We start from the raw sequence: 57,671 nt of genomic DNA, 5'->3' as shown, positions 1-57,671 counted from the left end.
CCTATCGCTAGAATGTCGATAGTTTCTCCTCAAGAAGTAAATGATCGTATAGAATCATGGGAAGAAGAGGCAATAATAGATAAGTGCCTCACATCAGTATAGAGGCAAGCTTAAGGAAAATAAGAGGAGGAATGAACGTGAAAAATACCGTACCACGTTTACAAAAGGGAGATCTAGTTGGTGTAGTTGCCCTATCAAGTGTAGTAAATCATGAAAAGCTAGGGGACGCATTATCTTTTTTAGACGAGTTGGGTCTTCACTATATTGTAGGGGATACGATCCATGCAACGCATGATTATTTAGCTGGTAGTGATGAAGTTAGGCTAGCTGATTTTCATGAAATGGTAAAAAATCCTGAAGTGAAAGCTATTTTTTGTGTAAAGGGTGGCTATGGCTCTGCTCGCATAGCTGAAAAAATTGATTATACGTTATTAGAGGAAAATCCAAAAATTTTCTGGGGCTTTTCAGATATTACCTATTTGCATTGTGCGATCAATGAGTACGCCAATTTAGTAACATTCCATGGACCTATGTTAATGGCGGCCAATAAAATGGATGAACTATCGAAAAAAATGTTTGTACAATTATTTTCCCCCATTGAAATACAATACACGGAGTCAATTTCTCCTTTAACAACCATTGCTGGAGGGGTGGCACGCGGTGAATTAATAGGAGGAAATCTGTATCGTCTTGTCAGCACATTAGGCACTAAATTTGAGATACAAACAGAAGGTAAGATTTTATTGATAGAGGAGTTAGCAGAATCCATTCCTAATATTGATTCGATGTTACAGCAATTAAAGCAAGCTAGGAAAATTGAGCAACTAGCAGGTGTTGTCATTGGTTCCTTTACACAAACAGAAGCGAATGAAACAGCCTTACATAATTTAATGAAAGAGTATTTTGGAGACTTAGGTATTCCTGTTGTGGCAGGTTTTAAAATAGGACATGAATCAACCAATGTAGGCATTCCCTTGGGGGTAGACGCCTATTTAGATGCAGAGGAAAAAGTGTTGAAGATATTACCAGGTGTGTATTGACTATAGGGAGATGTTAAATGATATGGATATTGAGAAAAAGCTCTATGAGGCAGCCGTCCAATTAGTGGAGAAAAGATATCCGTCAGGATGGGGTGGAGCGGCGGCTTTGTATTCGGAGGACGGGCATATTTTAACTAGTGTTGCACCAGAGGTCATCAATGCAGCTACTGAATTATGTATGGAAACGGGTGCTATTCTGGAGGCACATAAATTGAATACAAAGGTGACACATTCGATTTGTGTTGCTAGAGAAAATGAAAAATCTAAATTCGTAGTACTGACACCCTGTGGGGTCTGCCAAGAAAGACTCTTTTATTGGGGAGAGAATGTGAAAGCAGCAGTTACGAATACAGACGATACACTACTATTTAAAACTTTAAAAGAGATACAACCCTATCATTGGTATAAGGCCTATGAACAATAATGCAAAAAAGACGTTACATAAAAATGTAATGTCTTTTTACGTTTGCCTTAATAAGGCTCAGCATTATGGCCTTTATCTATCGCATTTTGAGGGGCTTGATCTCCATCAATATTGCCAAGTGGCTTTGAAGTTGAGGATTCCTTTCTAGCCTTATGCAACCCTTCTTTTAGCAAACGACCATATTCTTCATCTGCTTCTTCCGCAAGTGCAATCATGGCATTTTGTATCTCCATATGACAGACCGATAAATCACGAATTAAATTGGCAAGCAGTTCATCGCGCTCCCATTGCTCAAAGTTACGATAAGTTTCGCCAGCTTGCTTGGTATTACTTTGACGGTCAATGGATTCTCGAACAAGGTTGCCTTCTACATATGGAGTATATTCCTTACCATCCTGTGTTGCTTCCTTTAAGCCATTTAACATGGAGGGCTCATAATTAATATGTGGATTTTGACCAGGTGCTAAATCTCGTTTATACATCATTTGCCCACCGCTTTGATTGGTTGCTACACGTTTTTTTGGCGCATTAATTGGCAATTGAAGATAGTTAGCTCCTACACGATGACGCTGTGTATCCGAATAAGAGAATGTACGACCTTGCAACATTTTATCATCAGAGAAATCTAAGCCATCGACTAGTACGCCCGTACCGAAAGTAGCTTGTTCTACCTCTGCAAAATAGTCCTCAGGATTTTTGTTTAACACCATTTTACCGACTGGATACCATGGGAATTGATCGTTTGGCCAAAGCTTTGTGTCATCCAATGGATCAAAATCAAGCTCAGGATGTGGACCATCCTCCATAATTTGAACATGTAACTCCCATTCAGGAAATTCTTCACGTTCAATCGCATCATATAAATCCTGTGTGGCATGATTAAAATTTTTCTGCTGAATTTCTTCTGCTTCTTTTTGTGTTAAGTTTTTAATGCCCTGAAGTGGTTCCCAGTGATATTTGACGAGGACCCCTTTGCCTTCCTGATTAACCCACTTATACGTATTGACGCCAGAGCCCTGCATCATACGATAGTTAGCTGGAATACCCCAAGGTGAATATACAAATGTAACCATATGGAAGGATTCTGGTGAGCTAGCACAAAAATCAAAGAAACGTTCAACGTTCTGAATATTAGTAATAGGATCAGGCTTAAATGCATGAATCATGTCAGGGAATTTCATGGCATCACGGATAAAGAAGATTTTTAAATTATTACCAACTAAATCCCAGTTGCCATCCTCTGTATAAAATTTTACAGCAAAGCCTCGTGGATCTCGTAATGTTTCAGGAGAGTGTCCACCATGTATAACCGTTGAAAAACGGACAAATACAGGTGTTTTTTTTCCTTTATCCTGAAAGACCTTTGCCCGAGTATATTTAGAAATAGGTTCATTGCCTACAACACCATATGTTTCAAAATAACCATGTGCACCAGCACCGCGAGCATGAACAACTCGTTCCGGTACTCGCTCCCTGTCAAAATGACTTATCTTCTCTAGAAAATCATAATTTTCAAGTGTTGCAGGACCGCGATTACTGACTGTTCGTAAATTTTGATTGTTAGTAATGGGATGCCCCTGTCGATTTGTCAATGTTGTATCTTGATCATGTGTTGAATCATTTTTCTGCGTCATCGTATGACCCCTTTCCAATAGATACGTCCATTTTGTCCTTGAAAGGGGTAATTTAGACATAGGGAATTTTTACATATTCGCTAATAAAAAAAGCTCTCCATACATAAATGTAGGAGAGCCTTGGATGGTGTTTTCAAATGGAATCAAGTTTTTTGAGTATGGCCTTTACCTATAGTTGGTCATTAGTCATGGGTCATACAGTAACAGGTAACTTGTTATTGGTTTTAATCTAATTAGCCGTAAAGCTAAATTTGAAAACAGCACATCCAACTCGGTTTGGAGTCTCACCGCCCCGAGACTAGAAATAGCGGGAATCATCAAAGTTAATTTGTATACTGTAATTTTTTGAATTAATAAGATTGGATAATTTATGTGCCTCTTTTTCAAGCTTCATTGCGCGCTCCCGATAGTCGTCAGGCTCATATAATGCAATCTCGTATAGAATTGCTCCATCACCATAGCCAAAACGAACACTTTCTTTTTCCCGCATACTAAATTCTTTACATAACTCAGCCTCAGCACGAAGCTGTGTAGCTAATTCGATAGCTTCTACTAGTGCGAGTTTCTGATCTTTAAATTCTACTGTGTTTTGGATGTTTGCTTCATATACTAGACGATCTAGTGTACGGGTATCTAGACGAACTTGTGCCAATTCGGTTTCGATAAGGGGGAGTGCACGGTTACTTGTTTTAGGAGTCTGTCCCTTTTCTACTGTCACAAAAGCACTACGATGTAATTCACTAATAAGCTCTTGTGTTTTTTTTCCTAAAATACTTTTTAGTTTAACAGCTTCTGCAAGATTGATCACGCAAACACGTCCTTTTTATAAACTTGTAGATGGTGCATTGTTTGATAGGAGGGCAATTTGATAGTCACCTCCATGAATTTGGTTAAACATTTTGCCTGCTGACGCCAAAAGGTCATTCGCTGCTTCATGTGTTAATGAGGGTCTGAGATAAAAAATCTGTAGCGCCTCAGTCGTATCCTCTGTAACGGCTGTACGTTTAGAATCGACAAATGGAGAACCAAATGCTCCCTTCTCATCACGACTGTAGAGGATCTTGTTGAATGTATTAAAACGCCCATTTAAACCCTCATAACCAATGTCTTCATGGCCAAGAGCTATTTCTACATATCCTTTCATAAAGGCTATATCATATAGACCAACTGGAATTTCATATTGAAGAGAGAAGAAGTTATTTAAATCTACAGCAGAATGAAATGGTGTTACATAGTTTTGTTTACTAATTCGCCGCATAAGACTTTCTGCTGAGTGTCGATAACGATTTGGATCTGAACCTAGCTTTTTCCAAAATACTCGCCATTCAGCAATACCCTCACGCTGGTTCACAGGAAAATCCTGCATGTCTAGAAAAAGGTTTTCTTGATACAATTGCATCCGACCTTTAATCATTTGAGGGGATTCTGCTACAACAATTTTGGTATAATGAATAATGCCGATTTTTAGCTCGGGATGTTGTGTTAATAGAGATTCATTAATGGAAATTTCCAAAGAACATCACCTACTTTATCTATTTCTATTATTGTATCATGTAAGGAGTTGGAAATAAAATGAACATACATGACCTACAGCGAGACTTTGTGGCATATGCAAGAGCCATTGGCGTTGATAAAATAGGTTTTACAACAGCAGCTCCCTTTACAGAATTAAAAAACCGACTGCGTCGCCAGCAGGAGCTTGGTTATCAGTCTGGCTTTGAAGAAAGTGATATTGAAAAACGTACCGAACCCCTTCAATTATTAAACGAAGCAGAGAGTATTGTCTCGATAGCCGTTGCCTATCCCTCCCGTATGCAAAATGCACCCATTGGTAAAAAGGGAGCTAGAAGAGGAATATTTTGCCGTGCTTCATGGGGTGTCGATTATCATACAGCAATTCGTGAACGTTTGAAGTTATTATCTGCTTGGCTTGAGGAGCGTGTCGAAGGTGTACGTATCGAGTCGATGGTTGATACAGGTGCACTTGTAGACCGTGCTGTAGCAGAACGCGCAGGCATAGGCTGGAGTGGTAAAAACTGTTCGATTATAACACCTGAATTCGGGTCATATGTGTATTTAGGAGAGCTCATAACCAATGTTCCATTCTCGCCAGATAAGCCAATGGAGGATGAGTGCGGGGAATGTCGCTTATGCTTGGATGTTTGTCCAACGGGTGCATTAATCCAAGGAGGGCAATTGGATGCACAACGTTGTATTGCCTTCCTCACTCAAACGAAGGGAACACTTCCTGATGAGTTTCGTAATCACATTGGTAATCGCCTCTATGGTTGTGATACATGCCAGACTGTGTGTCCCAAAAATAAAGGGAAGATTAATTGGATTCATGATGAATTTATACCGGATCCAGAGCTTGCCAAACCATTATTAACACCACTATTAACGATTTCCAATAGAGAATTTAAGGCCAAGTTTGGCCACGTTTCTGGTTCATGGCGAGGTAAAAAGCCTATTCAACGAAATGCCATCCTTGCACTGGCCCATTTTAAAGAGGAAGCGGCTATACCAGATCTCATCAACCTTTTGAAGAACGATGATCGTCCAGTCATACGAGGCACATCAGCATGGGCTTTAGGGAAGATAGGCGGAGAACAGGCTAAGTCTGCCCTATATGACGCGGAAGCTAATGAGCAGGACGAAGAAGTATTGAACGAAATTCACAAAGGTTTGCAGTTTTTTCATGAATGAAGAGAAAAAACACTCCATTAAATGAGTTCCACTTAAAGAAATTTTTATAATAAGGAAGTGTATCGTTATGCCATTGCATATCGTTTTATATCAACCAGAAATTCCAGCGAATACAGGAAATATTGCTCGCACTTGCGCTGGTACAAATACATCATTACATTTAATTCGTCCACTAGGCTTTTCAACCGATGATAAAATGTTAAAGCGGGCAGGCTTAGATTATTGGCATAGTGTGAATATTGTTTATCATAATTCACTGGATGATTTTATAGAGTACTCTAGAGATGGAGATGTATATTTAATCGAAACATATAGTGATGAGCCGTTCACCACACATGATTTTAGTAATAAAGAGCGTGACATTTACTTTATGTTTGGAAAAGAAACAACAGGCTTGCCAAAAGACTTTGCGTATGAACGTCGTAATATGTGCTTGCGTATTCCACAAAGTGATCATGTCCGTTCACTCAACTTATCTAATACGGCTGCGATTGTTATATATGAGGCATTACGACAACAGGGATATCCAGGTTTACATTAATAAAAGCAGTTCTCATTTGTGAGAACTGCTTTTTACTAAAATTTTAATAATACAACATTTCCAGCTGGATCTTCAGTTTGGAATCCACCGTCTATATCGATAACACGTGCACCAATTGTGCGAAGGTTTGCTTTCATCATGGATGCTTGTTCTTCATTATCTAAACGCAGTGAGAACGTTTTTAAGCCTACTTGGTTTTCTCCAAGCTTTGGAGCATTTTCTGAGTGCCAAGTGTTTAAGCCAATGTGATGGTGATAGCGGCCAGTAGAAATAAATAATGCCTGTGAACCATAGCGTGCCACAATATCATAGCCTAAGCCCTTTGTGTAAAATTGTTCAGCCTCTGCCAAGTTCGAAACAGATAAGTGAATATGTCCCATCACTGTACCTGATGGGAGGCCATCCCAATTTCCATCACCTTCTTCTAAAATCGATCGAATATTTAGTGGCTCTGTTACCATATTCACTTGGTCCTGATGCCAATCCCATACATTTTCAGGGCGATCTGCGTATACCTCAATACCATTATGATCAGGATCATTTAAATAGAGTGCTTCACTGACAGCATGATCAGAAGCCCCAAGATATACTCCTTTTTCGTGAAAATGCGTTATAATATTTGCCAAATCACGACGAGTTGGTAATAGTAATGCAAAGTGATAAAGTCCAGTCGTCATGCTAAGCTTTTCTTCCACTGTGTCTGGTTGGACTATTGTTAATAGTGCAGTATGTCCATCTGCTGTTAAAGTAGCTTTATGTGATTCTTGGTGTAAAACGTTGAAGCCAATAACCTCTTGATAAAATGTTAAAGAACGTTGAAGATCGCTTACTTTTATTTCAACATTTGTTACATATGTGTTAGGTTTTTCATGAAAATGCATATAGAATACCTCCGGTAAGTTATTTTTATTCATTTAGTTACTTTATGTAAGTTAGTTTATTTTAATAATAACTGAAAGTCAAGTAAGTTATTTTTTTATTGTCGACAAAAAAGAAAATCACTAAGCATATCTAATGCTTAGTGATTTTCTCGAGGTATTATTTATCCGCTTTGTAATCGCCTTCGTACCCAGCAGTAAAAATAGCTGTTAAGAAAGCAACTGTTACACCAATGATTAATAATAGTTTCATGGAAGTAACCCTCCTCATGTAATAAAGACATCTCTATTTAGTATAGCCTATCTACTATAAAAATGAAACGACATACCTGAATAAAATATGTCAGAAATGGTTCAAACGTATAATTATCGGGAAAACTATTAAGGAGGTGATTAGTATGAAAAAAAAGGTGCCAAACATTGAAAATGGTACGATGGCGAGAGATATGAAGGAATTAAAAGATTTGGGCAAACAAATGGAACATTTACGTGATGGTCTAGAGCTTGCGGATGATGAGCGTATTGCAGATCCTATTCAATTGGAAAGTATCGAGGAAAAGGATGAATAGTGGTAAATAACAGTAGCTTCCTTATTTTTCTTAAATCCAATTTTTTGTATAATGGTACTAGGAAAAAGAAAGGGGTTGTGATTCGTGTATTTACAATCATCGAAAACATTATCAAATGGAGTAGAAATGCCTCGTTTCGGCTTAGGTGTTTATAAAATGACAGATCATGAAGAAACATTACAATCCATCGATACAGCGCTGAAGTTTGGTTATAGAGCTATCGATACAGCATCTTTGTATGGGAATGAAGCAGAGGTAGGAGAAGCTATCCGTTATTCAGGTATACCACGTGAGCATATTTTTGTTACCACAAAAGTATGGAATAATGACCAAGGATATGATGAAACCTTACGGGCTTTTGAAGTATCGCTAAAGAAACTTAAGATGGATTACGTAGATTTATATTTGACACATTGGGCTGTTCCAGAAACATTTGAGGAAACTTACCGCGCTATTGAGCGCCTATACGATGAAAAACTAATTCGAGCAACTGGTGTGTCGAACCATCATGAGCATCATTTAGAAAAAATACTAGCAAAGGCCAATATTGCTCCAATGGTTAATCAGGTGGAAATGCATCCGTATTTACAGCAACAAGCATTAAGTGCATATTGCCATGAACATCAGATTGCTGTCACTGCATGGTCACCGTTAGGGCGAGGTGGCGTACTTGATGATTCTACTATCTTAGAAATTAGCAAGGAAATCGGCAAGACCACTGCTCAGGTAGTGTTACGCTGGCATTTACAAAATGACACATTAATTATTCCTAAATCAGTGACACCAAGTCGAATTGAAGAAAATGCACAGATTTTTGACTTTGAATTAACACAGACTCAAATGGAAAAGATAGCGTCATTAAATCGTAATCAACGATTTGGGCAAGATCCAGATCATTTCAAATTTGATTTTTAGTTCTATATATAAATCCCGCTCTCGTTATTGAGAAGCGGGATTTTTTGATAATTGTTCGTCCTTGACGGTAATGCGTTTATTTAAAAATGGATGGTCAAATTCTAATTGGATAGCATGGAGTTCATAATCACCACTAGCAGTTTCTCTTGCGCCGTACATAGTATCACCAATAATGGGATGACCGATGTAGGCTAGATGTACACGGATTTGATGTGTTCGACCAGTTTCAAGAATCAAATGGACCACACAAGAATTCTTGTAGCGTGAAACGACTTCATAATGGGTCACTGCATGCTGTCCAGTTTGCGACACGACACGTCTAGAAGCGTGATGGCGATCCTTACCAATAGATTCAGAAATGGTACCCGATGAGGAGCGTATATTTCCTTGTACTTCCGCTGCATATGTCCGAATAATAGATTTTTCTTCAATCATTCGATCGAAAATTGATTTCGCTAAAGGATGCTTGGCTACAAGTAATAAACCTTGTGTCCCTTTATCTAATCGATGGACATGCTCTGCATAAATACCACCTTGTTCTTGAATATGTGCCATAACATGGTTCATACATGTATGGGTATCTCGGTCATCATTAGGGTGAGTTGCCATACCCTTTGGCTTCGATACGATTAAGCAATGATCATCCTCATAGACTATATCAATCGCACAAACAGGTGTTGGTTTATAGCTAGACGCTGGGATTGGGAATGTAAATTTGACAATAGTGCCGACTTGTAAAGGAGTATTCCATTGAACAAGTTCATTATTCTCTAAAGTAATAGCTTTTGCCATACGTAATTCATGTACGAGCTTTTTACCTAGTCGCCAGTGATTACGTAAAAGTTCCTCAATCGTTAAGTTATCTTCATTAAATGCATAAAGAAACATTGATCTTCCTCCGTAGAAAAGACCGTATTCTAATGGTAGAACACGGTCTTTTGATTATTTTACAGCTTTTGTAGCTTTGATTAAATAGAAGCTTGCCCCTGCAATTAAAATAAATGCAGTTAATGCTAAAAATGGGATAGTAATAAAGCCTAACCAATTAATATATTGTCCTGTACATGATACGGCGCCACAAGAAGGGGCACTATCCGCTAAAAAGCTAAGCTTTTGAATGCCATAATGATAGAGTGAGATACAGCCTCCGATAACAGAAAAAACCGCTGTTGTAACAGCAATACGAGCATTTTTTTGTATAAAGGCTACAGTGGCCATAATGACAATCGGGTACATAAAAATACGCTGTATCCAACATAATTTACACGGTTCATAATGACGAATTTCAGAAAAGTATAATGAACCAAGTGTAGCTACAGCAGATACTATCCATATAAATAATAAGCCATTTTCCTCTTTTTTAGACATATCAATTCTCCCCTTTATAAAAACACTACTTGTACGATTATAGTTGTTCTAGTTTTATATGTAAATTAACTTACGCAAAATAAGGAAGATAATTTCAGTCTAAAGTATGAACGGCTAATGAAGACGAGCCTAACGCCTTAATGGTATCATTAATAATAGTAATGCTAAAGAAGAGGTGTTTTCGTGAAGGAAAATGAGCATTCCAATATAAGTATATTAAAGGAAATTGCAGAACTATTAAATGAAGAAACTGAAATCGTTACGATGCTAAAAGGGGCCCTTATCCAATTTTTAAATGGCACGAATTTTGAAACAGGCTGGATTTTTTTTATTGATGCAAAGGGACGCTCGGAGCTTGTTGTTCATGAAAATTTACCTGAGGCATTGGAATTTAAAAACTGTCACTATTTAAATAAAGGTGGCTGCTGGTGTGTATCTCGTTATCGTAATGAGGAGCTAAAAAAGGCATCTAATATTATTGAATGTCAACGTATTGAAAGTGCAATCGCAGCTAATGTTGGGGATCATGAAGGAATTACCCATCATGCCACTGTGCCCCTTCAATCAGGGCAGGAACGTTTTGGTGTACTAAATGTAGCTTCTAAGGATACGGTACGTTTTTCTGAGGAGGAGCTAGCTCTATTGGAGTCAGTAGCATTTCAGATGGGTTCTGCTATAAAGCGAATTTTACTGACGAAACAAGAGCAAGAAATGGCCCTTGTAAAGGAGCGCAATCGTCTAGCAAGGGATTTACATGATTCTGTCAATCAACTATTATTTTCGGTTACGCTAACGGCGAGAGCTGGTATTGAAATGACACAGGATAGTGATGTGAAAGAAACATTTAAAGAGATACAGCATTTAACTCAGGATGCGCTTACAGAGATGCGAGCATTGATTTGGCAGCTACGACCAAAGGGATTGGAAAATGGCTTACTGGAAGCGATAAAAGTATATGCTGAGATGCTTGGCTTAAAATTACATGTTACGGTTTCAGGAGTCCTACAATTTCCATCGCGCATTGAAGAGACATTATTTCGAGTAGCTCAAGAGGCTTTAAATAATGTGCGACGCCATGCTGGTGTTTTAGAGGCAGCACTTTATATTACCGTCACGTCTACAGATATTTTATTGGTTATACGCGATGAGGGACGAGGGTTTGTCATTGACAATAATACGAAGCTATTGTCAATGGGCTTACAATCCATTAAGGACCGTGCAAAATCAGTGGGTGGCACTGCTGACTGGGTAAGTGAAATGGGCAAAGGTACGGAACTGCTAATCCGCTTGCCATACTAAGGGGGAGAGGACATGATACGTGTATTAATTGCAGACGATCATCACGTAGTGCGTCGAGGATTATTGTTTTTCTTAAAGACACAAAAAGATATTGAGGTTGTTGGAGAGGCAAAAAATGGACATGAAGCCGTATCATTAGCAGAAAGTATCCAACCAGATATTATTTTAATGGATTTAGTGATGCCTGAGTTGGACGGCATACAGGCGACAAAGCGCATTAAAGCAAAATTTCCAAAAATAGAGATTTTAATGCTGACAAGCTTTTCAGATAGGGACCATGTTGTCCCTGCAATGGAGGCAGGGGCAGCAGGCTATCAATTGAAAGATATTGAGCCAGATGAATTGGTTTTATCAATTCGTCGCATTATGCGTGGCGAAAATACATTACACCCAGAGGCTACAACCACACTTGAAATGGATCGCCAGGAGGCACAGAATGCCCCACATTCGTTAAATCCATTAACACCTCGTGAACAGGATGTGCTGGCAGAGCTAACAAAAGGGAAAAGTAATCGAGAAATTGCATCCTCATTGTTTGTTACAGAAAAAACAGTTAAAACTCATATTTCTAATATATTTACAAAATTACAAGTACAAGATCGTACCCAGGCTGCTCTATATGCGGTTAAGCATGGTTTGACAGAGGGAAGCGGTAGCTAAAGCAAAAACGACGAGTTTCTACAATGTGTAGGAGCCCGTCGTTTTTAGTGTGGTTATTTACTTTCCACAAATAATTTTTTTGATATCTCTAATAAAGTAGAACTTGGAGGTAATGCTAAATCCTCTTTTAGTTTTTGTTTATACGTTAGGAAAATTTTGTGCGCCTGCTCATGAAGACCCGCCTGAATTAATGTGTATAAATAGTGCTCAAGCTTTTGTTCATTATAGGGATCATATTCTAACAAAGCATGTAAAAATTCAATTGCTTTATCAGTATCTGAAAAAACGGTAGTTTGGAACCCTTTTTCTAATAACTCTATGTATGATTTCGTTAATCTATCCTTATAGGCTTTTGCCCATTCATAATCATCGAATACAAATAAACCATTTTTATAAATTGCTAGACATTGATGAATTAAAGATATAGAAGGAAATTCTAATCGTGAAAAATCCTCATGAAGTTTTTGAAAATCATATAAGTCACACACGAGACTTGGTTTTTCAAAAATATAGTATTTATTTGAAAAAACAATACAGTTTTCATAGCCAATTGTATTTAATGTTTTTCGTAAGTACGACAAAGCTGTATGAAGATTTGATTTGGCTCTTACATAATCTAAATCTGGCCAAAGTATTTCAATTAAATAATCTCGGTGAATCGGGATATTTGGATGCAAAATAAAATAAGCAAACAATTCCTTCGTCTTTTCGGTTTTAAATGCCACTAAGCTTTTATTGCTATAAACAGCAAATTGATCAAAGCATTGTACGTTTAATAACGTTTGAGTTGCCTGTTGAAGCATTTGTTGTATTGAAAATTCATGCTCAATACGAGTCACCGTTTTTTCTAAACGAGCATGGCTGATAGGTTTTAATAAATAGTCAAGCCCACCAATTTCATAAGCCTGTAAAGCAAATTCATGATAGGAAGTAATAAAAACAACACTGACATGTGGACGCTCTGTTTTAATCATGTCTGCTACTTCAAGTCCAGAAAGTTCTTTGAGTTTTACCTCTAAGAATAGAACCTCAAATTCTATCGAGGGCAGCTCATTAAGAAATACTTCTACACTAGTAAAGGTTTGGATAACCTGAATTTGTTGAAATACTTGTAATTTATTTTGAAAATAATGTAAAGCTAAAGGTTCATTGTCTATTAAAACGGCTCGAATCACATCAAACTCTCCTTTTTACAATTAAATTAAAAACCATTAAACTCTAGTTCATTTTGGTTGAAAAGGCTTTCTATATATACTGAAAGGGCATGAAAAGATAAAATCACTTAATTTCTCTATTAAAAATTTGATACTAGAATAAAGCAATTTGTAGTAGGTCTTCCACAGGCGAGAGTTAGTAATCCTGTGGGGGTGTCACATCACGCCAAATCCTTTCTTAGAAAGTATTCGCCGTTCATTATATAGAAGAAAGAAGTTTTTTATTTGTGTTAAGAGAATTGAAATAATTGTTTAGGCGTTTATGTATCAAACTATTCTTATAAAAAATTGAAACAGTTTATATTTAGTAGGAATTAAATGCTGTTAGAGATTGACTTTTAAAAGTAATATTTTTTCTTATATTGTAAAAATAGTATAATGATTGTAATAATTAATCAGGCGTTATTATAGTACATTTGTCTTAAATAAAACTCAAAAAGTACTTAAAAAATACTTAAAAATATAGGATGATAGTAATTAAAATGCATTTTGCTGAGAAAAAAATAAGATCTTCTAAGAAAGGGGCTTCGCTATGAAATTAGAGCGTCTGCTAACAATGATAATGATATTAATCAATAGAAAAAAGGTAACAGCACAAGAATTAGCAGAATTATTTAATGTGTCGGTCCGTACTATTTATCGAGATATTGAAACGCTAAGCTGTGCAGGGATACCAGTTATTAGCCAACAAGGGGTGCACGGAGGAATTAGCTTAATAGATGGCTATCGTGTAGATAAACAGGTTTTAACAAAGGAAGAGCTTGCGTCTCTGACAATTGCCATTAAAAGTGCTTTGACTACCTATGAAGATTCACACGCATTAGCTGTTCTCGAAAAGCTAACAAGTATTGCAGATGATCATGTAACACAAACCATTGACCACTTATTTGTGGATCTGAGTCCATGGGGGCCAAACATCCTGTTTAAAGAACATATTACGAGTTTAAAAAGTGCTATAGAAAATAGGCATTGTGTAAGCTTTACTTATACCACGGCGCATGGAGAGATAACAAAGCGAGTGGTGGAACCTCATACAATAGTTCAAAAAGGGAAGACTTGGTATTTATACGGCTATTGCACATTAAGAATGGACTTTCGTCTATTTAAACTGGCAAGAATAAAGAACTTAATGCAAGAAGATTTACACTTTGAGCGGAAGGAAATTAATTTAAGTGAACTTCCATGGGGGAAGGAATGGTATCAGCCACAAAACGTAGTCGATTTAGTAATTAGTTTTGATACGGCTATAACAACATTAGTGGAAGAATCTTTTGGAGTAGCATATGTTGATCATGGGCAGGACAAAATTTATATATCTATACCAGAGGATGAGTGGCTTTACGGTTTTTTACTTAGTTTTGGCAATCGCATAAAAGTATTAGAGCCGCCCCACATAAGGGACATACTTCAAAAACGTGCGCATGAAATTGCTCAATTATATAATCCGGATAATAGTTGACAGACAGTTGTCAGGTTTCCTTTGCTATAGTAAGGACAAATAAAGCGAAGGGTGGAATCAACAATGATGCAAAGCTATTGTCAAAGCTGTGGAATGCCTCTAACAGATGAGGCTTTATTAGGAACGGAAAAAGAAGGTCACAAAAATCAAGACTATTGTACATATTGTTATGAGGAGGGGAGCTTTAAACAACCTAATTTAACCGTTGAAGAAATGATTGATATTTGTGTGCCACATCTAAAGGGAGATGGCATGCCTGCAAACGAGGCCCGTACTATGCTTACATCTTTTTTGCCAAGCTTAAAAAGATGGAGAAAACAGGAGTGGTCAGAACCAAAGATTATAAAAAGAGAAGCATTCCAAATCATAGGAATTTCGACGAAAACAAGCAATGCAAATGAACTGACAGCACAAGCCAAGATCCCGCAATTATGGCAGGATTTTTATGAAAAAAATATTGTTGACCAATTATCTAAGCTGGATAATCAAAATGTGTACGGTTTGTATTCGGACTATGAAACCGATGTAAATGGAAATTATGCAATTACAATTGGTGTAGAAGCTTCAAAGATGAATGATGCATCACCTGAGTGGGTTATTAAGACTATTCCAGCAGCTAAATATTTAGTATTCACATCACATAAAGGGAAAATGCCAGAAATTGTTATCCAAACATGGCAAGAAATTTGGGCATGGTTTGCAAATTCTAAGGTGGAACGAACATATACTGGTGACTTTGAATTGTATGATGAACGCTGCGCAAACCCTCAAGAGGCGCAGGTGGAAGTTTATATCGCTATAAAATAAAAATAAGTCTCCTACCAATCAACTGGTAGGAGACTTTTCATCGTTTTGAGGGGGGATTATTTCAATATGTGGTTCGATATGCACAAGAACCTGACAAAACCGATTTTCTCGCAAGATGGTACGTTCTATTTCTTCAGTAATACGGTGACTGTCAAAAACATTTAAATAAGGGTCAACAGTTACGGTTATGTCGATAAAGTACATATTACCGTGAGCACGGCCTTTAAAGTCTAGGAGCTCGATTACACCGTCCACATTCCGAATTAGGACGGATAACGTTTCCACTTCATCGATATCAAATGCATCTGTAAGACTTTGAACAGCTTCCCAAAAAATTTCTACTGCTGTTTTAATAATTAAAACAGCAACAATAAGGGCCGTAAGAGAATCGATAATTGGAAAACCAAAAATTGCTCCAAAGATTCCTATTGCTGTGCCAATACTAACAAATGCATCTGATCGATTATCAAAGGCAGCTGCTTTGACAGCGGAGCTTTTTATTTTTTTAGATAGTGCCAAATTATAGCGATAAACGATATACATGACAGCACCACTACCTATTGCTACAAATGCGGTTAAGAGGGAAGGAGTTGTGCCGGATGGTGCCCATAAGCTTTTTAAAGAATTGATTAAAACTTGGAGACCAACAACAAGCATGATAAATGATGCTACTAAAGAGGCAATGGTTTCAGCTCGCAAATGCCCATATTGATGATTAGAGTCAGGTGGCCTTTGCGCAATTCGTAACCCAATTAATACGGCGATGGATGCGATAATATCCGTAGTGTTATTTAAACCATCAGCTTTTAATGCCTCCGAGGTGCCGATATAGCCAATCGTTAGTTTGATGGAGCTTAGGATTAAATAAGTACCAATGGATAACCAAGCGCCTTTTTCCCCTTGACGTAAATTTGTATAGAGCTCCATTTTGTTTCCCCCTCGCAAAATTTTCTGACATTAGAAAACGACTCCCTATTATTAAAAGGGAGTCGTTTTTATCTATTATCACGGTATTAACTCCCACCTATATAAGGTGTGAGAAAAAGCCCATATTTATAGCATGAATCATATAAGTTTGCCTTTAATAGTAGCACGCTCAATCATACAAAGCAATGAAATCTTACTCCGTAACGGCGTCAAATTCATTTGATAAATCAGTTTCAGGTAACTTCAGAACTTCTAAGTATAAAATATGGTGACCATCTAATTCTTTTGCAATAAATTCATAACCTTGCTCCTGAATGCTGTCTCCTTCGACTGCATCGAAGCGTTTTGTCATAAACCAACCACCGATAGTATCAATATCATCATCTTCTATGTCAGTACCTAGCATATCATTCACATTTTCAAGAAGCATTTTGGCATCTAAAATAAAATGATTATCTGCAATTTCTTGTACTTCCGGGATTTCATCTTCGTCGAATTCATCTTGAATATCGCCGACAATCTCCTCAATAATATCTTCAATCGTCACTAAACCAGATGTTCCGCCATATTCATCCATTAAAATGGCCATATGAATACGTTCACGTTGAATTTTGAGTAATAAATCGTTAATTTGCGTTGTTTCCATCACTCGAATGATAGGCTGCATATAGTCAATAACTGGTTTATCCCCATTTTTCGAGTCTTTAATGTAAGCGGTTAATAAATGTTTCATATTAACTAGACCAATAATATGGTCTTTATCGCCGTCAATAATCGGGTAACGAGTATATTGCTCAACACCCATTAAATCAAATACTTCTTTTATAGTCAGTTCTTTTTCAATGCCAACAATCTCTGTTCGAGGAACCATTATTTCCTTGGCAAGGCGATCTGAGAACTCAAAAATACTATTTACATATTCATATTCTGCGTTATTAATTTCTCCACCCTTTAAACTATCCGATAAAATCATACGTAGTTCTTCCTCTGTATGAGCTACTTCTGATTCTGACATCATTTTTAAGCCGAAAAGGCCAGTTAAGCCACGGGCAGATCCGTTTAATAACTTTATGACTGGATACGTAATGTTGTGGAATAAAATTAAAGCGCCAGAAAAGTTTAATGTGACAAATTCTGCTTTTTGGATGGCTAATGTTTTTGGCGCCAATTCCCCAATAACAACATGCATAAACGTAACGATTGAGAATGCAAGTATAAATGAAAGGATAGATGTTATACTACCATTCAAATTTAGAAATTCAAACACTGGGTGCAAAATAATTTCGAATGTAGGTTCACCTAACCAACCTAAACCGAGTGCAGTAATGGTAATACCTAACTGACATGCAGATAAGTACTCATCTAAATCTGAAACAACACGTTTTGCATTTTTCGCTTTCTTATGCCCTTCTGCGAGCAATTGATCGATACGTGTAGTTCTCACTTTAACGATTGCAAATTCTGTTGCAACGAAAAATCCTGTCATTATAATTAGTAGGGCGAATGCCGCCAACCTAATGGTTATCTCCAATATGTCTCCGTCCAAATAATTCCTTTGTTCCCGCCCAAATGAGGGAAGTAAACAAAGTGTACACCTCCTATGATTTAAAAAATTGTTGGATGTTTCAATAATAAGTTATTTAAAAGAAAAACACAAATATTGACAACAACTTTTTCAGTTGATTTTCAATCCCGTTTAAAAAAAATAGGTAGAATCAAAAGTAAAGTAATTGTCAACGCCATTGCAATATGCTAATTTAAAATTGAGCAAAGATAGTTTGTTTAGGGAAAGAAGCATTTTGCATCTCATATAATACGACACGTCAAAAATCTCAAGAGTGCGTTTACTTGCGGATTTTTTTAAATGAATTATTTTGTATAGCTAAAGGAGAGACTCGATAATTAATTGGGACTTTCCTTTTTTTTGTGAAAAAAACTTAGAAGGAGCAGTCTCACATGTGACTGCTCCTTCTAAGTTTATTCCTGTTGGAAACGTAATTTTAAACATGCCTTCTCCACATCATGAAAGGATTCTTTTAAAGGTAAATCACCCGTAAATGGTGCTATAGATACTGGTGCCTTTTCCGTAATACCTTGCTGAGTCAACATATAATTTTTACCGTTATAAGTAAAGTACATTGTTTTAATTGATTTTTTACCAAAAGTGCTAGCAGAAGAGTCAAAGAAACCTTTTAGTTGACTACAATATTCATTATAGAAATCGCCATTAATACCCGAAATGGCTTCAAATTTTTTAATATCTAAATTACCAGCTTCGTCAGCTAATTCGAATATTTTTGCGGAAAATTCTGAAAAGAATTCTTTTACTTTTACACGTATTAATGCTTTTGAATGATAACTGTTTAAGTCATCTGAAAGCGTGACTTTACTCATTGAAATGGCCCCCTGCATAAAAAACATATACTATTTAATTGCTAACCTTAATGTATAAGAAATATATAGGAATTTCAACATGTATCAACATAATTAGCATAAAGGACGTGCTATATATAGTAAATATAGGTATTTTTATGTGGGAGGTAAGCGAAAAAATTACTATAGTTTTTAATCATATACATGGAATAGCATTAACTCATGAATCATTTTTTTAACATCCTCTTCGTTTGGTGGTGTTGGTCCCGTCCATTGAATAGTGCCATCTTTTAAATATTCAGCAGAGTAGCGTTCACGTTGATAAAAAAATGCAATAGTCCACCCTGGAAGTTGGGTATTTTCAAATAATGGCTTAAAACTAAAATGCTGAATCATCATAAAACCTCATTTCTATAATATGTAGTTCATATTATTCAAGGATAATGGTAATTTTGCAACTATTCACGTTTATGCTGAAATCTAAAGGGGGTATTTCTTTCGTTGGAAATCATTGCTCTGCTATAATAAGTGCAGAAGGCGACAAGAAACGCCAATCGTGAATACAACTGAAATGAGAGGATACTAATGGACAATTTTATAGTGACATTACTTTTTATGGCAATTATAGGCGCAGCAATCGGAGGCGTTACCAATCACCTAGCCATTAAAATGCTTTTTCGTCCACATAACGCAGTATATATTAAAAACTGGCGCGTTCCATTTACACCTGGTCTTATTCCAAAACGACGTGACGAATTAGCAAAACAGCTTGGTCTTACCGTTGTAAATTATTTATTAACTCCTGAAACATTTAGAAAGAAATTTTTCTCGAAGGATATTCAAGAGAAGGTTGAACAGTTTGTGCAAACGAAAGTAGAGGAAACCATCTTTACAAATGATAAAACCATTCAAGATTGGTTAAATATTGCGGGGTTTTCTCATATGCCAGCTACGATTGAGCAGAAAGTTGAAGCAATTGTTGAGGGACAATTTGCATCAGTGAAGAATACACTATCAACAAAATCAATTCGTACACTGCTATCGTCAGATATGCAGGATACTCTTGATGCCAAGATTCCTGTAGCAGTCAGTCATATACTAGAAAAAGGCGAGGATTACTTTTTATCACCTGAAGGTGAAATGACAATTAAAGCAATGATTGATGATTTCTTATCATCAAAAGGATCATTTGGTGGTATGATCAATATGTTTTTAGGTGATTCATCGTCCCTTGTAGGAAAAGTTCAACGTGAGCTCGTAAAATTTTTACAAGCTCCGGGCACGTCAACATTATTAACAAAAATATTTACGCAAGAATGGGAAAAATTAAAAGATCGACCAGCGATGGACTTTTTACAAGACATGCAGTTTGATCCGATTTTATCGAAATTACAAATGTATGTAAAAGAACAATTAGCTGTCGCCGAACGTTTAAATCAACCTATTTCTTATTATTGGCCTGAAGGAAACGAATGGATGAAAAATTCGGTCATTCCACAAGCAATTGACAAAGCTTTTGTCAAAGCAGAGGAAAAACTAGAAGATGTACTTAAACGTTTAAATTTACAAGAAGTTGTTCGTGAGCAAGTGGATTCTTTCCCTGTTGAGAAATTAGAGGAACTTGTATTAGGTATTTCAAAACGTGAATTTAAAATGATTACCGTATTAGGTGCAGTTCTTGGTGGATTGATTGGAATTGTGCAAGGTTTAATTGTTAATTTTATTTAAAAAGGAGATTGTATAAATGGTTAATATTTATAATGACATTAATGCACTAGAGGCAACTTTCCGTAAGACCCCAGAGTTTGAGGCTTTACAAGCGGCGGTTGAAGTTGTAAAGAGTGATGAAGAGGCGTTAAATGTCTTTAAAAACTTCCGTAAAATTCAAATTGAATTACAAAAGAAACAATTAGCTGGAGAGGAATTATTGGAGGATGAACTTGTTTATGCTCAAAAGGCATCTCAGCTTGTACAGCAAAATGAAAAGATTTCAGCTATGCTTGAGGCAGAAATGAAATTAAGTAAAGTGATTGAGGAAGTAAATCGTATTTTAATAAAGCCAATTCAAGGCCTATATGAGGATATTCAATAAATCATTCATATAGTAAGGAATAATTGTCTGAGGAATTGCACATATACAAGTAAGAGGAAAACGTGTATCCGCTAATCGGAGCACGTTTTTACTTTATATACACTAGTCGATTGTATTGGAGGTTTTATCTATGTATGTATTCATTGAATGGACCTATAAAACACCGAAAGGAGCCACCACTGTTTTACGTTCAGAAGAGATGCCTGCTGCTCAAGCGCTATTACTAGCAGAGGATATGGAAAAGACCGGAAGAGTCAAGTCCATTCATTGCTTGGATCGTCAAGATACAAGTTGGACAATAAAAGAGCTCAAAGCCTATCTAAAAGAAATAGATACAGAGCCGCATAATATCATTGTCTATTTCGATGGAGGCTTTGATCGGGGGACAAGACAGGCAGGGCTTGGATGTGCTATTTACTATGAACAAAATGGCAAGCCTTATCGTTTAAGAAGAAATGCTTTTTCATCCGAGCTTACATCTAATAATGAAGCAGAGTATGCTGCGCTTTATTTAGGTGTAGTAGAGCTAGAATTGCTAAATGTCCATCATCTACCTGTCCAAATTAAAGGCGACTCCCAAGTAGTTATCAACCAATTAAGGGGGGAATGGGCAGCATTAGAAAAGGATTTAGTCGGTTGGGCAGATAAGATTGATGCCAAATTAGCACAGCTTACTATTCAACCGGACTACCAGCTAATCACTCGCAAGGACAATTCAGAAGCAGACCGTCTTGCTACCCAAGCATTAAATGGAATAGATATTACAGGTTTGAGTGAACTCGTAAAAGAATAAATGTAAGAGGTGTCAGTAGTTACTGTCACCTCTTTTTTAAATTCTCTATAGGTGATGAAACTTTTTCCCCATTGAAACTACTACTCCTATGAACCCAAACAATAAGGAGAGATATTTTATGTATATGAAAAAATTAGCACCTGTAGCTTTGTCTGCATTATTAATGGGGAGTGTTATGATACCTGTTGCTTCGGCAAATGAGCAAAAAGATGAAGTTGAAATTCCACAAATTCAAATTGATCCAGTACACATTTTCAATCAAACACATGGAACAGTTGAAGATGTTCGCGTTGGTAAAGACATTACATATTACACTGTTAAAGACGGAGAGCAAACAAATATACTAGAAATTACAAAAGATACTCTTGTGTATGATAATACTGGTAAAAAAGTAGAGCTTAAAGAAGGCGATCAGGTAGTGGCGTATACCTTTGCAAATAAACCACAAAAATATATCTATCCACCGCAATTCAATCCAGAGATTATTATTGTAGATTCAAAAGAAGTTGGGTTTGTAGAAGTGGATTATTTCTTTGATGACTTAACAAACACATATGATATTTTAAAATTAAATATCGGTAAAGAAACAGAGCTAGTCAACGCAAAAGGTAAAAAAGTAACATCAAAAGATTTAGTAGAAAAGCATTTAGCTGTTTTCTATACAGCATCTACTAAAAGTATTCCTGCACAAACAACACCATCGAAAGTAATTGTTCTAGACGACAATTCTGAAATTTCTTTAAGTCCAATAGATGAGGAAATTAATACGATCATTGCCACGGATTATTATATGGTAGCTGAAACAACAATGGTGCCTTTACGTAGCATTGCAGAAAAGCTTGGCTTTCAAGTAGAATCAAAAGGTAAAACGGTTATTCTAACGAAGGGCAATGAATCTTATACAATCACACGTGGTGAAAAAGCGTTTGGTTACAACAAATCATTACTCACTTTGTCAGTAGCACCCTCTTTGAAAGATACGAAAACTTATGTCCCTGTTGAATTCATTGAAGAATATTTGAAATAAATTTGAAACTAGTATGCCCACTTTTTGTGGCATACTAGTTTTATGTTCAAGAGACTATTTTGGAAGAATTAAAAGTCGGATATCTTTTTACGAATTGTTGCAGGCAATACTTGAAAGACACGGTATTCATAAAGTTATTAGCTAATATCATTTCATCTGAATACAATAAAAGCTGCTGGAAGTGCTGTTTAACAAATGCCCTAGCTTTCTCATAGTGCTTGTTGATAGAAATAGCTCCATACATGTCTTGTTGGTCAATGATGTAGATAAAGTCACAAATCACATTATGTGTCCCATACTTAAATAATACAGTGACATATAATGTTTTTTCATCACATCGCGCTAAGTCAAAATGGTGGAATGCTACCTCTACTTGATGAATAAAACTCGAAATGAATGGACGTTTATTATTTTTTAAAAGAAACACTATCAACACCACCTTTTGTAAAAATTATAATGATAAAAAATTAGTTTGTCTATATATAGACTGAATATTCTGTTTTTTGTAATTCCCTATTGTTACTTTGCTTAAAGTCATATAAATTTGTTAAACTTAAGTCTGCAATATATATGGAATAAGAAAAGAAGAGAGCGAAACAATATGAAAATGATTCACATAGATCAAAAATATCCCGAAGATTGGATTCGCGTATTAAATCATATAGCGAATTTATTTTTTGAGGATTCCAAGCTGCGAGTGGAGCCGGAGGAAGCAGATATGTCGGTTTCATTTACGTACGACGTTGAAGAGAATTTTACTATTTCTACAAAAGCAATATTAACTGTAGATGGACAACAATATACAAATAATTACAGCATCCAATATGAATCAGCTGCAACGGGTCGTGAACTCAATATACGTATGAAACGAGCATTATCTCATGTATTTTTAGATGTTCTCGAGCAGCATACAGGGGTACACCAGCAATGGGGGATTTTAACAGGAGTTCGTCCGACTAAGCTCTATCACAAGTTTAGAAAAGAAGGAAAAGGGGAGCAAGAAATTGCTGAGCTATTAATTCGAGATTTTCGCCTGTCTGAGGAAAAGGTGGCACTTTTAAAAGATATCGTGGAACGACAATTAGTAACCATTCCAGATATTGATCAAATTGGGCAAGAGATTAGTGTATATATCGGCATTCCATTTTGTCCAACAAAATGTGCCTATTGTACGTTTCCAGCCTATGCGATAGGAAGTAACCGTAAGCAAGGTCGTGTAAATACATTTTTAGATGGCTTGCATATTGAATTACGCGAAATGGGGAAATGGCTCAAAAACAATAATATGAAGATCACGTCTATTTATTGGGGAGGCGGTACACCAACTTCCATTGAAGCAGATGAAATGGATGCCTTATACCAGACGATGTATGAATCTTTCCCAAATCCTGAAACAATTCGAGAGATTACAGTTGAAGCAGGAAGGCCAGATACGATTACACCGGAAAAATTAGAAGTTCTTAAAAAATGGGGAATTGATCGTATTAGTGTAAATCCACAATCTTATACAGATGAAACGTTAAAAGCAATTGGTCGTCATCATACAGTTCAAGAAACAATCGATAAATTTTGGCTTGCTCGTGAATCAGGGATGAACAATATAAATATGGACCTCATTATTGGTTTACCAAATGAAGGTATTGAAGAATTCCAGCATTCGTTGGTGGAATCAGCTAAGATGCAGCCTGAGTCATTGACTGTCCATACATTATCATTTAAACGTGCATCTGAAATGACTCGCAATAAAGATAAATATAAAGTGGCGGATCGTGATACAGTTGCTGAAATGATGCAAATGGCACAAGATTGGACAAAGGAAAATGACTATGTTCCATATTATTTATATCGCCAAAAAAATATTTTAGGTAATCTTGAAAATGTTGGCTATAGTAAAGCTGGTGAAGAGAGTATTTATAATATTGTAATTATGGAAGAAGTACAGACAATCTTAGGGGTTGGTTGTGGGGCATCTTCTAAATTTGTTCATCCTGAAACAGGAAAAATCACGCAATTCCACAATCCAAAGGATCCTGCCGCCTATATTATGACCTTTGAAGAGGCTATCGGGAAAAAAATTGAGTTTTTAGATGAGTTATACAAAATATAAAATAAAGGCGGTCTGAGTTATTCAGATCGCCTTTATTTTATAAAGTTCTTAATGTACACGCCATTTGCAATATAACAGCATCTTCAAAATATTGTGGGTCATAGCCAGTTAACTCTCTTATTTTATTTAATCGATAAGTAAGTGTATGGCGATGGATATTTAGTTGCTGTGCACAAAGCTTTAACTGTAAATTGCAGTCAAAAAAGGATTGTAATGTTTCCAATTGTTTTGCGTTGATATTTTTTAGTATTCGGTGATGGAAGGCTTGTACCTCCTCTGATTCACGATGTTTAAAAAGAGAAAATAACTCTACATCTTCGAAAAAGGTAATCTCGTTATGGATGGTAGCGAATTCAAGTGCTGTTCTAGCTCCCTGATAGCTATAGGGAAGTTGCGAAAGTTGCTGCACAACAGGACCAATACCAATTTGTAAGGAAGGAAGTTTTTGTTTTTTCTTTCTTAAAGCTTTTATAATGGATTGATAGTTTTGTTCCTGGCGATATGTTAGCAGTATATAATACTCCTGTAATTGGCTATGTCCAGCTAGAATAGGCTGTCTATAAAATAAATCTTCAAAAAAGAATGGCATCCTATTTTCTAAATAAGATGTTTCATGTAAACTCACTAAAATAACTTGGAAGGGTGCTATTAGTGAAAAGGGTAATTTCTGAATTCGTTTATTTAAAGTAGCATCAAGCTTACTTCCATGAACGAGTGCCTCGAATATGTAGTCATTATTCTTCCGTTGCCACTCGCTTTTAGACTCGACGAGTGCTTGATGTGTCATGATCTCTGTCGTTAATTGAACAAGATTGGCGATTTCAAGCATTTCTTCTGAATCTCCAGTTATACCAATAACACCTACAACTTCATCCTGATACAGGATAGGCATATTAATGCCAGGCTTTGTATTTGGATACAATTCTATATTATCCTCATTAATAATCAACGTTTTTTTTGTTTGTGCTACGTAAACTGCACCTTCGTGAATATCCTCCACCCTCATCTTATCTCCAGAAGCTAAAATAACACCAGTAGGGCTAATGACATTAATATTGTGACGTAAGCGTAACATTGTTTGATGTACGATTTCATCTGCTAATTTTTTGGTCAACATGTTTATACACCTCGGATAAAAAACAGTCTGTTATAGGACAGATAAATTGTACATTTATTATAATGTTTTCTGAATTTATTGTCATTATAATAATTTGTAAGCGCTTAACTAAGGAATTTGAAAATTTACGTAAATGTCAATGGGCGACATAAGTGGAGGTATTGTATGAAAATCATTATTAGTCCAGATTCCTTCAAGGGTACTCTATCGGCAGTTGAAGTAGCGAAATCCATGCAGCAAGGCATTCTGGATGTAAATCCATCAATAGAAACCATTATTCTACCGGTTGCAGATGGTGGCGAGGGGACACTTGATTCACTTATTGCCTCTACGGGTGGTCAGTATTTTTCAACGGAAGTGCTAGATCCAATAGGAAGAGACATACAAGCACAGTATGGTGTATTGGGTGATAAAGAAACATGCGTGATTGAAATGGCTCAGGCATCTGGCATCATGTTGCTACAAGACCATGAGAAAAACCCTGAATTTGCTACAACGTATGGTACTGGCCAATTAATTAAGGCGGCACTCGACCGAGGCTTTAGAAAATTTATTATCGGTATTGGTGGAAGTGCCACAAATGATGCAGGGATTGGCATGCTCAAGGCATTAGGTGTGCGATTTATAAAGGAAGATGGCTCAGATTTAGAGGATGGTATTTCGAGTTTAATGGAATTAACTGCAATAGATATAAGTGGACTTGATGAAAGATTGATAGGAGCGATATTTACCATTGCCTGTGATGTGGATAATCCATTCATTGGTGAACGAGGAGCAACAGCTATATTTGGCCCTCAAAAAGGTGTGCAGGACTATCAAATTACACATTTTGATAACTGCTTAAAGCATTTTGCAGATATCATCGAGCAACAGTTTGCTATTCGATTGCACGATTATCAAGGAGCGGGAGCTGCAGGAGGATTAGGTGGCGCGTTAATCGCATTTTTAAATGGGACATTTCATGCAGGAATTGATATTGTCATAGATGCTGTCCAGTTACAGGATCACTTAGCAGCCGCACAGTTGGTAATAACGGGTGAAGGGAAGTCGGATCTCCAAACATTACATGGTAAGGCTCCATTAGGGGTTGCTAAAGCGGCCGCTTTAGCACATGTAGAGGCAGTTTTATTGTCAGGAGACATTGATAGTATGGCTAAACCTGCACTTCAAAATTATTTTAGTGTTGTGGAGACATTAGTAGATGAGGAGATTACTACTGAGCAGGCAATGCGAGAACCCGCTTATTTTATTCGTTTAAAAACTAAGCAAATCTTTGAGCTTTACATACAAAAGGGGGATGACTAGATGTTATTCATCATTATTTTACTAGGGGTATTGTTTGTTGTATGGGGCACGGCCAAATTAAAGCTACATCCTTTTCTGGCGTTATTAATTAGCGCCTTCTTCGTTGGAATTGCTTCGGGAATGCCACTATTAACAGTGGTAGAAAGTATTAACACTGGCTTCGGTGGTCTAATGACGAGCATTGGCTTAGTAATTATCGCTGGAACAATTATAGGTTTAATTTTAGAGAAATCAGGCGCTGCCTATCGAATGGCAGAAGTAGTTTTACGCATCGTTGGTCCAAAACGTCCACAACTTGCGATGTCTTTAATTGGTTACATCGTATCTATCCCAGTATTTTGTGATTCAGGTTTTATTATTTTATCGAGTTTGCAAAAATCATTAGCAAAACGGGCTAATGTAACGATTGCATCCATGGCTGTAGCTTTAGCGACGGGGTTATTTGCAACACATGTATTAGTACCCCCTACACCAGGTCCCATCGCAGCAGCTGGAAATATTGGGGCGGCCAATTATTTAGGGACAGTTATTGTCATTGGTTTATTAGTAGCGATACCTGCTACATTTGTAGGCTATATGTGGTCAGTGAAAGTTGCAACCAAAATTCGTGTACCCCAAGATGAGGTAGAGGCATTAGATTATGAGGAAGTCATTAAATCCTTTGGCAAAATGCCTTCAACATTTAAAGCCTTTTTACCAATCGTTCTACCTATTGTTTTAATTGGTCTTGGCTCAATAGCATCGTTAGCGGGTGATCCCGAATCAACATTCAATACGATTTTTAAGTTTTTAGGTTCGCCAACAGTAGCATTATTTTTAGGTGTAGCAGCTGCCTTTTTATTATTGCCTGAAATTAGTGAAACGACCTTAACGGGCTGGATTGGTGAAAGTTTAAAAGAAGCCGCGCCTATTTTACTTATTACAGGAGCAGGTGGTTCGTTTGGAACAGTTATTAAAAATGCTGGTGTTGGAGAAATACTACAGGAAATGGACTTGGGGATGTTTGCATCAGGTACTTTGTTCTTGCTAGTACCGTTTATAGTAGCAGCTGCCTTAAAAACTGCTCAAGGATCTTCGACGACAGCGCTTGTCATTACGTCTACTTTAGTAGCACCAATGCTCGTGACACTTGGCATTGAGGGCGCTGTCCCATTAGCATTAGTAGTAATGGCCATTGGAGCTGGTGCAATGACGGTTAGCCATGTGAACGACAGTTTCTTCTGGGTAATTACACAGTATAGTGGAATGGAAGTAACTCAAGCTTATAAGGCACAAACCGTTGCTACATTACTACAGGGCATTGTCACAATCATGATTACAATGGTTTTATGGTGGATATTTGTTTAAAGTACAAGGAGGGCTGCCCCATGGGAAGCTCTCTTTTTTGTATAATAGAAAAATAGAAAGGAAGTTAGTAACATGAGAAAATTAATAGTAGTACTCCTTTGCATTTTTTTATTAGCAGGCTGTACAGAAGCAATTAAGACAGAGCGGGTGCCTGTAACGGCTGGCGATGAAATGCGAGTTCATTTTATGGATGTGGGACAAGGGGATTCCATATTAATTGAATCGCCAAATGGGAAAACCATGCTTATTGACGCTGGTGTGAAAGGTGCAGGACAACAGGTAGTTTCTTATTTAAAGGAACTTGGTGTGAACAAACTTGATAAGGTAGTGGCGACACATCCCGATGCTGACCATATTGGTGGGCTCATTCCAGTGTTACATGCAATCCCTATTGAGCAATTTTATGATTCGGGCAAAGTACATACTTCTCAAACTTTTGAAGAAATGCTGATGGCGATTGATGAAAAAAACATACCTTATTATGTGCCGAAAACAGGAGATTTTATTGAATTTGATAAGGATGTAACGGTGAAGGTTTTAAATGCAAATGAACATGCAACCGATAATAATGACGCTTCCATTGTCTTAAAAGTGGTTTATGGCAATGTATCCTTTTTATTAACGGGAGATGCTGGCATAGCATTAGAGAAGGAAATGATGTCAAATGATGTAACAGCTACTGTTCTGAAGGCAGGGCATCATGGTTCTAATACCAGTAGCTCAGAAGATTTCATTCGTGCAGTGAAGCCAGAAGTCACTATATTAAGCTATGGTGAAGATAATAAATATGGACATCCACATGCAGAAGTAGTAAATCGATTGCAAGCTATTGGTAGTAACATCTATGCCACTGCGGATTTAGGAACGATTACAGTGGCAACAAATGGGGTAAACTACACGGTGAATGGAAAGAGGGCTGTAACTCAAAAAAAACCATCCACGGTTGAACCAACAACTGCTGTTGAGATTGTCAGCAAAGATTTAGTGACAGAAATTGTAGGCATTAAAAATAACGGTCAACAAGCTGTTTCGTTAAACGATTGGCAGCTCATTTCTCTGGAAGGAAATCAAGTCTTTAATTTTCCTAATCTATCCTTACAACCTGGTAAAATTATTTATGTTACTAGCGGGGCTAATGCTCGTGAAGGGGATAATTATTTAAAATGGACCACTAAACAGATTTGGTTAAATGATGGAGATGCTGCGCAATTACGGAATGAGAAAGGGGAACTTGTTAGTGAGCTCGACTAAATATACTTTAGATCGGATTGAAGACGGTTATGCTGTTTTTTTAAAGTATCCTAAGGAAGAAGAACAAATTATTATTTTACAGTCAGCTTTGAACAAGCCTGTGCTTGTTGGGGATCGTGTACAGATAGAAGAAATAGATGGCATGTACCATATTGAGATTTTAAGAGAAGAAACGGAACAAAAAAGAGCCGATATCCAGAATTTAATGGACCGTTTACGTCATAAAAACAAATAATAAATGATAAGCTGTGGAAGTTACCCGCAGCTTGTTTTTTTGATTGAGCAATGTCCTGTCCATCAGCCTTCTTTGGATAGATGTTTAGGTGTAAGGGATTTGAGAGGAATTGGACATAATTTGTTATCCTAAATATTTTGAAAATATGCTAAAATAATAGTATTAATCAGGAGCTAGGAGCGTACGGACAAAATGTCGATAAACACTATTATTTTTGATTTAGATGATACATTACTATGGGATAAAAAATCAGTAAAAACTGCTTTTGAAAAAACATGTGACTATGCTGCTACGATACATAATGTGAATTCTGCAGAGCTAGAAGAAGCAGTTCGTCAAGAGGCTCGTGCGTTATACGAAGGCTATGAAACGTATGACTATACGGTATTAATTGGTATCAATCCTTTCGAAGGTCTATGGGGAACATTTGATGACCCTACTGAATCCTTTCAAGCCATGAAGAGGCTTGTACCGGGCTATCGTGCGGCAGCATGGACAAAAGGTTTAAGCGCCCTTGGTATAGAGGATGCAAAATTCGGAGCAGAGCTAGGAGAACGCTTTGTAGCTGAGCGCAAAGCATCACCATTTTTATATGAAGATACATTTACTGTGTTAGACGAATTGAAAGGGAAGTACCAGCTTGTTTTACTTACCAATGGTGCACCTAGTCTGCAAAATTTAAAGCTAGAAATTACGCCTGAAATAGCGCCGTATTTTGATCATATTATTATCTCAGGAGACTTTGGAAAAGGTAAGCCAGACGCTTCTATTTTTGAGCATGTGATGGAGAGAACAGGCATTACAGCGGATGATGCCATTATGGTTGGCGATAATCTCAATACTGATATTTTAGGCTCTTCTCGCGTAGGAATGCGAAACGTATGGATTAACCGCGATAATAATATGGCCAATGGAGCTGTGACACCAACCTATGAGATTAGCTCTTTAACAGACCTAGTAAAACTTGTGAAACAGCTTTAAAAAAATGTACTGCACCTTCAAGGATGCAGTACATTTTTTTGTAGAAATATTAAAAAGGCAGACCATGCCTGCGAAGTTCGTCAGATTACCCTTCATAAAAGTATTAATTACCAAAAAAGCAGAGAGTAGGAAACCCTCTGCTTTTCACTTTACATATTATAGATTGATGGCTTTTACTTCATCAATATTTTCAAGCTGTGCCACAAATGCTAAATCCTCATTTGTTACAACGTTATCTATTGTTAACATCATAACCGCTGTTCCGCCAACTTGGGCACGGCCAACTTGCATGGTTGCGATGTTGATATCTTTTTCCGCAAGTTTAGTTGCTACACGGCCGATTGCACCTGGTTTGTCAGTATTTTTAATGTAAAGAAGATGACCCTGTGGAATAACGTCTACAACATAGTCCTCTACTTTGACGATACGTGCACCTAAGCCGTTTAATAATGTACCAGCTACAGTGTGTGTTTCATTCGCAGTAATAATTTCGATGGTAATTAAACTTGTAAAGCCCTTAGCTGTTGTCGTTTTATGCTCAATAATTTTCATACCAATACGCTCAGACAGGTAGCGAGCATTGACATCATTCACATGATTACCGTGATTTTTAGCTAATAAACCTTTTAATGCATTTGAAGTTAATGGACGGACATCATAGTTGGCTACTTCCCCAGCATAAGATAAGTTGATTTCTTTTACGGGCTCTGTTGTTACTTGTGATAAGAATGAGCCGAGTTTTTCCGCTAATTCAAAGAAAGGTTCAACTTGTGCTAGAAGTTCTTTCGGAATAGATGGCATATTCACTGGATTTGTCACAGTACCTGTTTTATAAAATTTAATAATATCATTTGACACATCAACAGCTACAGACTCTTGTGCCTCAATCGTAGACGCACCCAAGTGAGGTGTAGCAATTACTTGAGGTAAAGTAAGAAGCTTATGGTCTGTCGCTGGTTCAGATACGAATACATCCAGGGCAGCACCAGCAACTTTTCCTGCTACGATAGCATCATATAGGTCATCCTCATTAATAATACCGCCACGCGCACAGTTAATGATACGTACGCCATCTTTCATCATCGCAAATTTTTCTTTATTAATGAGATTACGTGTTTCAGGAAGAAGTGGTGTGTGTACAGTAATGAAATCGGCTGCTTCACAAATTTCTTCCACTGACGCCTTAGTGACACCTAATTCTTTTGCACGCTCATCAGTTAAGAAAGGGTCATATGCCATAACATTCATACGTTGACCTTTTGCGCGGTAAGCTACTTCAACACCGATTCGACCAAAGCCTACAACACCTAAAGTTTTGTTTTTTAGCTCTACTCCCACATAAGATTTACGGTCCCATTTCCCATTTTTTAGTGTATTAAAAGCTTGTGGAATGTGACGTGCAAGTGATGTCATCATGGCAATTGTATGTTCAGCGGCTGAGTTTGTGTTACCATCCGGAGCATTAACAACGATAATACCATGCTCAGTGGCAGCAGTAAGGTCAATATTATCGACACCTACACCAGCACGACCGATTAATTTTAAGCTTTTTGCGGCTTCAATTACTTCTCGTGTCACAGTAGTTTGTGAACGAACAAGTAACACATCTACATCTGCAATTTTAGTCATTAATTCTTCTGGTGCTAGACCAGTGTCTACGATAATATTTAAATCTAAATCTTGTTCCTGGCGTAATGGGAAAATACCATCCTCACTTAGTGGGTCAGCGATAAATACGTTAATTGTTTTTGTGGCAGTAATCATTATAATTAGCTCCTTTTAATAAATAGTAATTGTGGTTTTAACTACGACAGTCTGGAATTTGTAAAATTCTAACATCTTACAGCATGCAAACAATCTCCTTTCCGAATCGAAAGCAATATAAAAAGCCTTCCACGCCTTACAAACACAGTTATTGTGTTGTAAGGGGCGAAAGGCTGTATAAACATTGGTTCGCGGTACCACCCTTAATCACTGCTAGAAAAATTTATTCTTGCAGTCTTAGCAATATGCGTAACGTGCATGAGACGGATAAGCTTACTTAGATGGTTCGGCTTAACTATTCAGGAGTGGAACTATTATCGTAGAAATCACTGATTTACACCAACCATCAGCTCGCTTTGGATTTTCTTACGACTAGTGTGTCTCCGTCGTTATATTTTTTATGATTAAATTTGTTAACATCATAATCCCTATTGTTCACCTTTGTCAACAATAATTCTAAAAAAACTAAAAAAACATGACTTCAAAAGTCTGAAAAATACTTATATACGAACAATTTATATATATTAAGTGTATAATGTTCGTCTTTATGGAGCGCACAATGAAAGCGCTAACGATATTTGTAAATACTGATTTTATCAAGCTTCCATGAAGTTTATTGCGAAAATATTATATGGTAATTATATGGAATGAGTGAAGTGTTCTAAATTAGAACTGGATCGTTTTATGAAAGAAGACGAACGTTTTACGTTGTCACATTTTAGACAAACCTTTGATTTTTAGAAGGTAAATAGACTAGTAGAGAAGAATTTAAAGTAAGGATGATTGATTTGGGGGTGTAGTAATGAAATACGATGTTGCAATAGTTGGTGCTGGACTGGCAGGCTTAGTGGCAGCCTGCGAGTTAGTCGATGCAAAGAAAAAAATACTTTTAGTAGATCAAGAGCCTGAAAATTCAATGGGGGGACAGGCATTTTGGTCTTTTGGTGGCATATTTTTGGTAAATTCTCCTGAACAAAGAAGGCTCGGCATTAAGGATAGTAAGGAGTTGGCATGGCAGGATTGGCTAGGGACAGCAGGTTTTGATCGTTTAGAAGATGAGGATTCCTGGGCATACAAATGGGCGAGGGCCTACGTCGATTTTGCTGCGGGTGAAAAATATCATTGGTTGAAGTCAAAGGGGATTAAATTTTTCCCTGTTGTTGGTTGGGCAGAACGGGGTGGCTCACATGCTGGTGGACACGGGAATTCAGTGCCGAGGTTTCATATTGTATGGGGAACAGGTCCAGGCATTGTCAAGCCTTTTGTGGATAAAGTTAAAAAGGCAATAAAAGATGGCTATATTGAGTTTAAACCACGACATCGTGTGGATGAATTTATTCAACAAGATGGAAAGGTTATGGGGATAAGTGGCACAGTACTAGCAGAAACCTTTATCAGTCGAGGGGAAAAAAGTTCAAGATTAGGAGTCGGAGAATTTTCGTATGAGGCTGCAGCCGTTATTGTGGCAAGTGGTGGTATCGGGGCCAATTTTGATTTAGTGAGAAAAAATTGGCCAGAACGATTAGGGACCCCTCCTAAAAATATGGTCTGTGGTGTTCCTGCATATGTAGATGGAAGAATGCTTGAAATTACAGAGCATGCAGGGGGACGTATTGTGAATCGTGATCGTATGTGGCATTACACAGAAGGATTAAAAAATTGGGATCCGATTTGGCCTAATCATGGAATACGAATTTTGCCAGGCCCCTCCTCTTTATGGTTTGATGCAGAAGGTAACCGATTTCATGCGCCTAATTTCCCTGGATTCGATACGCTCAGTACACTAGAAACGATTCAAAAAACAGGCTATGACTATTCCTGGTTTATTTTAACAGAAAAAATTATTGAGAAAGAATTTGCTTTATCTGGCTCGGAGCAAAATCCGGATTTAACAAACAAAAGCATTGGTGATGTTTTAAAAAGGATCATGCCCGGACCACCTGCTCCAATCCAAGCCTTTAAAAATCATGGTGAGGATTTTGTGATTGCAAATGATTTAAGAGAACTAGTAAATGGAATGAATAAACTAGCAGGCAATGATTTACTCGATTTCATGAAAATTAAAGAGCAAATTTTAGCGAGGGATCGAGAAATGGATAATAAGTTTACAAAAGATATACAGGTGAACGCCATTCATGGTGCCAGAAATTATATTGGGGATAAGCTAATCCGTGTTGCCAAGCCACATAAAATTTTAGATACTAAAAATTGGCCTTTAATTGCGGTACGATTAAATATTTTAACAAGAAAAACCTTAGGGGGCTTACAAACAAACTTAAATGGAGCAGTATTAGGGATGGATGGTCAGCCTATTCCAGGACTATTTGCTGCTGGTGAAGTAAGCGGCTTCGGGGGCGGTGGTGTTCATGGCTATCGCGCTTTAGAAGGTACGTTTGTTGGTGGCTGTTTATTTAGTGGTAGGCAGGTAGGGCGTTTTTTAGCAGAAGTGTAATGCCAATGTAAAAAGAGCATCGTTATAAACGATGCTCTTTTTGTCACCAAGTAATAATGACAGCGATTATGATTTTGCGTTTTGGACAACTGCAATTCTAGCGATTTGTTCTTCGATTTGATGAACCGTCCAGCCATGCTCCTCCACGAAGAAGTTACGTTTGGCACGACGGCATTCATCAGAGCAACTGCGCATATAAAAGGATTCATGCTTTTCTTCACATAGCATTAATTTATGGCATTCAGGGTTTGCACAGTTCGTATAACGTTCGGAAGGTTCACCTGTGAAATAATCTTTTCCGATAACGATATGCTCCACTTGATTGATTGGCACACTGCGACGACGATCAAAAACAAACATTTGCCCATCCCAAAGTTGCCCCTTTACTTCAGAATCTTTTGCATATGTGGCAATTCCACCATGTAATTGACCAACACTTTTTCCATAGCCCTCACGTTTTAACCAACCAGAGAATTTTTCACAGCGTATTCCACCTGTACAGTAAGTTAAAATCTTTTTATCAGCGAATTCTTCTTTATGTGTTTCCATCCATGCTGGCAAGTCGCGGAAATTTTCAATATCAGGTCGAACCGCGCCTCTAAAATGGCCAAGATCGTATTCATAGTCATTACGTGCATCGATAATAATAGTATTCTCTTCTTGCATTTGTTCCATAAATTCCTTAGGAGATAAATAATCCCCTGTTATCTCTAAAGGATTGATATCATTTTCTAAGCCTAAGTGAACGATCTCGCGGCGAGGGCGAACGTGCATTTTTTTGAAAGCGTGTCCTTCAGCTTCATCAATTTTCCACATGATATCACTAAAGCGAGGGTCAGCCTTCATATGATTCATGTAAGCATCTGTTTGTTCAATAGTCCCCGAAACCGTTCCGTTAATCCCTTCGTGACCAACTAAAATGCGGCCAAGAAGTCCGAGTTCTTGACATACTGCTAAATGTTCTTCAGCAAATGCTATAGGGTCTTCAATCGTAACATATTTATAATAAAGTAATATACGATAGTCTTTTTGTGTCAAAATACGTAACCACCTTTATAACAATATTCGTCCTTTAATATAGCATAATGAAGGTAAATTTGTTTAGCAGAGAAGGAGTTTACTAAAAAAACACGAATAGTACATAGTGAATGACTATTCATATTTGGGGGTAATGGAGATGGAATTTTCAACAATTACTGTAGAAAAGCTAGATCGACGTGCAACGTTAACTTTGAATCGTCCTCAGGCGATGAATGCGATGGATGACGTTATGATGCGAGAACTCGCTGAATGCTTTGAGGCTTTGCAACAGGAAAAAGATATACAAGTACTTGTTATTCGTGGAGAAGGGAAGGTCTTTTCTGCTGGAGGCGATATTAAGGCGATGCTTGATTCAACTAAGCCTTTAAATATTGATGAGGCGATGGGTTATCTTACACGCATCGTTAAGGCCTATTATCAGCTGCCAATGATAGTCATTGCGGCAGTTCATGGCGCATCGGCAGGTCTTGGCTTTAGTTTAACACTGGGGGCGGATATTGTTGTGGCCTGTGAAAATAGTAAACTAGCTATGAACTTCATAGGGATAGGACTGATTCCAGATGGAGGTGGTCACTTCTTTATGAAGGAACGTGTGGGGACTGTTAAAGCAAAACAAATGATTTGGGAAGGGAAGGTGCTTACTGCAAATGAAGCATTAGATGCAGGATTAATCGACTATATGGCACCAGATGGCACTGTATTTGCAATGGCAGATCAGCTTGTGGGTAAAATGCTTGCTTCACCTATTTCTTCTATGATTACGACAAAAAACATTTTACATGCTCAAAATTTACCACAGCTGGAAAATATCCTTGCACTAGAAGCAGAAGGACAATCAACAATGCGTAAAACGACAGATCATATAGAAGGTATTCATGCTTTTGTAGAGAAAAGAACACCTGTCTTTGTAGGAAAATAAAAATAAGAAAAGGCATGTAGATATCCTACGTGCCTTTTCTCAATTATTAAACATGGAATAAAATTAATTTACCTGAAGCATTTACTAGACGATGAGTTTTGTTGGCAACACCTTTTTCTTCAATTTGTTGTTGGCCATTTAATTTAGCAGCTTCGTCATTTTCAAATGTCCATGTTTCATCAAACAATGTTTCCCCTGTTTTTTCGAAAGCTGTGAAACGATAGTTCTCCATACAAACCCCACCCTTTTATTTAAATATATATCTATTATACATAGAAGATTTATAAACTTCACGGTAAAACTAGTAAACTATTTGATGAATTACGAAAATTGTGGAAAAAGTAAGTCGACGCTTTTTTTTAAGCATTACCATTTTTCATAAATAGGGAAGTATGATAAAATAGAACAAATATTCGGTTTTGTAATCATATATGACTGCTTTGGTTGATAGTTTGTAGTAACTAACTGAGGTGGGAAATATCTATAGTTGGGGTGATTGGATGTCAGAAATTCGTTTTTTTCATATGGCAGATTTACATTTGGATAGTCCATTTAAGGGCTTATTTGGCTTACCTGAACACATTTTAAAGGAAATTCGATCAAGTACCTTTGATGCTTTTGATAAAATTATTCAGAAGGCAATTCAGGAGCAGCCAGACTTTTTATTAATTGTCGGAGATATTTATGATGGTGAAAATCGCAGTTTACAAGCCCAAAGAAAATTTCAAGATGCAATGGAGAAACTTTTTCAACACAATATTCCTGTAATTATTAGCTACGGGAATCATGATCATTTAAAAGGAACTTGGACACGTTTTTCTTTACCAAGTAATGTTTATGAATTACCGGCTGAAACAAGTGTTGTCCAGTTGAAAATCCGTGGTCAGCAAGTCTGTATATACGGCTTCAGCTATAGTGAACGCCACCTGAAGGAGTCTGTTATTGATACGTTTCCAATCGCTCAAGATTCTCATGCAATTCATATTGGCATGTTGCATGGCAGTGAGGCTAGTGATACGTCACATGCTTTGTATGCGCCATTTACCAAACAGCAACTGCTTGAAAAGAATTATCATTATTGGGCGCTAGGGCATATTCATAAACGACAACTGTTACATGAAAACCCTCCTATAGTTTATCCAGGCAATATTCAAAGTCGTCATCGTAAAGAACAAGGAATAAAAGGTTGCTATGATGTAACTTTATCTCAAACAGCATGTGAATTAGATTTTATTCCTACCTCCGCTATTGTTTATACCACGATAGAGGTGGATTGTACAAATATCGTTCATGCTAATGAATTACTTAAAAGATGTGAAGAAGCAATTGCTGTCAATCGTACTTCATGGGGAGCGGCGGTAGTTGAGCTTTATTTAAAAAATATTGATGAGCAAACAGAAGCATTGTTTGAGCATGCGACGGTGGACACTTGGCTGGATACCATTCGAGAGGCAGAAGAGGGTATTGAGCCAATGTGTTGGGTACAAAAAATGGTGTTACAAAAACCTTCGATTCATGGTGAATATTCTGCTGCTACGCAGTCAGTCGTAAGTTTAATGGAGCAATGGGATAGTAATGACTGGAAGGATATACTAAAAGACTTATACCAGTATGCTGGTGGCGCTCGGCTGATTGAGCCTTTATCTGAAAAGGATATAAAGAATCTAACGCACAATGCACAGTCACTATTGGCGGAAGAAATTCAAAGGGCGTGATGCACATGCTAACAATCAAAAAACTACAAATTTATGGCTTTGGTAAGCATGAAAACGTGACGATTCCCTTAAATGAAGGCGTTACAATTTTTTATGGATTAAATGAGGCAGGAAAAACAACGATTCAGCAATTTGTTTTACAAATGCTCTTTGGCTTTCCAACAAGACAGCAGACACAGCGCAAATATGAACCAAAAGCATCGACGAAATTCGGTGGTCAGCTGACACTATTACACCCTATTTATGGTTCATGCATTATTGAGCGTGTGAAAGGCAAGGCTGCAGGTGATGTTACTGTTTATCTTGAAGATGGTACAACAGGACAGGAGGAGCTGTTAGCTAAGCTTTTATATGGCTATTCTAGAGCATCCTTTGAATCCATTTTTTCCTTTTCATTGCATGAGCTTCAGGGCATTGAAAAAATGTCTGAGGAGGAACTAACACATCTTCTCCTCTCCTCTGGTACAACAGGTATCCAGCACTTGTCTGCTCTTGAGAAAAAAATGGATAAAGAGGCCAATGAGCTATTTAAGAAGACAGGTAAAGTTCCAGTAATCAATCAAAAAATTGAGCAGTTAAAGCAACTCGAGCGAATGATTAGACACGAGCAAGGTAAGATCCAAACATTTGAGAATAAATTACAACAATTGCAACTTCTTGAGCAAAACCTTGAGAAACTTTATGCCACTCAAAAAAAGCAACAACAACAATGGCAATACTTAACGGTTCAAAAGCAGGCCTTGCCTCTTATCAAGCAACAACAGATGTTGCAGCAAGCATTAGGTAATGATCCGCATGTTCAATTTCCAGCAGAAGGTGTAAGACGATATGAACAAGTAAAGGACCGACTTTTACATGAAAGTCAGCAGTTGCTGCAATTAAAAGAACAATATCAATTGCTACAGGACAAAGTGCTCGCGACAGTGAATGAGCAAACTGTAAATGAAATGGGCCGCCTTATGCAAAAAGAGGCAACATGGCATCAGCTGATCGTGAAGGAGAAAAACTTACGGGATGATCTCTTTATGCTTGAGCAAGAAATAGATGCGCAGTTTCGTTTATTAGGTGTGCAAGAAAAAGAGGCACAGAACATTCTTCTTGGAGAAACAGTATCCTTACAGCAGGAACAGCAATTTCAACAGCAATTAAAAAGGCTGGAGGAGGCGGAGGATGAGCTAAAGTTTCATTTACATTCGCTAGAGCAAGTCCATCAAGCATTAGATGCCATAACGCAACAAAAGCAAAGGCTAAAGCAGGAGTCATTAACAAAGGAAGAAGAACATATTTTAGCACAGTGGCCTCAACAAAAGCGGAGGCTAGAGCAATTGCGTGCTGCCAAATCGCAACGGACTAAACAAAGGCAGCCTAATTATTTTTCCTTGATGATTTTATTAATTGGTTTATTATCATTTGTTTATGGGATATTCCAAAAAAATGTGGCAGTGGCCATTATTGGTGCTATTTTGACCATCATAACCATTTGGTTGATAAAGTTTGTTAGACCAGCAACGGAGACGTCCGATAAAGAAAATAGTCACCTCTTACGACAATTAGAGCAGGATGAAATGACTGTACAAACTATACTCCTAAAGAAACAAAGATTGGAGGATCGTTGGTTACATGTCCATGAACAGCAAAGTGAGAAGGAGCAACAATATGCTCAATTGGAATATAAAATTCAACAAGCGGAGCTGGAGAGTGAAGAAACTACGCAGTCATTGCAGCAATTTTTAAAACGCTATCGATTACAAGGTACGATAGCTAGAACGTTAATGCCCGAATTATTTATGCGTATACGAAGTGTTCAAGAATTGGCGGTTAAAAGGGAGGGCTCAATAAGCCTTTTGCAAGAAGTTCAGGATGAAAAGAACAGCCTTTATGAACAGCTTCAACTAGTATTAAATGAAAATTATAATGAACATGAAATATATATGTATCTACGAACAGCCTATCTGGACGCACAGCAACAGCAACAGCAAGTGCAGCAAGCACAAGCTCAGCTAGCTGACATCAAGATTAAGCTACAAAGTGGACAAACACGAATAGATCGTTATACAGCTGATATGATGCAGCTATTGAACGAAGCGGAGGTGCAAAACGAGCAAGCTTTTTATGAGAGATATGAGCAATTTGAGCATCAAAGAAAAATAATGACAGAGCTTCAAACGGTTCAGGCTCAAATAGCCTCGTTGGATTTATCTGAAAATGTTGGTTTAAAAGAGGACTCTGTTATCGAGGATATGCGGGTTTTAGAGCAGGAGCAAGCTTCTTTGCAAATGGATATAGACCGATGTCTTGAACATCGTGCTGCATTGCAAATTGAAAAAGAACAGCTATTAAATGATGAAAAATATGGCCAACTACTTCAAGAGTTTGAGCAGGAAAAATCGGAGTTACAGCAAATGATTGAGCATTGGGCAACGAAAAAGGCTGTGGCGACTGCTATTCATGAAACATTATTTCGTCTTCGGGAAGAAAAATTACCACATGTTTTATCGAAGGTTAATGCAATATTCCAATTACTTACAGGAGGGCGCTACGTTCAACTTACGATTCACGACGAAGGCTACTTTATGGCGCAAGATGTGGCGGGAATCCGTTATCAAATGGTTGAATTATCGCAGGCAACTAAGGAGCAAGCCTACATTGCATTACGTCTGGCACTTGCACAAACGTTGATAACCTCTGCGCCATTCCCGATTATTATGGACGATCCGTTTGTCCATTTTGATCGAAACCGTACAGACAAAATGGTACAATTAATGAAAGAAGTAGGATATGAACGTCAAATTTTATATTTTACTTGCCATGATGAAATGCTCAAACATTGGCCAAAAGAGCAAATTATAGATGTAGGAGCACTAGCAAATGAAAGGGGAGTGGCGTCAACATGAAAGGAATTACAACGCTTCAGGTTGGAGAATCAGTGGATCAATATTTATTAATTAAACAAGCGACAAAAGGAGTTACTACTGTTGGGAAGCCATTTATGTCGCTAATATTACAAGATAAAAGTGGAGATATTGAGGCTAAGCTTTGGGATACAAATGAAGATCATGAAAAGATGTATCATGCTGAAGCCATTGTACGTGTCGGTGGAGAAATTCACGACTATAGAGGGAAAAATCAATTGCGTATCAAAGCTATTCGTGTGGCAAAGCCAGAAGAAGGAGTTGCCATTCATGATTTAGTACCCTCCTCTGCAACACCAAAGGAACAACTTTTTGAAGAATTAAATCAATTTTTCTTTGATATTAAAAACCCAAATATTTCACGTATTACGAGAGCGGCCATTAAAAAACACCAGGATGCCATTTTAGTGTTCCCAGCGGCTACTAAAAATCATCATGATTATGCTTCTGGCTTATTAGATCATATGGTGTCTATGCTAAAACTAGGTAAGGCCATTGCTGATTTATATCCGACTCTTAATCGAGATCTATTATATGCAGGTATTATTTTGCACGATATTGGAAAAGTGGTGGAGCTGTCTGGACCAGTTGCCACGACGTACACAGTGGAGGGAAACCTTTTAGGACATATTACGATAATGGTGAATGAAATTGCTAAGATTGCTAATGAACTAGAAATTGAAGGTGAAGAAGTGATGCTTTTGCAGCATATGGTTTTATCTCACCATGGCAAAGAAGAGTGGGGTAGTCCGAAAAAGCCGATGGTTCAAGAAGCAGAAATTTTACATTATATTGATAACATCGATGCTAAGATGAATATGCTAACTAGAGCATTAGGTAAAACAGCACCTGGTGAATTTACAGAGCGACTATTCCCTCTGGATAATCGATCATTTTATAAACCAACATTTTAATCTTTCAACACATTATTTGTGAAATTTTAGTTTCAAAATAACTGGATGAGCTAGCTTTTTTATAAGTCTATCTATATATCTGTGGAATTTCAGTACCTATCCATTGTACCAGTACTGTATTTATTTTAGAATATAGGAAGAATTTATAGGAATGGGGAAAAACAATGGATAAAGAGGGACTTGTTTCACGTAAAATAAAATTTTGGAAAAGCTTGATTTTCAAAATGATACTAGCTATTGGTATCAGTTTATTTATTAGCTCACATATTTCTGAGTTCGTCAGCCAACAAATCGAAAAGGTAGTGGCGTTAAATGGTAGTGCAGGAGTGGCCATTAATACATTTATTTCGCTATTTATTGGTACTGTTATTATTTCTTTATGTACAAGGTATATCGTCTTAAAACGTGTAAAGCGCGTCTTAAAGGCAATGACGGAAGCTGCGGATGGCGATTTAACAGTTCGTATAGATGATAAATTGAAAGATGAAATTGGTCAATTATCAACGGAATTTAATCATATGTTAGAGCAAATAGGTACAGTTATTGAAAAGGCGAATAAAGCATCTTCGGATGTTTCTACTTTTACAAATGAATTTACTACTATTACTGAGCAAAGTAGTAACACAGTTGAAACCATTTCTGTTGCCATTAGAGAAATTGCTGCTAGTGCAGAAGGGCAATTGAAGCAAATGGACTTATTATCGGACTCCGCTAACTTAATTTCCAAAGATATGGACCATGCTTCATCCGCAGTCCAGGCAGTTGCAGATATAGCGAATGAAACGAATCAAAAGGCTGATTTAGGATTACAGTTAATTGAACAAACGATTGGAAAAATGAATACCATTAATGAATCTGTACACCAATCAACAGAGGTTGTTAATGCGCTAGGGGAAAAATCGAAGGAAATTAGTACTATTGTGGCACTAATTACAAGTATTACGGATCAAACAAATTTGCTTGCACTGAATGCTTCCATAGAGGCGGCACGTGCAGGAGAGGCTGGAAAAGGATTTGCGGTTGTGGCAGATGAAGTAAGAAAACTAGCAGAGGAATCTGGGAAGGCTGCTGACAATATTAGAACATTAGTAGATGATATCTTAAGTCAAACATCAAGCGCAGTTTCTGCTATTAATAGTGGTACACAATTTGTGGAGGAAGGGCGAGAGGCTGTTGAGCAGACAGGTGGTGCCTTTAAAAATATTGTAGATTATTTACAACAAATTAGCCAACGTACCAAGGAAGTTACGGATATAGTATTGCGTGTAAATGACAAGGCAAGCCAAACCGATTCTGCAACAAAAGAAATTGTTGATATTGCAAATAGCACATCTTCAGGTATACAGCATATCGCGCTCTCTATAGAGCAACAAACTGCGTCTAACGAGGAAATTGCAAGTGCAGCAAATGTCCTTCAGACGATGTCGAATGACTTACAAGCCGAAATAAGCCAGTTCAAAGTAAAATAACAAAAGAGAAAGGGAGCATCTGTATGATGAGATGCTCCCTTTTTTTGAGGATGTCGCTCTTTAAATGGAAAAGGACATCATCTGAATTATTTAGATTCTTTATCTGTATCTTCTGCTTTGTCGCTAGATTCTTCCTTAGAAGCTTTTTCTTCTGCTTTTTTAGCTTCTTCTTCAGCCGCTTTAGCTTGTTCTTCACTTGTAGTCGTAAAGAATTCTAGGGAATCTTTTAAATCTTTATCAGAAGTTTTAACATTCGCATCTTTTGCCATTTTCGCAACGATGTCTTTTAGAATAGTTTGTGCTTCACCTGTTTGGTTCAGTTTACTTAACATAGTTGTACGAATTTTTTCTTCTTCATCTTTAAATGAACCAACATCTTTCACGTCACGTTTCTCCGTAATTTCGATTACGTGATAACCAAAGCTAGATTTTACCGGCTCACTTAAAGTGTTTAATTCAAGCGCATAAGCAGCATCGTTAAACTCATCAACCATCGAACCAACTGAGAACCATCCAAGTTCGCCGCCTTTTTGTGCAGAGCCTGTATCTGTAGAGTACTCTTTTGCTACATCAGCAAATTTAGCGCCACCTTTTATTTTTTCAATGACTTCTTTTGCTGTTTTTTCATCTGCTACTAAAATATGACGACCATTTAGTTCTGTTTTCATTTGCTCGTAGTATTTTTTCACATCTTCTTCTTTAATGGCTTGGTCTTTTAAAGCTTTTTCTTGAAGAAGTTGAACGCGTAATGAATCTTTAAAGCCTTGCTCTGTTAAGCCACTTTCAGCTAGTGCTTGTGCAAAACCATCACCAAATTGTGAAGCTGTTGTATCGTAAGCTTCTTTAAGTTCTTTATCTGTTACTTCATATTTGTCAGACAATACTTTTTCAGTCACCATTTGCTGTAATACATATGAGCCTGTTAAAGATTTGGCTTTTTCATTAAAGTCAGCAACTGAAATATCGCCAACTTTAGAAGTAACGATTGCTTTGCTATCTCCGCCGCTACACGCACCAAGCGCTAAAACAGAAGCAGCTAAAGTTAAAGATAAAACTGTCTTTTTCATAGTGGATATTCTCTCCTAACATGGTTTCGTCCATTTTTTACTATAACATAAACGTTTTAAAAACAAAATGGTTCCCCCTTGAGTATTGCCTATATTTCAAATTTTGAAGCGCATAGGATATAGAAAAGAAAGGGGGTGAAGTTATGGGCAACGGAGGATACGGTGGCGGTGGCTACGGCTCAGGCTTTGCTTTATTAGTTGTGTTATTTATTTTATTAATTATCGTTGGTGCAGCGTTCCTATACTAATTAATAAAACAGTGAAAAGCTAAGAGCTCTTTTAACTCTTAGCTTTTCTTAACAATGTTAGTACTTCACGCCGCATGCCAAAGATCCAAGCCGTTAGTAATGGTTTGAACAAGTTGTTTAATGGGGACTCAACTTATCTTGTAGCGTGCGGACGTGAATGTATTTTACTTTTCGATTGTTATACTGCATATAAAATTTCAATATAAAATGAGACAAGTAAAATGGTAATAAGTATATTTATAGTTCGGAATATTTTTGGCTGGTTTTCTTCGGGAATTTCACGTCGCATACATAGAGCATATGTCATACGGTTAATTTGAAATAAATAGAATACCGAGAATAGAACTACAATCATTAATAGCAAGTCTATTCCTCCCCTCTTTCAATAGTAATAGCATAACAAAGAACGCCATTAAAAAACAAGTACAAGCAATTTAGTGAACAGTTGGTGGAACTAAAATCTCATAGCCCTTTGGTGTTTCTTCAATTTGTGAGTTTTTTGGTGAATTCAATAAATATTTCACGTAAAGTATATCAATTAAACATAGACTACAGTGATATGCTAACAGCAATGTACCGTAATGTGTATAGGCTGGTAGTAGCCAAGTACCTATGATAATACTAGTATTGAGAACGATAAAAGGCGTAAGAAGTGCTAGTATATAGCGATTTTTGGATAATGGCTCATGAATACGCATGTGTAGAACAGGAATTAGATAAAATTGCGTACGGACACGCAATTTAAGATGCTGTCGTAAATCGTACAGAGCTAAAAAGTGTAGAAACTTGTGAACCGGATAAAGTGTTAATACGGCTATTACAAAGAGCCAGAATAAATGATCGGTGTAGTGCTCTTCATTAAATAAATTAAACGTCACATACGATACGGAAAAAACGGATAAAAAAGTAATAACACCCATTATAATAATACGCGTAGTGCCGTAATGATGTTCAAGATTTAAAATTTTCCAACAGTGCATAGTTTATTATCAACTCCGAAAATAGGAAGTGTCCTATTTAATGTAAATTGAATTGTCTTAGAATGCAAGAGAAAGGAGGTACTTCAGAAATATTTCTGAAATACCTCCTTTCACATAATTTATTCCTGCTAGCACAACAAGAATCCCCATGAAAATATCTGTACGATAGTTTTATTTATCCTTTTACAGTTGGACGTTCTTCAAGCGTGTCAAAGGAATCACGAAAATGCTGGAAGGAGCGTTCAAAAATATCGATGAAATCCTCACCATAAATATTACGAATGACAGCCATTACGTCTAAAAAATCTGGGAAACGGCCATATAAGTCCTTTAAGGCCAATGATCCTTCTAATACAGAATGATAAGTATTATGGTAGTTTTTATTCATCTCTACAATGAGCTCTGTACCAGCTTCAGTTAGCTCAACATACGTATTGCGCTTATCGTCATCTCGCTTTGAAAACTTAAGGAAGCCACGTTCTTCTAATTTTTTGGAGAAATTGAATGCTGTAGATACATGCATGACTCCAAACTTTGCTACATCGGAAATAGATGCCCCTTTTAAATGATAGGAAATCCACAGAATATGGTGTTCATTAATATTTAAATCATAGGGTTTAATCCATTGTTGCCAATCTTTTTCAACCGCTTTCCATAGTGCTTTCGATAATTGCGCGATTCTTTGACTATAAAGCATAGCTTCTTTTTGTGTGTATAATTCCTCTGACAATACCATCACCTACTGCTTTCTTTCACATTTTTAAAAATATTATAGCAGTAAAGAAAAAAAGTTTAAAGTTAGAAAAATTCAAAAATTGAAAAGTGGTTAAAAAATAATATTATAGCAATAGTTTTTGATGAAAAAATAGATAAGTAAGCTCCTAAAGAGGACTTTAGTCGCTTATTTTTTTCTGTGGTTTTTCCTTGTTTTCTGTGAATTGTGCAATGTTTTTCTCGATTTCGCTTATCGAATTCTGTAAAGCATCTAATTCTTGTTGCAAATTATTTTTATTTGGCTCTATTTCTTCTGAAAAAGTGGTAATTGTTTGTTTTAAATCATTTATTATTTGTGGGATATTATTTTTAACTTCGTTTGTTAAAGTATTGACAGAGTGTTTCACAGTCCCTACTTGTTGTTTAACATCGAGGAGCATGCCTTTTGTTTGATCTACGTTTTGTTTTAAAGTTGTACGTAACTGCTGGCCTGATTGTGGAGTTGAGAACAAAACAGCAGCTGTTCCACCGATAATACCTGTTGCTAGTCCAATTAAAAATGGTTTTGCTTTCATAATATATACCTCATTTCTTGTCATGTTTATCTACTATTAAACCATGAAAAGCATGAATACAAAAAGAAAAAGAAACTGAACGAGTGATAGATCATCACAGTGCAGTTTCTTTTAAATGTTTAAAGTCAATAGTTATGAAATCTGAGAAATGGCTGTTACAAATTTAGAGCGCTTCACTAATTTTGCTACAATAGGATAAATAATAGCAAAAGCAACGACATTAAATGCTACAGCTGGAAGGACAACCCCAATAAATAGCATTGTAAACGTTGCACCTACATTTGCATTGAAAACAAAAAGTGCTGCTGCTAAAAAGACTGTACCTGATAGAATAGTACCCAAACCAACTAAAAATGCAGAGACAGCGAAACTCTTTGCTATCCTTTTTAGAATAACTAAAGCAGCTAAAAACACAAAGCCTGTCACCGCTTTATCAATAATGTTCGGAACTAGACCAGCAGGAAATGTTGTGAACAAACCTGAAAGTACCCCTGTTGCTAGCGAAAGTAAAAACGTTTCTTTCACTGTAGGAAATAATAAAATGCCAATGAACATCATTGTTAACATGAAATCAGGCTTCATGCCATTAATCATTCCCGGTGTCACGACATATAGTGCCGCTCCGATACCAACTAAAAGGGCCATTAATACTAAATTCTTTGTATTCATTTTTAATCTCTCCTCGACTGAGCTAATCTATTAGTTTCCCAACGTGTCCTCGTGACCGTTAGCGAAACTTATTTGTGATTGTACGCTAAAATTTTTATATTTGCAATACAGTAATTGGGTTATTAAAATGTTAATATATGACAAAAAATTATAAATGAGCTTTAATATTTTCGGCCACATCAGCCAATTGTTCAGGTGAATATTTTTGCGTTTGCCAAACTAAACCTAAGCCTTCTTTTTCGTCATAACGCGGAATAAAATGTAGATGATAGTGGAACACAGTTTGTCCAGCTGCCGCCCCATTATTATTAATTGTATTCAAACCTATTGGCTCAAACGCTGCCTTTATGGCATTCGCAATCTTCGGTGCAACAGCGTATAAATTACGTGCAACATCCTCTGGCATTTCGTATAGATCTTGGCAGTGATGCTTTGGAATTAGTAAGGTATGACCTTTTGCAACTGGCGAAATGTCTGTAAATGCATAGACATGTTCGTCTTCATAAACTTTTGTACTTGGAATGGATCCATCGATAATTTTGCAAAATAGGCAATCGCTCATGAGAATTTCCCCCTTAACGTATATGTAAATTCATTCTATCATACTCAAACCTGTATCATTTGCTAATTTTTGATAAAATATAAAACAAGAAGAGGAGTGAGGATATGTCAGTATTAGAGGTACAGCATGTGACAGGTGGATATACAAGAAAACCTGTTATTAAAGATTTATCTTTTACTATTGAAAAAGGAGAGCTTGTTGGCTTAATTGGCTTGAATGGAGCTGGGAAAAGCACAACGATTAAACATATAATTGGAACAATGTTGCCAAAGGAAGGGGATATTTACCTTAATGGGGTAACGCTAAAGGAAGATACGGACAAGTATCGTACAGCCTTTTCTTATATCCCTGAAACCCCCGTGCTCTATGATGAGCTAACATTAAGGGAACATTTAGAATTAACAGCGATGGCTTATGGTATTGATAAGGCAACTCTAGATGCTCGTTCTGAGGTACTTTTAAAGGAATTTCGAATGGAGAAAAGATTAAACTGGTTTCCTTCGCATTTTTCAAAGGGAATGCGTCAAAAGGTTATGATTATGTGTGCCTTTCTAATTAATCCTAGTCTTTATATTATTGATGAACCTTTTGTGGGGTTAGATCCTCTGGGGATTCAATCATTATTAGATCAAATGGATGAGAAGAAAAAAGAAGGTGCTTCCATATTAATGTCTACGCATATCTTGTCAACAGCCGAAAAGCATTGTGATCGAATTATATTATTGCACGAAGGAAGAGTTCGAGCACAAGGAACGATGGCCGATTTGCGTCAAACATTTGCGATGCCTAATGCAACGTTAGACGATCTTTATATTGCAATGACAAAGGAGCGGGACCATGAAGAACTTGCGTGATGTATGGTCCTCTCGCTTCATGCATTATATAGGAGAAGTACAAAAATATATGCAATTTATTTTTACAGGGCATATTGCCATTGTGCTTGTATTTCTAATTGGAGCAGGAGGCTACCAATATAGTGAATGGTTGAAAGTTGTACAGACAGATTTCCCAGCTGAAATACTTATTGCTGTTTTTATAGGCATTTTATTGGCTTTTAGTCGTCCTACTACATTATTGAGAGAGCCAGACCAGGTATACCTATTGCCCCTAGAATCTAAAATGTCACATTATTTCAGCAAGGCTTTAGCTTGGACATTTTGGTCTCAGGTGTGGATTGTAGCAATCGTCTACATCGTCAGTATCCCGTTATTAAAAGCAGTGACTGATTTAACAACAATTGAAATTTGGTCCATTTTCATACTAGTGATTGTACTGAAATATATAAGTGTTCGAGGAGAATTTAGCTATCGATATAGTGAACGTGGTCAAATGGTTTGGGTGGACAGGCTGATTCGAGCAATAATATTTGCTGCAGCTGTTTATATGGGTCTGCAAGCTCAGTTGCTCCTAACCATTGTGGCTACAGTCATTAGCATCATTTATATGATTGTCTTTAGAAAAAAATCTGTCGGCGAACCAGTACCTTATGAACATTTTGTAAAGCTTGAACAAAATCGTATGATGAGTTTTTATCGTTTTGCAAATTACTTTACAGAGGTACCCCATCTACATGGAAGCATTCGACGTCGAGGATGGATGGACTGGCTCTATAAATTCGTACCATATGGTAAAAAAAATTCTCAAAAATATTTGGTGTTTCGCACCTTTGTCCGTACAGATGATCATTTTTATTTATGGCTCCGTCTTACGGCAATTGCAGGAGTGATTGCAGCCTTTGTAGACATTCCGATAGTTACATGGATTGTAGCTGGGGCACTAAGCTTTGCAACGACTATTCAATTAAAGCAAGCATTACTATCAAGTGGAGAATTCCGCATGGATATGCTGTTTCCATTGCCAGATAATGCTCGTCAACTAGCTGTGAAGCAAATTGTACGTCTAGCTATGGTTACACAAGCAATCATCGTTGGATTATGTGCAATTACACAGCCTATGTTTTACATTGTAGTTGTTATTGTTTTAGTAATTAGCGAATTGACTGCGAAAGTATCTAAATAATGAAAAGCTCATTTTCCCAGTACTGCACTGAGAAGATGAGCTTTTATTTGTTGTAGATCTATTCTGATTGCTCTTTGGGCATAGCACTATAAGTTGTTACGTAGGAAGCTGCTGAGAAAATGTTCTGCTGATTTACTCCTGTTGAATCATCTCTTTTAGCATGAGCTTTTTCAAAGGCTTTAGAGCTTTTCCAAGCTTCAAATGAGTGTGGTCCATGCCATTGAGTCATGACAATATAAGTGTCACTTTTGATGGGACGAAGTAATCGGTAGGACTCAAATCCTGGCTCATCTTCAATGGCATGTGAGCGTTGTAAAAAGCGATGCTCGAAAACAGGGCGACCTTCATCTGTTACGGGAATATTATTAAGAACAAAGAATCCATGTTCTTCTAGCTCGTTTACCGAATCTAACACTTCAAATTTGCGGGGTGTGGCAAAAACAGATTTTCCTTCTGTTTCATGAATTAATACGGAGTTTCCCTCTCCGTGAATTAAGATCATATGCTCATTTGGATACTTATTTTTCAGTTGCTCTAAAAAATCACCAGTACCAGAAGTTAAATAAATATTCATCAATTTATCCTCCTTATGAATCTTGCTAATTATAGCGTGATTATACCCTTTTTAGCATAAGTCTAAGCTTTGACTAAAAAGAATCTGTCTAGAATGAACAATTTTATGACATTTCACTAGGATAACTATACAATAACAGAGGAAGCGTTTACTATTGGAAACGGATATCAATAATAATGGAATAAATAATACATTTTTTTCTTGATTCAGCAAATGTTTTTTGTACTAAAACAATGGATAAGATACAGAAGACTCTTTCCGCTATAGAAAGTGGTAAGCCCACTGATTCAAGATAAAGTCTCTGATGGGTATTGCAGATTTTGAAGAGAAGCTATTTGAGTAAACAGAAAGAAATCTGGAAACAATTACCCGAGAGCGTATGGATAGTAATGAATTTATCGAGGGGAAGGAATTATTCATGACAACTTTTAACGACACACTTCTGCGTGCTGCTCGTGGAGAAAAAACGACACACACGCCAGTATGGTATATGCGACAGGCAGGGCGTTCTCAGGCAGAATATCGTGCCATCAAAGAAAAATATTCTTTAGAGGAAATTACACATCAACCTGAACTATGTGCGTATGTCACTCGTCTACCTGTTGAAAATTACAACGTTGATGCAGCTATATTATACAAGGATATTGTCACACCTCTACCTGGAATTGGCATAGATGTAAAAATTAAAGCAGGTGTTGGTCCTGTTATTTCTAATCCAATTCGTTCAGTTGCAGATGTAGACAATTTAGGTGAATTCAATGCCAAAGAGCATACTCCCTTTGTACTAGAGACTATAAAAATCTTGACAGAAGAGCAATTAAATGTCCCGTTGATTGGTTTTGCTGGAGCACCATTTACACTAGCCAGCTACATGATTGAAGGGGGTCCTTCTAGAAACTATAACAAAACAAAATCATTCATGGTGTCAGAACCGCAAGCTTGGTTTGCGTTAATGGATAAACTTGCTGACATGATTATTGCAGATGTAACTGCCCAAATTAAAGCTGGTGCAAAAGCAATCCAAGTATTTGATTCTTGGGTGGGTGCTTTAAATGTGGAGGATTACCGTGTATTTATAAAACCAATTATGACGCGAATTTTTGCGGAATTACAAAAAGAAAACGTGCCATTAATTCAGTTCGGTGTTGGTGCAAGTCATTTAGCGAAGGAATGGAATGATTTACCGATTGATGTTGTCGGCTTAGATTGGCGTTTACCAATAAAAGAAGCACGCGGGAATGGCATTACAAAACCAGTCCAAGGTAACCTAGACCCATCGCTATTATTGGCGGATTGGTCAGTCATTGAAAAACGAACTAAGGACATTATCGATCAAGGTTTAGAAATGCCAGGTCATATCTTTAACCTAGGCCACGGTGTTTTCCCTGAGGTTGATCCAGTGGTCTTAAAACGTTTAACGACACTTATTCATGAATATAGTGCACAACAAATACAAAATCGTTCTTAAAAAAGCGAATTCAAATGTGAATTATGTCCTTTTCTATGTATGAAATTTTTATCATAGAAAGGGAGCTGTCCAAGATAATAGATTGGACAGCTTCTTTTTATCACATAATGTATAAAACATAAAACAATTTTAGAGGTGAAAAGGGTAATGAAAGAAGTTAAAGGCTTATTGGTAATGGCATACGGAACACCTTATAAAGAAGGGGATATTGAACCTTACTATACACATATTCGTCATGGTCGCAAACCTTCGGAAGAGCATTTAGAAGATTTACGTAGTCGCTACGAAGCGATTGGAGGTTTATCTCCTTTAGCGGCAGCAACACAGGCACAAGCTGAAGCATTGTGTTCCCGCTTAAATGAAGTTCAGGATACTGTAGAATATAAATTGTTTATTGGTTTAAAGCATATTCATCCATTTATTGAGGACGCAATAGAGCAAATGGTGGCAGAGGGCATCAAAGAAGCGGTATCCATTGTTTTAGCTCCTCATTTCTCAACATTCTCTATTAAATCTTATAATGGCCGTGCTGTAGAAGCAGCAGGGGATCGCTTAACGATTACATCAGTAGAATCTTGGTATGATGAACCTAAATTTATTGAGTATTGGAAACAACAAGTCAATGATACGTTTAAGTCAATGTCAGAAGAAGAACGTGAAACAGCTTGCTTAATTGTTTCAGCGCATTCACTTCCTGAAAAGATTAAAGATTTAGGTGATCCTTATGAGGATCAATTAATTGAAACAGCTCGACTTATTCAAGAAGCAACTGATTTGAAAAACGTTGAGGTCGGTTGGCAATCAGCAGGACAGACGCCAGAGCCTTGGATTGGTCCAGATGTTCAAGACTTAACACGCGAGCTCTATGAAGAAAAAGGCTTCCGTTCATTTGTTTATACACCAGTAGGTTTTGTAACAGAGCATTTAGAAGTGTTATATGATAATGATTTTGAATGTAAAGTTGTTTGTGATGAACTAGGCGCAAAATACTATCGTCCGTCAATGCCTAATACACACCCTTTATTTATTGATGCGATGGTCGATGCGATTTATAAAAAATTAAGCTAAGCGAAAAGAAAGTGATGATGTTGGTGACTCAGAAAAGACGAAAGGTAGTTGTTGTAGGTGGTGGTATTACAGGCCTTACAGCTGCGTTCTATATGCAAAAACAAGCAAGCACAAAAGAATTGCCATTAGATATCGTACTTGTCGAGTCGTCATTACGTCTTGGCGGAAAAATTCAAACACTAAGAAAAGATGGTTTTATTATTGAGCGTGGACCAGAATCTTTTTTTGACCGAGAAAATTATGTAAATGCTTTAGCGAAGGATCTTGGTATTGAACAAAAAATCATGACAAGTAATGCAGGACCTAACTATGTGGCTGTCGGAAGTCAGTTATACCCAATCCCAAGCCATTTATTATCAGGAGAAACGCCACATATCTCGTCATTCATTACATCAGGTTTGTTTTCACTAAGTGGTAAAGTTCGCGCGGCGGGTGATTTTTTTATCCCGCGTTCCGTACAGGACGATGATCAACCATTGGGGTCATTTTTTAGAAGAAGATTTGGCGCTGAGGTTGTTGAAAACCTAGTTGAACCATTACTGGCAGGGACATTTGCAGGGGATATTGAGCAATTAAGTATGAGTTCAACTTTTCCACAGCTTTATCATCTAGAGCAAAAATATCGTAGCTTATTAGTAGGGATGAAAAAGGCAGGAACAAATTTCTTGAGTAATGATGTTATTGATGAAAATAAAGGGATTTTTCAAACGTTTAGTAATGGACTTGAAACCTTAATCGAAAGTATTGAGGAATCTCTACTTCCTGGGACAGTAATGAAAGGTGTCAAAGTGGAAGAAATTGAACATGGAAAAGATGGGTCTGTACATGTAATGCTTAACAATTTCACACATATTAAAGCAGATGCAGTAATTATTGCTACACCCTTTAATATGGCGGATAAGATGTTCAGTAAGTATAATTTGTTAAATGAACTAGGGACAATGAAAGCTGCAACTATCGCAACCGTTACAATGGCATTTAAAAAGGAGCAGCTTGGTGATTTAGACGCGCTATCTTTTTATGTCTCTCGAAATAGTGATTTTTCAATAACTTCATGTACGTGGATGAATCGAAAATGGCCGGGTACCACGCCTGATGATTATGTGCTATTACGTAGTTACATTGGTCGAGTTGGAGATGAGGCGATTGTCGCATTATCAGATACTGAGATAGAAAAAACAGTGCTACAGGATTTAAATAAAACTATCAGTATAGATGGAGAACCCGTAACGACAGTGGTTACACGTTGGAGAAATGCAATGCCACAATACACCGTTGGACATGAGGCGAAGGTCCAACGCATAAAGCAGGAATTACGAGAACATTTTCCAACTGTAAAATTAGCAGGTAGCTCATTCGAAGGAATATCCATCCCCGAATGTGTGCAACAAGGTAAACATGTTGCTGAGGAAGTGTTGGCGGAAATTTTTTGTTAGTAGAAGCAAAATAGTACAAACATTATGTTTGTACTATTTTTTTATTGCAGTAAGTTCAAAATATAAAGAAATAGCAAACTAACTATTTCATAGTTTGCTATTTCCATAACTATATTTTGAAAATTTGAATAACGTTGTTCTAAGAAATTCGGTGACATGACCAAACGATACCGCCAGAGTTTGCTCCGCCTAGTATAAGAGAGATAGTTAATCCATTGGCTTCATAGAACAAATCAATCGTATCTCCAGCATTTAAATTCACTTCTCCTGCTAAAGTGATTGTGCCATTTCCAAGAACTGCTCGTAACGTTAATACAAGTGCCACATTGACGTTTAGTACAGGGAACAGGCCACTAATTAAATTTGTAGTAGCATTTTGCCTAATTGCAAATGAAGGGTTTATTCCCGCTCCTAAAGTAACAGTAATGGCCGCAGAAGTGGAGTAGTTAATGGTTGCTTCAAAGGAATACCTACCTGTAGTTGGTACAGTGAATATTCCAGTAGTTGGATTGAAAGCAGGTGTTGTAAAGTATGGTGACGCTACACTCCAGTTAGTGATTGAAGTAGATCCACTAACTGTCAATGTGTTTTTAAAGGCAGAGAATCCTTCAGTAAACGCAGGTCCAGTAAAACCAGTAGCCCCAGTAGGTCCCGTAGCTCCAGTAAAACCAGTAGCTCCAGTAAAACCAGTAAAACCAGTAGCCCCAGTAGCTCCAGTAGGTCCGATATCACCCGTAGCGCCGGTAGCGCCAGTCACGCCAGCAATCCCAGCAGCCCCAGTTGCCCCAGTAGCTCCAGTAGAGCCGGTTACCCCGGTTATCCCAGTAGCGCCAGTAACGCCGGTTACCCCAGTAGCGCCGGTAGAGCCAGTAACCCCAGCAATCCCAGTAGCACCAGTAGCTCCTGTTACACCAATAGCCCCAGTAGCTCCAGTAGGTCCGATATCACCAGTAGAGCCGGTAGCGCCAGTCACGCCAGCAATTCCAGCGGCCCCAGTAGCCCCAGTAGCCCCAGTAGCCCCAGTAGCCCCAGTAGCCCCAGTAAAACCAGTAGCGCCCGTAGCTCCAGTAACACCAATTACCCCAGTAGCTCCAGTAGGTCCGATATCACCAGTAGCGCCAGTAGAGCCGGTAGCGCCAGTCACGCCAGCAATCCCAGCAGCGCCAGTGGCCCCGGTAGGTCCGATATTACCAGTCACGCCAGTAGCGCCGGTAGTTCCAGTAACGCCAGCAATCCCAGTAGCGCCGGTAGTTCCAGTCACGCCAGTAGCTCCTGTTACACCAGTAACTCCAGTAGCCCCAGTAGGTCCGATATCACCAGTAGCGCCAGCAATCCCAGTAGCCCCGGTAGAGCCGGTTACCCCAGTAGCGCCAGTAGAGCCGGTAGCTCCAGTCACGCCAGCAATCCCAGTAGCCCCGGTAGAGCCGGTTACCCCGGTAGCGCCAGTCACGCCGGTAGCCCCAGTAACCCCAGCAATCCCAGTAGAGCCGGTAGTTCCAGTCACGCCAGTAGCTCCAGTCACGCCAGTAGCCCCAGTAGGTCCGATATCACCAGTAGCGCCAGCAATCCCAGTAGCCCCGGTAGAGCCGGTTACCCCAGTAGCGCCAATAGAGCCGGTAGCTCCAGTCACGCCAGCAATCCCAGTAGCCCCGGTAGAGCCGGTTACCCCAGTAGCGCCAATAGAGCCGGTAGCCCCAGTAACCCCAGCAATCCCAGTAGAGCCGGTAGTTCCAGTCACGCCAGCAATCCCAGCGGCCCCAGTGGCGCCGGTAGCCCCAGTAGTTCCAGTAACACCAGCAATCCCAGCGGCGCCGGTAGCCCCAGTAGTTCCAGTAACCCCAGCAATCCCAGTGGCCCCGGTAGGTCCGATATCACCAGTAGCGCCAGTAGCGCCGGTAGAGCCAGTAACCCCAGTAGCTCCTGTTACACCAATAGCCCCAGTAGCCCCAGTAGCCCCAGTAGCCCCAGTAGCCCCAGTAGCCCCAGTAGCCCCAGTAGCCCCAGTAGCCCCAGTAGCCCCAGTAGCCCCAGTAGCC

57 protein-coding genes and 1 other annotated feature are annotated in these 57,671 nt (G+C 37.7%); of the genes, 32 read left to right on the top strand and 25 right to left on the bottom strand.

The window, feature by feature from the left end:
* Positions 1-131 precede the first annotated feature (131 nt).
* Positions 132-1,040 carry a S66 peptidase family protein gene (locus ACOZBY_RS20675; RefSeq protein WP_012292139.1) on the top strand — a complete coding sequence of 303 codons (909 nt, stop codon included), beginning with the start codon at positions 132-134 and terminating at the stop codon, positions 1,038-1,040.
* A gap of 22 nt (positions 1,041-1,062) precedes the next feature.
* On the top strand, positions 1,063-1,464 hold the full coding sequence (locus tag ACOZBY_RS20670; protein ID WP_031418233.1) for a cytidine deaminase: 402 nt from the start codon (positions 1,063-1,065) through the stop codon (positions 1,462-1,464).
* A 47-nt stretch (positions 1,465-1,511) separates the two neighbouring features.
* Here the strand turns inward: ACOZBY_RS20670 and ACOZBY_RS20665 are convergent, their stop codons facing one another.
* The 3 genes from ACOZBY_RS20665 to ACOZBY_RS20655 all read right to left on the bottom strand — a co-directional run bounded on the left by ACOZBY_RS20665 (position 1,512) and on the right by ACOZBY_RS20655 (position 4,611).
* Positions 1,512-3,098: a catalase gene (locus ACOZBY_RS20665; RefSeq protein ID WP_012292141.1), complete on the bottom strand. Its 1,587-nt coding sequence runs from the start codon at positions 3,096-3,098 to the stop codon at positions 1,512-1,514.
* Positions 3,099-3,396: 298 nt separating this feature from the next.
* On the bottom strand, positions 3,397-3,906 hold the full coding sequence (locus ACOZBY_RS20660; RefSeq protein WP_289449742.1) for a hypothetical protein: 510 nt from the start codon (positions 3,904-3,906) through the stop codon (positions 3,397-3,399).
* A 15-nt stretch (positions 3,907-3,921) separates the two neighbouring features.
* On the bottom strand, positions 3,922-4,611 hold the full coding sequence (locus ACOZBY_RS20655) for a B3/B4 domain-containing protein (RefSeq protein ID WP_012292143.1): 690 nt from the start codon (positions 4,609-4,611) through the stop codon (positions 3,922-3,924).
* 59 nt (positions 4,612-4,670) lie between these two features.
* Between ACOZBY_RS20655 and queG the strand changes: the two genes are divergently transcribed.
* On the top strand, positions 4,671-5,804 hold the full coding sequence (gene queG, locus ACOZBY_RS20650) for a tRNA epoxyqueuosine(34) reductase QueG (RefSeq protein WP_012292144.1): 1,134 nt from the start codon (positions 4,671-4,673) through the stop codon (positions 5,802-5,804).
* Between the two features lie 67 nt (positions 5,805-5,871).
* Positions 5,872-6,345, top strand: coding sequence for a tRNA (uridine(34)/cytosine(34)/5-carboxymethylaminomethyluridine(34)-2'-O)-methyltransferase TrmL (trmL, locus tag ACOZBY_RS20645; protein WP_012292145.1), 474 nt, complete (start codon positions 5,872-5,874; stop codon positions 6,343-6,345).
* A gap of 35 nt (positions 6,346-6,380) precedes the next feature.
* On the opposite strand, the gene ACOZBY_RS20640 is transcribed toward trmL, so the two are convergent.
* Positions 6,381-7,226 (bottom strand): VOC family protein, encoded by an 846-nt coding sequence (locus tag ACOZBY_RS20640; protein WP_031418236.1) that lies wholly within the window; start codon positions 7,224-7,226, stop codon positions 6,381-6,383.
* Between the two features lie 395 nt (positions 7,227-7,621).
* On the opposite strand from ACOZBY_RS20640, the gene ACOZBY_RS20635 reads away from it, so the two are divergent.
* Both ACOZBY_RS20635 and ACOZBY_RS20630 read left to right on the top strand, forming a co-directional pair.
* Positions 7,622-7,792, top strand: a complete 171-nt coding sequence (locus tag ACOZBY_RS20635) for a hypothetical protein (RefSeq protein ID WP_012292147.1) — start codon at positions 7,622-7,624, stop codon at positions 7,790-7,792.
* A gap of 84 nt (positions 7,793-7,876) precedes the next feature.
* A complete protein-coding gene (locus tag ACOZBY_RS20630; protein WP_012292148.1) occupies positions 7,877-8,707 on the top strand; it encodes an aldo/keto reductase in 831 nt (276 codons plus the stop codon).
* A gap of 24 nt (positions 8,708-8,731) precedes the next feature.
* Here ACOZBY_RS20630 and ACOZBY_RS20625 read toward each other — a convergent pair whose 3' ends face one another.
* Both ACOZBY_RS20625 and ACOZBY_RS20620 read right to left on the bottom strand, forming a co-directional pair.
* Positions 8,732-9,595, bottom strand: coding sequence for an RluA family pseudouridine synthase (locus tag ACOZBY_RS20625; protein ID WP_289449740.1), 864 nt, complete (start codon positions 9,593-9,595; stop codon positions 8,732-8,734).
* Between the two features lie 54 nt (positions 9,596-9,649).
* A complete protein-coding gene (locus ACOZBY_RS20620; RefSeq protein ID WP_012292150.1) occupies positions 9,650-10,075 on the bottom strand; it encodes a disulfide oxidoreductase in 426 nt (141 codons plus the stop codon).
* A 183-nt stretch (positions 10,076-10,258) separates the two neighbouring features.
* Between ACOZBY_RS20620 and ACOZBY_RS20615 the strand changes: the two genes are divergently transcribed.
* On the top strand, positions 10,259-11,374 hold the full coding sequence (locus ACOZBY_RS20615) for a GAF domain-containing sensor histidine kinase (RefSeq protein WP_197224064.1): 1,116 nt from the start codon (positions 10,259-10,261) through the stop codon (positions 11,372-11,374).
* Positions 11,375-11,386: 12 nt separating this feature from the next.
* Positions 11,387-12,034, top strand: a complete 648-nt coding sequence (locus ACOZBY_RS20610) for a response regulator (protein ID WP_008173403.1) — start codon at positions 11,387-11,389, stop codon at positions 12,032-12,034.
* A 53-nt stretch (positions 12,035-12,087) separates the two neighbouring features.
* Here ACOZBY_RS20610 and ACOZBY_RS20605 read toward each other — a convergent pair whose 3' ends face one another.
* Positions 12,088-13,209: a response regulator gene (locus ACOZBY_RS20605; protein ID WP_012292152.1), complete on the bottom strand. Its 1,122-nt coding sequence runs from the start codon at positions 13,207-13,209 to the stop codon at positions 12,088-12,090.
* Between the two features lie 571 nt (positions 13,210-13,780).
* Between ACOZBY_RS20605 and ACOZBY_RS20600 the strand changes: the two genes are divergently transcribed.
* The gene (locus ACOZBY_RS20600; protein WP_289449739.1) at positions 13,781-14,707 is read left to right on the top strand and encodes a helix-turn-helix transcriptional regulator; all 927 of its coding nucleotides are present in this window, start codon (positions 13,781-13,783) and stop codon (positions 14,705-14,707) included.
* 63 nt (positions 14,708-14,770) lie between these two features.
* A complete protein-coding gene (locus ACOZBY_RS20595; protein WP_036160471.1) occupies positions 14,771-15,514 on the top strand; it encodes an effector binding domain-containing protein in 744 nt (247 codons plus the stop codon).
* A gap of 18 nt (positions 15,515-15,532) precedes the next feature.
* Here ACOZBY_RS20595 and ACOZBY_RS20590 read toward each other — a convergent pair whose 3' ends face one another.
* From ACOZBY_RS20590 to ACOZBY_RS20575, 4 genes are all read right to left on the bottom strand, one after another.
* Positions 15,533-16,441, bottom strand: a complete 909-nt coding sequence (locus ACOZBY_RS20590; RefSeq protein WP_036165451.1) for a cation diffusion facilitator family transporter — start codon at positions 16,439-16,441, stop codon at positions 15,533-15,535.
* 193 nt (positions 16,442-16,634) lie between these two features.
* Positions 16,635-17,954 (bottom strand): hemolysin family protein, encoded by a 1,320-nt coding sequence (locus tag ACOZBY_RS20585; protein ID WP_031418246.1) that lies wholly within the window; start codon positions 17,952-17,954, stop codon positions 16,635-16,637.
* A gap of 464 nt (positions 17,955-18,418) precedes the next feature.
* Positions 18,419-18,835: a hypothetical protein gene (locus tag ACOZBY_RS20580; protein WP_036160476.1), complete on the bottom strand. Its 417-nt coding sequence runs from the start codon at positions 18,833-18,835 to the stop codon at positions 18,419-18,421.
* A gap of 171 nt (positions 18,836-19,006) precedes the next feature.
* Positions 19,007-19,210, bottom strand: coding sequence for a YheE family protein (locus ACOZBY_RS20575; protein ID WP_031418249.1), 204 nt, complete (start codon positions 19,208-19,210; stop codon positions 19,007-19,009).
* A 189-nt stretch (positions 19,211-19,399) separates the two neighbouring features.
* Here ACOZBY_RS20575 and ACOZBY_RS20570 point away from each other — a divergent pair, with 189 nt between their 5' ends.
* The 4 genes from ACOZBY_RS20570 to ACOZBY_RS20555 all read left to right on the top strand — a co-directional run bounded on the left by ACOZBY_RS20570 (position 19,400) and on the right by ACOZBY_RS20555 (position 22,726).
* The gene (locus ACOZBY_RS20570; RefSeq protein WP_422762652.1) at positions 19,400-20,542 is read left to right on the top strand and encodes a DUF445 domain-containing protein; all 1,143 of its coding nucleotides are present in this window, start codon (positions 19,400-19,402) and stop codon (positions 20,540-20,542) included.
* A gap of 16 nt (positions 20,543-20,558) precedes the next feature.
* Positions 20,559-20,906 carry a YlbF family regulator gene (locus ACOZBY_RS20565; RefSeq protein WP_012292161.1) on the top strand — a complete coding sequence of 116 codons (348 nt, stop codon included), beginning with the start codon at positions 20,559-20,561 and terminating at the stop codon, positions 20,904-20,906.
* A 130-nt stretch (positions 20,907-21,036) separates the two neighbouring features.
* Positions 21,037-21,699, top strand: coding sequence for a ribonuclease H family protein (locus ACOZBY_RS20560; RefSeq protein ID WP_031418252.1), 663 nt, complete (start codon positions 21,037-21,039; stop codon positions 21,697-21,699).
* A 118-nt stretch (positions 21,700-21,817) separates the two neighbouring features.
* The gene (locus ACOZBY_RS20555; RefSeq protein WP_200990651.1) at positions 21,818-22,726 is read left to right on the top strand and encodes a copper amine oxidase N-terminal domain-containing protein; all 909 of its coding nucleotides are present in this window, start codon (positions 21,818-21,820) and stop codon (positions 22,724-22,726) included.
* Positions 22,727-22,772: 46 nt separating this feature from the next.
* On the opposite strand, the gene ACOZBY_RS20550 is transcribed toward ACOZBY_RS20555, so the two are convergent.
* The gene (locus ACOZBY_RS20550) at positions 22,773-23,153 is read right to left on the bottom strand and encodes a hypothetical protein (protein ID WP_012292164.1); all 381 of its coding nucleotides are present in this window, start codon (positions 23,151-23,153) and stop codon (positions 22,773-22,775) included.
* Positions 23,154-23,327: 174 nt separating this feature from the next.
* On the opposite strand from ACOZBY_RS20550, the gene ACOZBY_RS20545 reads away from it, so the two are divergent.
* Positions 23,328-24,833, top strand: a complete 1,506-nt coding sequence (locus ACOZBY_RS20545) for a coproporphyrinogen III oxidase (protein WP_012292165.1) — start codon at positions 23,328-23,330, stop codon at positions 24,831-24,833.
* A 37-nt stretch (positions 24,834-24,870) separates the two neighbouring features.
* Here ACOZBY_RS20545 and ACOZBY_RS20540 read toward each other — a convergent pair whose 3' ends face one another.
* Complete coding sequence (locus ACOZBY_RS20540; protein ID WP_012292166.1) at positions 24,871-25,950, bottom strand: CdaR family transcriptional regulator; 1,080 nt, start codon at positions 25,948-25,950, stop codon at positions 24,871-24,873.
* Between the two features lie 165 nt (positions 25,951-26,115).
* On the opposite strand from ACOZBY_RS20540, the gene ACOZBY_RS20535 reads away from it, so the two are divergent.
* The 5 genes from ACOZBY_RS20535 to ACOZBY_RS20515 all read left to right on the top strand — a co-directional run bounded on the left by ACOZBY_RS20535 (position 26,116) and on the right by ACOZBY_RS20515 (position 31,069).
* Positions 26,116-27,255: a glycerate kinase gene (locus ACOZBY_RS20535; RefSeq protein ID WP_012292167.1), complete on the top strand. Its 1,140-nt coding sequence runs from the start codon at positions 26,116-26,118 to the stop codon at positions 27,253-27,255.
* A complete protein-coding gene (locus ACOZBY_RS20530; RefSeq protein ID WP_012292168.1) occupies positions 27,256-28,602 on the top strand; it encodes a GntP family permease in 1,347 nt (448 codons plus the stop codon).
* Between the two features lie 72 nt (positions 28,603-28,674).
* Positions 28,675-29,853, top strand: a complete 1,179-nt coding sequence (locus ACOZBY_RS20525; protein WP_012292169.1) for an MBL fold metallo-hydrolase — start codon at positions 28,675-28,677, stop codon at positions 29,851-29,853.
* Positions 29,840-30,088, top strand: coding sequence for a DUF3006 domain-containing protein (locus ACOZBY_RS20520; protein ID WP_200990648.1), 249 nt, complete (start codon positions 29,840-29,842; stop codon positions 30,086-30,088). The genes ACOZBY_RS20525 and ACOZBY_RS20520 overlap by 14 nt, the downstream gene beginning before the upstream one ends.
* A 192-nt stretch (positions 30,089-30,280) precedes the next feature.
* Positions 30,281-31,069, top strand: coding sequence for an HAD family hydrolase (locus ACOZBY_RS20515; protein ID WP_012292171.1), 789 nt, complete (start codon positions 30,281-30,283; stop codon positions 31,067-31,069).
* Between the two features lie 156 nt (positions 31,070-31,225).
* Here ACOZBY_RS20515 and serA read toward each other — a convergent pair whose 3' ends face one another.
* Positions 31,226-32,833, bottom strand: a complete 1,608-nt coding sequence (gene serA, locus ACOZBY_RS20510) for a phosphoglycerate dehydrogenase (RefSeq protein ID WP_012292172.1) — start codon at positions 32,831-32,833, stop codon at positions 31,226-31,228.
* Between the two features lie 158 nt (positions 32,834-32,991).
* Positions 32,992-33,232: a binding site (T-box leader), on the bottom strand.
* A gap of 403 nt (positions 33,233-33,635) precedes the next feature.
* Between serA and ACOZBY_RS20505 the strand changes: the two genes are divergently transcribed.
* A complete protein-coding gene (locus tag ACOZBY_RS20505; RefSeq protein ID WP_422762651.1) occupies positions 33,636-35,285 on the top strand; it encodes an FAD-binding dehydrogenase in 1,650 nt (549 codons plus the stop codon).
* Between the two features lie 66 nt (positions 35,286-35,351).
* Here the strand turns inward: ACOZBY_RS20505 and ACOZBY_RS20500 are convergent, their stop codons facing one another.
* Positions 35,352-36,323, bottom strand: a complete 972-nt coding sequence (locus tag ACOZBY_RS20500) for a rhodanese-related sulfurtransferase (protein WP_422762650.1) — start codon at positions 36,321-36,323, stop codon at positions 35,352-35,354.
* Between the two features lie 139 nt (positions 36,324-36,462).
* Here ACOZBY_RS20500 and ACOZBY_RS20495 point away from each other — a divergent pair, with 139 nt between their 5' ends.
* Positions 36,463-37,245, top strand: a complete 783-nt coding sequence (locus tag ACOZBY_RS20495; protein ID WP_036165470.1) for an enoyl-CoA hydratase — start codon at positions 36,463-36,465, stop codon at positions 37,243-37,245.
* Between the two features lie 46 nt (positions 37,246-37,291).
* Here the strand turns inward: ACOZBY_RS20495 and ACOZBY_RS20490 are convergent, their stop codons facing one another.
* On the bottom strand, positions 37,292-37,477 hold the full coding sequence (locus ACOZBY_RS20490) for a YhzD family protein (protein WP_008173354.1): 186 nt from the start codon (positions 37,475-37,477) through the stop codon (positions 37,292-37,294).
* A gap of 268 nt (positions 37,478-37,745) precedes the next feature.
* On the opposite strand from ACOZBY_RS20490, the gene ACOZBY_RS20485 reads away from it, so the two are divergent.
* From ACOZBY_RS20485 to ACOZBY_RS20470, 4 genes are all read left to right on the top strand, one after another.
* Entirely contained in the window at positions 37,746-38,960 is a 1,215-nt protein-coding gene (locus tag ACOZBY_RS20485) for a metallophosphoesterase family protein (protein ID WP_012292176.1), read from the top strand.
* Between the two features lie 5 nt (positions 38,961-38,965).
* Complete coding sequence (locus ACOZBY_RS20480) at positions 38,966-41,854, top strand: ATP-binding protein (RefSeq protein ID WP_036160485.1); 2,889 nt, start codon at positions 38,966-38,968, stop codon at positions 41,852-41,854.
* Entirely contained in the window at positions 41,851-42,786 is a 936-nt protein-coding gene (gene yhaM, locus ACOZBY_RS20475) for a 3'-5' exoribonuclease YhaM (protein WP_036165476.1), read from the top strand. The genes ACOZBY_RS20480 and yhaM overlap by 4 nt, the downstream gene beginning before the upstream one ends.
* Before the next feature lie 164 nt (positions 42,787-42,950).
* A complete protein-coding gene (locus ACOZBY_RS20470) occupies positions 42,951-44,255 on the top strand; it encodes a methyl-accepting chemotaxis protein (RefSeq protein ID WP_031418271.1) in 1,305 nt (434 codons plus the stop codon).
* Positions 44,256-44,341: 86 nt separating this feature from the next.
* Here the strand turns inward: ACOZBY_RS20470 and ACOZBY_RS20465 are convergent, their stop codons facing one another.
* Complete coding sequence (locus ACOZBY_RS20465; RefSeq protein ID WP_036217592.1) at positions 44,342-45,322, bottom strand: peptidylprolyl isomerase; 981 nt, start codon at positions 45,320-45,322, stop codon at positions 44,342-44,344.
* 143 nt (positions 45,323-45,465) lie between these two features.
* Between ACOZBY_RS20465 and ACOZBY_RS20460 the strand changes: the two genes are divergently transcribed.
* Entirely contained in the window at positions 45,466-45,570 is a 105-nt protein-coding gene (locus tag ACOZBY_RS20460; protein ID WP_004230765.1) for a YjcZ family sporulation protein, read from the top strand.
* A 178-nt stretch (positions 45,571-45,748) separates the two neighbouring features.
* Here ACOZBY_RS20460 and ACOZBY_RS20455 read toward each other — a convergent pair whose 3' ends face one another.
* From ACOZBY_RS20455 to ACOZBY_RS20430, 6 genes are all read right to left on the bottom strand, one after another.
* Complete coding sequence (locus tag ACOZBY_RS20455; protein ID WP_008173337.1) at positions 45,749-45,934, bottom strand: hypothetical protein; 186 nt, start codon at positions 45,932-45,934, stop codon at positions 45,749-45,751.
* 70 nt (positions 45,935-46,004) lie between these two features.
* The gene (locus tag ACOZBY_RS20450; RefSeq protein ID WP_031418273.1) at positions 46,005-46,550 is read right to left on the bottom strand and encodes a DUF3267 domain-containing protein; all 546 of its coding nucleotides are present in this window, start codon (positions 46,548-46,550) and stop codon (positions 46,005-46,007) included.
* Between the two features lie 175 nt (positions 46,551-46,725).
* Positions 46,726-47,286, bottom strand: coding sequence for an HTH-type transcriptional regulator Hpr (locus ACOZBY_RS20445; protein WP_008173331.1), 561 nt, complete (start codon positions 47,284-47,286; stop codon positions 46,726-46,728).
* A gap of 157 nt (positions 47,287-47,443) precedes the next feature.
* Positions 47,444-47,839, bottom strand: coding sequence for a YtxH domain-containing protein (locus tag ACOZBY_RS20440; protein WP_031418274.1), 396 nt, complete (start codon positions 47,837-47,839; stop codon positions 47,444-47,446).
* A gap of 132 nt (positions 47,840-47,971) precedes the next feature.
* A complete protein-coding gene (locus ACOZBY_RS20435) occupies positions 47,972-48,508 on the bottom strand; it encodes a tryptophan transporter (RefSeq protein ID WP_036160491.1) in 537 nt (178 codons plus the stop codon).
* Positions 48,509-48,656: 148 nt separating this feature from the next.
* Entirely contained in the window at positions 48,657-49,070 is a 414-nt protein-coding gene (locus ACOZBY_RS20430) for an HIT family protein (protein WP_012292187.1), read from the bottom strand.
* A gap of 104 nt (positions 49,071-49,174) precedes the next feature.
* On the opposite strand from ACOZBY_RS20430, the gene ACOZBY_RS20425 reads away from it, so the two are divergent.
* Both ACOZBY_RS20425 and ACOZBY_RS20420 read left to right on the top strand, forming a co-directional pair.
* The gene (locus ACOZBY_RS20425; RefSeq protein ID WP_036165492.1) at positions 49,175-49,924 is read left to right on the top strand and encodes an ABC transporter ATP-binding protein; all 750 of its coding nucleotides are present in this window, start codon (positions 49,175-49,177) and stop codon (positions 49,922-49,924) included.
* Positions 49,908-51,089 (top strand): ABC transporter permease, encoded by a 1,182-nt coding sequence (locus ACOZBY_RS20420; protein WP_036160494.1) that lies wholly within the window; start codon positions 49,908-49,910, stop codon positions 51,087-51,089. The genes ACOZBY_RS20425 and ACOZBY_RS20420 overlap by 17 nt, the downstream gene beginning before the upstream one ends.
* A 58-nt stretch (positions 51,090-51,147) precedes the next feature.
* On the opposite strand, the gene ACOZBY_RS20415 is transcribed toward ACOZBY_RS20420, so the two are convergent.
* Positions 51,148-51,663, bottom strand: a complete 516-nt coding sequence (locus ACOZBY_RS20415) for an antibiotic biosynthesis monooxygenase family protein (RefSeq protein WP_012292190.1) — start codon at positions 51,661-51,663, stop codon at positions 51,148-51,150.
* Between the two features lie 418 nt (positions 51,664-52,081).
* Between ACOZBY_RS20415 and hemE the strand changes: the two genes are divergently transcribed.
* From hemE to hemY, 3 genes are all read left to right on the top strand, one after another.
* Positions 52,082-53,131 (top strand): uroporphyrinogen decarboxylase, encoded by a 1,050-nt coding sequence (gene hemE / locus ACOZBY_RS20410; protein ID WP_422762649.1) that lies wholly within the window; start codon positions 52,082-52,084, stop codon positions 53,129-53,131.
* Between the two features lie 147 nt (positions 53,132-53,278).
* Positions 53,279-54,199, top strand: a complete 921-nt coding sequence (hemH, locus tag ACOZBY_RS20405; RefSeq protein ID WP_422762648.1) for a ferrochelatase — start codon at positions 53,279-53,281, stop codon at positions 54,197-54,199.
* Positions 54,200-54,213: 14 nt separating this feature from the next.
* A complete protein-coding gene (gene hemY, locus ACOZBY_RS20400; RefSeq protein WP_012292194.1) occupies positions 54,214-55,635 on the top strand; it encodes a protoporphyrinogen oxidase in 1,422 nt (473 codons plus the stop codon).
* A 139-nt stretch (positions 55,636-55,774) separates the two neighbouring features.
* Here the strand turns inward: hemY and ACOZBY_RS20395 are convergent.
* On the bottom strand, positions 55,775-57,671 hold a 1,897-nt coding region (locus ACOZBY_RS20395), incomplete at its 5' end, for a beta strand repeat-containing protein (RefSeq protein WP_422762647.1).

This window comes from Lysinibacillus sp. NPDC056220 (genome assembly GCF_049315265.1).
Classification (GTDB): domain Bacteria; phylum Bacillota; class Bacilli; order Bacillales_A; family Planococcaceae; genus Lysinibacillus; species Lysinibacillus pinottii.
Note: the sequence above shows the minus strand (reverse complement) of the source record. Positions and strands in the feature narration are given on the sequence as shown.

What these genes read in the sequence shown, in the direction of transcription:
- ACOZBY_RS20675 (WP_012292139.1), top strand. Translation starts at nt 132, where the DNA reads ATGAACGTGAAAAATACCGTACCACGTTTACAAAAGGGAGATCTAGTT.
- ACOZBY_RS20670 (WP_031418233.1), top strand. Translation starts at nt 1,063, where the DNA reads ATGGATATTGAGAAAAAGCTCTATGAGGCAGCCGTCCAATTAGTGGAG.
- ACOZBY_RS20665 (WP_012292141.1), bottom strand. Translation starts at nt 3,098, where the DNA reads ATGACGCAGAAAAATGATTCAACACATGATCAAGATACAACATTGACA.
- queG (WP_012292144.1), top strand. Translation starts at nt 4,671, where the DNA reads ATGAACATACATGACCTACAGCGAGACTTTGTGGCATATGCAAGAGCC.
- trmL (WP_012292145.1), top strand. Translation starts at nt 5,872, where the DNA reads ATGCCATTGCATATCGTTTTATATCAACCAGAAATTCCAGCGAATACA.
- ACOZBY_RS20640 (WP_031418236.1), bottom strand. Translation starts at nt 7,226, where the DNA reads ATGCATTTTCATGAAAAACCTAACACATATGTAACAAATGTTGAAATA.
- ACOZBY_RS20635 (WP_012292147.1), top strand. Translation starts at nt 7,622, where the DNA reads ATGAAAAAAAAGGTGCCAAACATTGAAAATGGTACGATGGCGAGAGAT.
- ACOZBY_RS20625 (WP_289449740.1), bottom strand. Translation starts at nt 9,595, where the DNA reads ATGTTTCTTTATGCATTTAATGAAGATAACTTAACGATTGAGGAACTT.
- ACOZBY_RS20620 (WP_012292150.1), bottom strand. Translation starts at nt 10,075, where the DNA reads ATGTCTAAAAAAGAGGAAAATGGCTTATTATTTATATGGATAGTATCT.
- ACOZBY_RS20610 (WP_008173403.1), top strand. Translation starts at nt 11,387, where the DNA reads ATGATACGTGTATTAATTGCAGACGATCATCACGTAGTGCGTCGAGGA.
- ACOZBY_RS20600 (WP_289449739.1), top strand. Translation starts at nt 13,781, where the DNA reads ATGAAATTAGAGCGTCTGCTAACAATGATAATGATATTAATCAATAGA.
- ACOZBY_RS20595 (WP_036160471.1), top strand. Translation starts at nt 14,771, where the DNA reads ATGATGCAAAGCTATTGTCAAAGCTGTGGAATGCCTCTAACAGATGAG.
- ACOZBY_RS20590 (WP_036165451.1), bottom strand. Translation starts at nt 16,441, where the DNA reads ATGGAGCTCTATACAAATTTACGTCAAGGGGAAAAAGGCGCTTGGTTA.
- ACOZBY_RS20580 (WP_036160476.1), bottom strand. Translation starts at nt 18,835, where the DNA reads ATGAGTAAAGTCACGCTTTCAGATGACTTAAACAGTTATCATTCAAAA.
- ACOZBY_RS20575 (WP_031418249.1), bottom strand. Translation starts at nt 19,210, where the DNA reads ATGATTCAGCATTTTAGTTTTAAGCCATTATTTGAAAATACCCAACTT.
- ACOZBY_RS20570 (WP_422762652.1), top strand. Translation starts at nt 19,400, where the DNA reads ATGGACAATTTTATAGTGACATTACTTTTTATGGCAATTATAGGCGCA.
- ACOZBY_RS20565 (WP_012292161.1), top strand. Translation starts at nt 20,559, where the DNA reads ATGGTTAATATTTATAATGACATTAATGCACTAGAGGCAACTTTCCGT.
- ACOZBY_RS20560 (WP_031418252.1), top strand. Translation starts at nt 21,037, where the DNA reads ATGTATGTATTCATTGAATGGACCTATAAAACACCGAAAGGAGCCACC.
- ACOZBY_RS20555 (WP_200990651.1), top strand. Translation starts at nt 21,818, where the DNA reads ATGTATATGAAAAAATTAGCACCTGTAGCTTTGTCTGCATTATTAATG.
- ACOZBY_RS20545 (WP_012292165.1), top strand. Translation starts at nt 23,328, where the DNA reads ATGAAAATGATTCACATAGATCAAAAATATCCCGAAGATTGGATTCGC.
- ACOZBY_RS20540 (WP_012292166.1), bottom strand. Translation starts at nt 25,950, where the DNA reads ATGTTGACCAAAAAATTAGCAGATGAAATCGTACATCAAACAATGTTA.
- ACOZBY_RS20535 (WP_012292167.1), top strand. Translation starts at nt 26,116, where the DNA reads ATGAAAATCATTATTAGTCCAGATTCCTTCAAGGGTACTCTATCGGCA.
- ACOZBY_RS20530 (WP_012292168.1), top strand. Translation starts at nt 27,256, where the DNA reads ATGTTATTCATCATTATTTTACTAGGGGTATTGTTTGTTGTATGGGGC.
- ACOZBY_RS20525 (WP_012292169.1), top strand. Translation starts at nt 28,675, where the DNA reads ATGAGAAAATTAATAGTAGTACTCCTTTGCATTTTTTTATTAGCAGGC.
- ACOZBY_RS20515 (WP_012292171.1), top strand. Translation starts at nt 30,281, where the DNA reads ATGTCGATAAACACTATTATTTTTGATTTAGATGATACATTACTATGG.
- serA (WP_012292172.1), bottom strand. Translation starts at nt 32,833, where the DNA reads ATGATTACTGCCACAAAAACAATTAACGTATTTATCGCTGACCCACTA.
- ACOZBY_RS20505 (WP_422762651.1), top strand. Translation starts at nt 33,636, where the DNA reads ATGAAATACGATGTTGCAATAGTTGGTGCTGGACTGGCAGGCTTAGTG.
- ACOZBY_RS20495 (WP_036165470.1), top strand. Translation starts at nt 36,463, where the DNA reads ATGGAATTTTCAACAATTACTGTAGAAAAGCTAGATCGACGTGCAACG.
- ACOZBY_RS20490 (WP_008173354.1), bottom strand. Translation starts at nt 37,477, where the DNA reads ATGGAGAACTATCGTTTCACAGCTTTCGAAAAAACAGGGGAAACATTG.
- ACOZBY_RS20485 (WP_012292176.1), top strand. Translation starts at nt 37,746, where the DNA reads ATGTCAGAAATTCGTTTTTTTCATATGGCAGATTTACATTTGGATAGT.
- ACOZBY_RS20480 (WP_036160485.1), top strand. Translation starts at nt 38,966, where the DNA reads ATGCTAACAATCAAAAAACTACAAATTTATGGCTTTGGTAAGCATGAA.
- yhaM (WP_036165476.1), top strand. Translation starts at nt 41,851, where the DNA reads ATGAAAGGAATTACAACGCTTCAGGTTGGAGAATCAGTGGATCAATAT.
- ACOZBY_RS20470 (WP_031418271.1), top strand. Translation starts at nt 42,951, where the DNA reads ATGGATAAAGAGGGACTTGTTTCACGTAAAATAAAATTTTGGAAAAGC.
- ACOZBY_RS20465 (WP_036217592.1), bottom strand. Translation starts at nt 45,322, where the DNA reads ATGAAAAAGACAGTTTTATCTTTAACTTTAGCTGCTTCTGTTTTAGCG.
- ACOZBY_RS20460 (WP_004230765.1), top strand. Translation starts at nt 45,466, where the DNA reads ATGGGCAACGGAGGATACGGTGGCGGTGGCTACGGCTCAGGCTTTGCT.
- ACOZBY_RS20450 (WP_031418273.1), bottom strand. Translation starts at nt 46,550, where the DNA reads ATGCACTGTTGGAAAATTTTAAATCTTGAACATCATTACGGCACTACG.
- ACOZBY_RS20445 (WP_008173331.1), bottom strand. Translation starts at nt 47,286, where the DNA reads ATGGTATTGTCAGAGGAATTATACACACAAAAAGAAGCTATGCTTTAT.
- ACOZBY_RS20440 (WP_031418274.1), bottom strand. Translation starts at nt 47,839, where the DNA reads ATGAAAGCAAAACCATTTTTAATTGGACTAGCAACAGGTATTATCGGT.
- ACOZBY_RS20435 (WP_036160491.1), bottom strand. Translation starts at nt 48,508, where the DNA reads ATGAATACAAAGAATTTAGTATTAATGGCCCTTTTAGTTGGTATCGGA.
- ACOZBY_RS20430 (WP_012292187.1), bottom strand. Translation starts at nt 49,070, where the DNA reads ATGAGCGATTGCCTATTTTGCAAAATTATCGATGGATCCATTCCAAGT.
- ACOZBY_RS20425 (WP_036165492.1), top strand. Translation starts at nt 49,175, where the DNA reads ATGTCAGTATTAGAGGTACAGCATGTGACAGGTGGATATACAAGAAAA.
- ACOZBY_RS20420 (WP_036160494.1), top strand. Translation starts at nt 49,908, where the DNA reads ATGAAGAACTTGCGTGATGTATGGTCCTCTCGCTTCATGCATTATATA.
- ACOZBY_RS20415 (WP_012292190.1), bottom strand. Translation starts at nt 51,663, where the DNA reads ATGAATATTTATTTAACTTCTGGTACTGGTGATTTTTTAGAGCAACTG.
- hemE (WP_422762649.1), top strand. Translation starts at nt 52,082, where the DNA reads ATGACAACTTTTAACGACACACTTCTGCGTGCTGCTCGTGGAGAAAAA.
- hemH (WP_422762648.1), top strand. Translation starts at nt 53,279, where the DNA reads ATGAAAGAAGTTAAAGGCTTATTGGTAATGGCATACGGAACACCTTAT.
- hemY (WP_012292194.1), top strand. Translation starts at nt 54,214, where the DNA reads ATGATGTTGGTGACTCAGAAAAGACGAAAGGTAGTTGTTGTAGGTGGT.